The organism is Coprococcus sp. AF19-8AC (genome assembly GCF_003603115.1).
In the GTDB taxonomy this organism is placed as follows: Bacteria; Bacillota; Clostridia; order Lachnospirales; family Lachnospiraceae; genus Coprococcus; species Coprococcus aceti.
In genome coordinates, this window is the sequence record NZ_QTMI01000004.1 from 173,015 (window position 1) to 230,685 (window position 57,671).

The 57,671-nt window shown below is 44.6% G+C and carries 42 protein-coding genes, 9 tRNA genes, 1 other RNA gene and 1 pseudogene (1 of these 53 cut by a window edge); 15 read left to right on the forward strand and 38 right to left on the reverse strand.

Translation table 11 applies throughout. The features are described from left to right. Window positions 1-46: 46 nt before the first annotated feature. The 3 genes and pseudogenes from DWX57_RS11225 to DWX57_RS11235 all read left to right on the forward strand — a co-directional run bounded on the left by DWX57_RS11225 (window position 47) and on the right by DWX57_RS11235 (window position 2,602). Window positions 47-720: pseudogene (locus tag DWX57_RS11225) on the forward strand (response regulator transcription factor). After that, on the forward strand, window positions 708-2,030 hold the full coding sequence (locus DWX57_RS11230; protein WP_117875051.1) for a HAMP domain-containing sensor histidine kinase: 1,323 nt from the start codon (window positions 708-710) through the stop codon (window positions 2,028-2,030). Before DWX57_RS11225 ends, DWX57_RS11230 begins: the two are co-directional and overlap by 13 nt. A gap of 56 nt (window positions 2,031-2,086) precedes the next feature. After that, complete coding sequence (locus DWX57_RS11235; protein ID WP_118018180.1) at window positions 2,087-2,602, forward strand: immunoglobulin-like domain-containing protein; 516 nt, start codon at window positions 2,087-2,089, stop codon at window positions 2,600-2,602. A 143-nt stretch (window positions 2,603-2,745) separates the two neighbouring features. On the opposite strand, the gene DWX57_RS11240 is transcribed toward DWX57_RS11235, so the two are convergent. From DWX57_RS11240 to DWX57_RS11315, 16 genes are all read right to left on the reverse strand, one after another. Further along, on the reverse strand, window positions 2,746-3,630 hold the full coding sequence (locus DWX57_RS11240; protein WP_120124254.1) for a hypothetical protein: 885 nt from the start codon (window positions 3,628-3,630) through the stop codon (window positions 2,746-2,748). 122 nt (window positions 3,631-3,752) lie between these two features. Beyond that, complete coding sequence (locus tag DWX57_RS11245) at window positions 3,753-3,968, reverse strand: purine biosynthesis protein PurH (protein WP_120124257.1); 216 nt, start codon at window positions 3,966-3,968, stop codon at window positions 3,753-3,755. 296 nt (window positions 3,969-4,264) lie between these two features. Then, entirely contained in the window at window positions 4,265-6,016 is a 1,752-nt protein-coding gene (gene aspS, locus DWX57_RS11250) for an aspartate--tRNA ligase (RefSeq protein WP_120124259.1), read from the reverse strand. A 561-nt stretch (window positions 6,017-6,577) separates the two neighbouring features. Beyond that, the gene (locus DWX57_RS11255) at window positions 6,578-6,940 is read right to left on the reverse strand and encodes a YccF domain-containing protein (protein WP_117549311.1); all 363 of its coding nucleotides are present in this window, start codon (window positions 6,938-6,940) and stop codon (window positions 6,578-6,580) included. Between the two features lie 11 nt (window positions 6,941-6,951). Next, complete coding sequence (locus tag DWX57_RS11260) at window positions 6,952-7,920, reverse strand: tRNA dihydrouridine synthase (RefSeq protein ID WP_120124261.1); 969 nt, start codon at window positions 7,918-7,920, stop codon at window positions 6,952-6,954. 126 nt (window positions 7,921-8,046) lie between these two features. Then, a complete protein-coding gene (locus DWX57_RS11265) occupies window positions 8,047-9,468 on the reverse strand; it encodes a sodium-dependent transporter (RefSeq protein ID WP_055280491.1) in 1,422 nt (473 codons plus the stop codon). 23 nt (window positions 9,469-9,491) lie between these two features. After that, window positions 9,492-10,343 (reverse strand): PHP-associated domain-containing protein, encoded by an 852-nt coding sequence (locus tag DWX57_RS11270; RefSeq protein ID WP_120000038.1) that lies wholly within the window; start codon window positions 10,341-10,343, stop codon window positions 9,492-9,494. Window positions 10,344-10,381: 38 nt separating this feature from the next. Next, entirely contained in the window at window positions 10,382-11,422 is a 1,041-nt protein-coding gene (gene lepB / locus DWX57_RS11275) for a signal peptidase I (protein WP_120000040.1), read from the reverse strand. 132 nt (window positions 11,423-11,554) lie between these two features. Further along, entirely contained in the window at window positions 11,555-13,006 is a 1,452-nt protein-coding gene (gene guaB, locus DWX57_RS11280; protein WP_117549321.1) for an IMP dehydrogenase, read from the reverse strand. Between the two features lie 151 nt (window positions 13,007-13,157). Beyond that, the gene (locus tag DWX57_RS11285; protein ID WP_120000042.1) at window positions 13,158-15,293 is read right to left on the reverse strand and encodes an LTA synthase family protein; all 2,136 of its coding nucleotides are present in this window, start codon (window positions 15,291-15,293) and stop codon (window positions 13,158-13,160) included. Between the two features lie 174 nt (window positions 15,294-15,467). After that, window positions 15,468-15,539, reverse strand: a tRNA-Gly gene (locus DWX57_RS11290). Window positions 15,540-15,637: 98 nt separating this feature from the next. Further along, window positions 15,638-15,709, reverse strand: a tRNA-Gly gene (locus DWX57_RS11295). Between the two features lie 99 nt (window positions 15,710-15,808). Further along, the gene (locus DWX57_RS11300) at window positions 15,809-16,165 is read right to left on the reverse strand and encodes a heavy-metal-associated domain-containing protein (RefSeq protein ID WP_117549325.1); all 357 of its coding nucleotides are present in this window, start codon (window positions 16,163-16,165) and stop codon (window positions 15,809-15,811) included. 21 nt (window positions 16,166-16,186) lie between these two features. Next, window positions 16,187-16,669, reverse strand: a complete 483-nt coding sequence (locus DWX57_RS11305) for a transcriptional repressor (RefSeq protein ID WP_117549327.1) — start codon at window positions 16,667-16,669, stop codon at window positions 16,187-16,189. A gap of 135 nt (window positions 16,670-16,804) precedes the next feature. After that, entirely contained in the window at window positions 16,805-19,258 is a 2,454-nt protein-coding gene (locus DWX57_RS11310) for a sensor histidine kinase (RefSeq protein ID WP_120000044.1), read from the reverse strand. Then, on the reverse strand, window positions 19,258-19,947 hold the full coding sequence (locus tag DWX57_RS11315) for a response regulator transcription factor (protein WP_117549467.1): 690 nt from the start codon (window positions 19,945-19,947) through the stop codon (window positions 19,258-19,260). Before DWX57_RS11315 ends, DWX57_RS11310 begins: the two co-directional genes overlap by 1 nt. Window positions 19,948-20,160: 213 nt before the next feature. Between DWX57_RS11315 and DWX57_RS11320 the strand changes: the two genes are divergently transcribed. Beyond that, window positions 20,161-21,354, forward strand: a complete 1,194-nt coding sequence (locus DWX57_RS11320; RefSeq protein WP_120000046.1) for a DUF4317 domain-containing protein — start codon at window positions 20,161-20,163, stop codon at window positions 21,352-21,354. A 63-nt stretch (window positions 21,355-21,417) separates the two neighbouring features. Here the strand turns inward: DWX57_RS11320 and DWX57_RS11325 are convergent, their stop codons facing one another. The 6 genes from DWX57_RS11325 to DWX57_RS11350 all read right to left on the reverse strand — a co-directional run bounded on the left by DWX57_RS11325 (window position 21,418) and on the right by DWX57_RS11350 (window position 27,329). Next, window positions 21,418-22,365 (reverse strand): magnesium transporter CorA family protein, encoded by a 948-nt coding sequence (locus DWX57_RS11325; protein WP_117549331.1) that lies wholly within the window; start codon window positions 22,363-22,365, stop codon window positions 21,418-21,420. Window positions 22,366-22,488: 123 nt separating this feature from the next. After that, complete coding sequence (locus tag DWX57_RS11330; protein ID WP_117549333.1) at window positions 22,489-24,030, reverse strand: sodium:solute symporter family protein; 1,542 nt, start codon at window positions 24,028-24,030, stop codon at window positions 22,489-22,491. A 317-nt stretch (window positions 24,031-24,347) separates the two neighbouring features. Beyond that, window positions 24,348-25,310, reverse strand: a complete 963-nt coding sequence (locus DWX57_RS11335; protein WP_015533950.1) for a calcium/sodium antiporter — start codon at window positions 25,308-25,310, stop codon at window positions 24,348-24,350. 85 nt (window positions 25,311-25,395) lie between these two features. Next, window positions 25,396-25,905 carry a shikimate kinase gene (locus DWX57_RS11340; protein ID WP_055146992.1) on the reverse strand — a complete coding sequence of 170 codons (510 nt, stop codon included), beginning with the start codon at window positions 25,903-25,905 and terminating at the stop codon, window positions 25,396-25,398. Beyond that, window positions 25,902-26,360: an Lrp/AsnC family transcriptional regulator gene (locus DWX57_RS11345; protein WP_022215931.1), complete on the reverse strand. Its 459-nt coding sequence runs from the start codon at window positions 26,358-26,360 to the stop codon at window positions 25,902-25,904. The genes DWX57_RS11340 and DWX57_RS11345 overlap by 4 nt, the downstream gene beginning before the upstream one ends. A gap of 24 nt (window positions 26,361-26,384) precedes the next feature. Further along, window positions 26,385-27,329: an AEC family transporter gene (locus DWX57_RS11350; RefSeq protein WP_117549337.1), complete on the reverse strand. Its 945-nt coding sequence runs from the start codon at window positions 27,327-27,329 to the stop codon at window positions 26,385-26,387. A 217-nt stretch (window positions 27,330-27,546) separates the two neighbouring features. Between DWX57_RS11350 and DWX57_RS11355 the strand changes: the two genes are divergently transcribed. From DWX57_RS11355 to DWX57_RS11385, 7 genes are all read left to right on the forward strand, one after another. Further along, window positions 27,547-27,621: transfer RNA gene (locus DWX57_RS11355), tRNA-Pro, on the forward strand. Window positions 27,622-27,651: 30 nt separating this feature from the next. Beyond that, window positions 27,652-27,722 (forward strand) — tRNA-Gly (locus DWX57_RS11360). A gap of 41 nt (window positions 27,723-27,763) precedes the next feature. Beyond that, window positions 27,764-27,837: transfer RNA gene (locus tag DWX57_RS11365), tRNA-Arg, on the forward strand. Between the two features lie 79 nt (window positions 27,838-27,916). Then, window positions 27,917-27,990, forward strand: a tRNA-His gene (locus DWX57_RS11370). A gap of 33 nt (window positions 27,991-28,023) precedes the next feature. Further along, window positions 28,024-28,095, forward strand: a tRNA-Gln gene (locus DWX57_RS11375). 20 nt (window positions 28,096-28,115) lie between these two features. Further along, a tRNA-Lys gene (locus tag DWX57_RS11380) sits at window positions 28,116-28,188 on the forward strand. Window positions 28,189-28,237: 49 nt separating this feature from the next. Next, a tRNA-Leu gene (locus DWX57_RS11385) sits at window positions 28,238-28,317 on the forward strand. 135 nt (window positions 28,318-28,452) lie between these two features. Here the strand turns inward: DWX57_RS11385 and DWX57_RS11390 are convergent. The 9 genes from DWX57_RS11390 to DWX57_RS11430 form a co-directional block, all read right to left on the reverse strand. Next, complete coding sequence (locus DWX57_RS11390) at window positions 28,453-28,722, reverse strand: hypothetical protein (RefSeq protein ID WP_120124264.1); 270 nt, start codon at window positions 28,720-28,722, stop codon at window positions 28,453-28,455. A 169-nt stretch (window positions 28,723-28,891) separates the two neighbouring features. Next, a complete protein-coding gene (gene pcrA, locus DWX57_RS11395) occupies window positions 28,892-31,240 on the reverse strand; it encodes a DNA helicase PcrA (protein WP_120124266.1) in 2,349 nt (782 codons plus the stop codon). Window positions 31,241-31,371: 131 nt separating this feature from the next. Beyond that, complete coding sequence (locus DWX57_RS11400; RefSeq protein WP_015533953.1) at window positions 31,372-32,352, reverse strand: SPFH domain-containing protein; 981 nt, start codon at window positions 32,350-32,352, stop codon at window positions 31,372-31,374. Window positions 32,353-32,391: 39 nt separating this feature from the next. Next, window positions 32,392-33,069, reverse strand: coding sequence for a PspA/IM30 family protein (locus DWX57_RS11405; RefSeq protein ID WP_015533954.1), 678 nt, complete (start codon window positions 33,067-33,069; stop codon window positions 32,392-32,394). Window positions 33,070-33,306: 237 nt separating this feature from the next. After that, entirely contained in the window at window positions 33,307-34,266 is a 960-nt protein-coding gene (locus DWX57_RS11410) for a hypothetical protein (protein ID WP_117549341.1), read from the reverse strand. A gap of 80 nt (window positions 34,267-34,346) precedes the next feature. Next, window positions 34,347-35,030 (reverse strand): gamma-glutamyl-gamma-aminobutyrate hydrolase family protein, encoded by a 684-nt coding sequence (locus tag DWX57_RS11415; RefSeq protein ID WP_015533956.1) that lies wholly within the window; start codon window positions 35,028-35,030, stop codon window positions 34,347-34,349. Between the two features lie 5 nt (window positions 35,031-35,035). Then, window positions 35,036-37,426: a PEP-utilizing enzyme gene (locus tag DWX57_RS11420; RefSeq protein WP_120124269.1), complete on the reverse strand. Its 2,391-nt coding sequence runs from the start codon at window positions 37,424-37,426 to the stop codon at window positions 35,036-35,038. A gap of 93 nt (window positions 37,427-37,519) precedes the next feature. Next, complete coding sequence (locus DWX57_RS11425; protein WP_015533958.1) at window positions 37,520-38,062, reverse strand: nitroreductase family protein; 543 nt, start codon at window positions 38,060-38,062, stop codon at window positions 37,520-37,522. 24 nt (window positions 38,063-38,086) lie between these two features. Beyond that, window positions 38,087-38,800 (reverse strand): hypothetical protein, encoded by a 714-nt coding sequence (locus DWX57_RS11430; protein WP_055223258.1) that lies wholly within the window; start codon window positions 38,798-38,800, stop codon window positions 38,087-38,089. Window positions 38,801-38,998: 198 nt separating this feature from the next. On the opposite strand from DWX57_RS11430, the gene rnpB reads away from it, so the two are divergent. After that, an RNA gene (gene rnpB / locus DWX57_RS11435) (RNase P RNA component class A) lies at window positions 38,999-39,358 on the forward strand. Between the two features lie 130 nt (window positions 39,359-39,488). On the opposite strand, the gene DWX57_RS11440 is transcribed toward rnpB, so the two are convergent. From DWX57_RS11440 to DWX57_RS11460, 5 genes are read right to left on the reverse strand one after another with little or no spacing between them, the layout of a single operon-like run. Then, a complete protein-coding gene (locus DWX57_RS11440; RefSeq protein ID WP_055273287.1) occupies window positions 39,489-40,496 on the reverse strand; it encodes a uridine kinase family protein in 1,008 nt (335 codons plus the stop codon). Window positions 40,497-40,504: 8 nt separating this feature from the next. Beyond that, entirely contained in the window at window positions 40,505-41,230 is a 726-nt protein-coding gene (locus DWX57_RS11445) for a tRNA (adenine(22)-N(1))-methyltransferase (protein ID WP_118018200.1), read from the reverse strand. Window positions 41,231-41,277: 47 nt separating this feature from the next. Next, window positions 41,278-42,465: an RNA polymerase sigma factor RpoD gene (gene rpoD / locus DWX57_RS11450; RefSeq protein WP_022216124.1), complete on the reverse strand. Its 1,188-nt coding sequence runs from the start codon at window positions 42,463-42,465 to the stop codon at window positions 41,278-41,280. A 32-nt stretch (window positions 42,466-42,497) separates the two neighbouring features. Then, window positions 42,498-44,312: a DNA primase gene (gene dnaG / locus DWX57_RS11455; RefSeq protein ID WP_022216125.1), complete on the reverse strand. Its 1,815-nt coding sequence runs from the start codon at window positions 44,310-44,312 to the stop codon at window positions 42,498-42,500. A gap of 28 nt (window positions 44,313-44,340) precedes the next feature. Further along, entirely contained in the window at window positions 44,341-45,345 is a 1,005-nt protein-coding gene (locus DWX57_RS11460; protein ID WP_120124271.1) for a deoxyguanosinetriphosphate triphosphohydrolase, read from the reverse strand. Window positions 45,346-45,505: 160 nt separating this feature from the next. Here DWX57_RS11460 and uvrC point away from each other — a divergent pair, with 160 nt between their 5' ends. After that, entirely contained in the window at window positions 45,506-47,329 is a 1,824-nt protein-coding gene (uvrC, locus tag DWX57_RS11465) for an excinuclease ABC subunit UvrC (protein ID WP_120124274.1), read from the forward strand. A 13-nt stretch (window positions 47,330-47,342) separates the two neighbouring features. Beyond that, window positions 47,343-47,945: a 5'-deoxynucleotidase gene (yfbR, locus tag DWX57_RS11470; RefSeq protein ID WP_117549350.1), complete on the forward strand. Its 603-nt coding sequence runs from the start codon at window positions 47,343-47,345 to the stop codon at window positions 47,943-47,945. 87 nt (window positions 47,946-48,032) lie between these two features. Here the strand turns inward: yfbR and ftsH are convergent, their stop codons facing one another. Further along, window positions 48,033-49,838 carry an ATP-dependent zinc metalloprotease FtsH gene (ftsH, locus tag DWX57_RS11475; RefSeq protein WP_117549473.1) on the reverse strand — a complete coding sequence of 602 codons (1,806 nt, stop codon included), beginning with the start codon at window positions 49,836-49,838 and terminating at the stop codon, window positions 48,033-48,035. Window positions 49,839-50,100: 262 nt separating this feature from the next. Between ftsH and DWX57_RS11480 the strand changes: the two genes are divergently transcribed. After that, entirely contained in the window at window positions 50,101-50,814 is a 714-nt protein-coding gene (locus DWX57_RS11480) for a hypothetical protein (protein ID WP_120124276.1), read from the forward strand. A 76-nt stretch (window positions 50,815-50,890) separates the two neighbouring features. Here DWX57_RS11480 and DWX57_RS11485 read toward each other — a convergent pair whose 3' ends face one another. Continuing rightward, window positions 50,891-57,671, reverse strand: the 3' end of a protein-coding gene (locus DWX57_RS11485) for a fibronectin type III domain-containing protein (protein ID WP_120124279.1). Its footprint extends 12,077 nt past the window's final position; 6,781 of the gene's 18,858 nt are visible here — the last part of the coding sequence; the start codon falls outside the window, past its right edge; its stop codon occupies window positions 50,891-50,893.

The window sequence follows — 57,671 nt, forward strand, 5'->3', positions numbered from 1 at the left end:
TTTGTTTGATAATCTTAAATCAGATATTCACAATGGAGGCATATTTATGGCGCAGAGTATTTTAATTGTAGACGATGAAAAAGAAATTGTATCAATGCTGTATTGCTATTTCAGCAAACTTGGATATACGGTATATACTGCAACAGCAGGAAATGCTGCATTAAAAGAAGTAGAAAAAAACCTGACATTATTTTGTTAGACGTTAATATGCCAGATATTGATGGATTTACTGTTTGTGAAAGAATACGGGATTATGTTTCATGCCCTATAATTTTTTTAACAGCACGCATTGAAGATAGTGATAAAATAAAAGGATTTTCTATTGGCGCAGACGACTATGTAATAAAACCATTTTCTGTTGATGAATTAGAAGCTCGCATTGCAGCACATCTTCGCAGAGAAAAAAGACACAATACATCTTCAAAGGTGCAATTTGATGAAGATATGGTTATAGATTATTCCTCACGTATTGTGTTTTATCATAATAAGGATATGGCTTTTACCAAAAAGGAATTTGATATAATATCTTTCCTTTCACAAAACAAAGGAATTGTTTTTGACCGGGAAACTATTTATGAAAAAGTTTGGGGATTAGACGGCATTGGTGATAATACAGTTGTTACAGAACATATCAGACGTATTAGGGCAAAATTTTTATCTTTAAGCGATAGACCTTACATTGAAACTGTTTGGGGGTGCGGATATAAATGGAAAAATTAAAGAGAAGCAGATGGTTCAATCGGTTAAATAGCATGAGTATTAGGATGTCCTTTGTTCTTTATGCTTTGTTTTCGTTGTTGATTGGAATAATTATTTGTATACTTTTAATTTCAATGGTTGACAAATACAGAATAAATTTGAACTATAAGTATGAAAATATGTCAACAAGGTATGATATACCGGAAAATGGTTCATTTACCGCCGCTTATAGTAATGACCAAACAAAATACACAATATTTGATACGAAAGGAAACGAGATATGCAAGTTCAATGTTGATTATCAAAAAGAACGCCCAGTACACGAATATGTCTATCCGAACCATGTTTCATATATCGAAGTTTCACCTAATTTTACAAACCGGGATAGGCTTATTGACAGTGTTTTAGGTTCATTAAATGTTGCAATTATTCCTATCGTATTATCTATTAATATGATATGTTGTGTAACATTTTTTTATAAAAAAAAAATATCGAAACCTATTAAGCTATTAACTAATGCGTATCATAAAATTGAAGCAAATGACTTAGATTTTACGTTATCATATCCATTAAATGATGAAATGGGAAAACTCTGTCATGCCTTTGAAAAAATGAAAGACTGTTTGGCGAAAAATAATGAAACTATGTTTCGACAATTTGCTGAACAGCGCCGTCTAAACGCTGCTTTTTCACATGACTTACGCACTCCTTTGACTTTACTAAAGGGTCATGCTACTATGCTGCTTTCCTTTATTCCCAAAGGCTTAGTATCACAAGAAGAAATATTAGATGAAATATCAGTAATGTCAAAAAATGTTTCACGTCTTGAAAAATATGTAAATGCTATGACGAACTTATATAGGTTAGAGGATATTGATATTCCACGGCAACAGATTACATTTCATGCACTTATTGATAATTTTAATAACACAGCAGAAGCACTTTGTTATGACAAACATTTTTCAATTACTACAAGCGGTGATAATATAACCTTGTTTATCAATTTAAATACAGTCATGCAGATTTATGAAAATTTACTCTCTAATAGTATTAGATACGCAAAAAGTGATATTGCTATTAGCGCAGTAATAGAGAATAATAATTTAGTTATATCTGTTTCAGATGATGGTTGCGGGTTTAAAAATATTGATATTGAAAAAGCGACATTACCATTTTATAAATCATCGAAAGATATATCTACTGAACATTTGGGATTAGGGCTGAATATTAGTAAGATTTTAAGTGAAAGACATGGCGGAAATATCCAAATTGCTAATAACGAAGCAGGGGGAGCATGTGTTACAGTAAAAATAAATTGCAATGAAAGTTGATTGAAAATAGACATTTTATTGCTATTATAAATTTAAAAGAAAGGAGATAAGGACAAATGAAAAAAATAATATGTATGTTTCTAAACTTATCGTTATTGGTGTGTATTGTTGGGTGCAGTCAAGCAAAGGACAGTGATAACCATGTAGTACAAGATTATTCCGAAGAATATGAGGTTTCTCCTTATGGAAGTGAAGAAGCACTTGACACTTTGGGTGATTTGAAGATTTCAATGAGTACAGAAAAGGATTTAGATTTGAAGCACCTTTCATTTCTAATAGAAAATACTTCTGATAAAGAATACCGATATTCACCAAATTATTTTGAAATAGAAGCTGAACAATCCGGCACTTGGTATCAACTTAAACAGCTTGATGACCCCTCAAAGAGCAATGAAAAGGATTGTTTTATTAATCCTAACGAACGATTAACATTAGAAATTGATGTTAAAAGCTTTTATGGAGAATTGCCTGCTGGACACTATCGTTTGATTAAACAATTTGCGTTCTTTGAAAGTGAAAGAGATTGGGATTACGATACATATAATTTATCTTGCGAATTTACGATAAGGTAAAAATTCTCTACTTCATAAGCATGAAATAAAAAAAACGCTTATGAAGTAGAAAGTTCGACTCAGAACTTTTGAAAAGATAGTCAAAAATTACTTTGTGATTTCAGAATAAACATCATGGACTTTTCACACATGTTTTCTTTTTTCTACATCCCTTCGTTTATGATAACACTCTTTATACCTGAGACACTGTTAAGTGCGTTCAGTATACCCGTTACCGCCATGTTGCTATTTTCTTCTGATACGCCGCCAAGATCAAGGTATATCATTATCTGGTCTTCGCCCTTATATATATCAATATACCCCATATAGTTTTCTTCATCACCATTTTGTGAAGAATAATCCGCCATCACCTGCTGGATCTCATCTACCTTCTCATCTGTGACACCGCCATCAATATGCACACTATACAAAAAGCTCTCTCCGTCAAATCCTGCAACATGTGCCTCGTAGTTCAGGTCAAGCTGATCTATCCCAAATACACTGTCAAAGTCGAATTCTCCGTCTTCTCCAAATCCATATTCTCCATAATTTTCTGCCATAGCATCATCCATATTATCTGCCATTTCACTATTCCCCTCTATCTCATTCTCTTTCTCTGCAACCTCCGTCTCATCCTGTTCTTCCGCTGCAGCATCCTCAGGACTTCTCTCAAACCTCGCATATCCGCTGTCATATTTCAGATAAATGACATTCTTCTCAGTTGTGCTGATATATATTTCCTGTCCAGCTTCAAGATCCACGCCTGCTGCCGCAAAATTCTCTGCAGGATAGTCTTTGCTGTCGACCTTTTTTATCGTTCCCGCGATCTCGTATCCTTCCGGCAATTTCTCATCTCTTCCGGTTGCATTGTAATAATAGATGTGTCCATCATACATGACCTGTGGCTGCTCTATTATTCCGCTCTCCACACCGGTCGAGGTCTCCGCACCATTTGTTTCTGAAACATTTCCACCTGAATTTCCACAGGCCGTACACGCCATAATGGAGAGCATCGCAGCAACTATAAATATTTCTTTTCGTATCCCCATATAAATTTCCCCTTTTTAATTCTTATTTATTGATGTAATGTAAACCAACTAACTGTATGTCCATATTAACATGGCTTTTCCAGCTCTGCAACATACTTATTATTAAAGTTGTCACCATATGCTTACTTCCGTCCATCCATATTCTCATCCCGAACATATCTCGCATTGAACTCCATATTTATCTCACGAAGCTCTTTCTTCCCGTCAATATAATCCTGGTACATCTCTGTGATACCACACATACAGCCATCACAGTAAGCGTCAATATTCCCCAGAGAATCAGCGACTATCTTCTCTCGTTCTTCCCTAGTTGTGTCCTTTATAAGAAAACCTGCCATCGTCAAAAGCCTCCTCTTACAATTCTCATAAAAACAATTAAAACCGGTTTTATACACAAGTACATGTCAAAAAAACAGGCACTTGTAGTTCTTGATACATAAGATATGAAACATATATACAAACGATAATGAAAGTGACTGATCTTCAGCGCTTACTGCTGCTGCGAAGACCGCACCGCCCTTATCGCGGTTTTCGCAGCATGCAAATGTAAGCAAGCTGAAGTGAAGGTAACTGAATGTGTTTGTATATATGTTTTCATATCCATATCTCGAACTACAAGTGCCGTCCGGCCTTTTTACTGTCTGACCTTAATATGAACCTCACGGAGCTGCTGCTCTGTAACCTCGCCAGGTGCTCCGCACATAAGATCCTGTGCATTTCCATTCATTGGGAATGGGATGACCTCTCTGATATTCTCCTCGTTTCTGAGAAGCATGATCATTCTGTCCACACCAGGAGCCATACCTGCATGAGGTGGTGCTCCGAACTGGAATGCATTATAGAGTGCTCCGAACTTCTCCTTCAGATCATCCTCTGTGTATCCTGCGATCTCAAATGCCTTGACCATGATCTTCATGTCGTGGTTTCTTACAGCGCCTGATGAAAGCTCGATACCGTTGCAGACGATGTCGTACTGGTAAGCCAGGATATCAAGTGGATCCTTCTCATTTAACGCCTCAAGTCCGCCCTGTGGCATTGAGAACGGATTGTGAGTGAAGATGATCTTCTTGCTCTCCTTGTCATACTCGTACATTGGGAAGTCATTTATATAACAGAAACGGAATGCGTTCCTCTCGTTGAGGTCAAGTCTGTTGCCAAGCTCAATTCTGATCTGTCCTGCAAATGACGCTGCAAGCTCCTCCACGTCTGCGATGAAGAAAATAGTATCTCCAGGCTGAAGGCCTGCAAGCTCTGCGATCTCACCCTTCATATCATCAGGAATGAACTTGTCGATAGGTCCCTTGTATGACATATCCTCAAGGATCTCTAGGTATCCAAGACCGCCCATGCCGATGCTCTGTGCAAACTTGAGCATCTTCTCATGCTGTCCCTTTGAAAGTTTCTTGTGTACATTGATGGCACGTACCGTCTTGCCGTGGAATGGCTTGAATGTACATCTCTGGAAGAAATCTGTAAGATCTATTATTCTAAGTGGGTTTCTGAGGTCAGGCTTATCCGTACCGAACTCAAGCATAGCCTGCTTGTAGCTGATGATCGGATATGGAGCCTGTGTAACCACTGCGCCCTCAGGTGCAAACTTCTCAAATGTTGCTGAGAGGACTTCCTCTCCAATCTTGAATACGTCCTCCTGTGTTGCAAAACTCATCTCAAAGTCGAGCTGGTAGAACTCTCCTGGTGAACGGTCTGCTCTCGCATCCTCATCTCTGAAACAAGGAGCTATCTGGAAGTATTTGTCAAATCCTGATACCATGAGGAGCTGCTTGTACTGCTGTGGTGCCTGTGGAAGTGCATAGAACTTGCCCTTGAACTTTCTTGATGGCACGATGTAATCTCTTGCGCCCTCAGGTGACGAAGCGCAGAGGATAGGTGTCTGGATTTCAAGGAATCCCATCTCCGTCATCTTCTGACGAAGGTAGCTGATGACCTGGCTTCTGAAGATCATGTTGTCCTTAACCTTCTTGTTTCTGAGGTCAAGATATCTGTACTTGAGTCTCACATCCTCACGTGTCTCCTTGGATGTCTGGATCTCAAATGGAATCTGCTTATATACCTTGCCAAGTATCTCTACAGTCTTTGCCTCAAGCTCAATAGTACCTGTAGGGATCTTAGGATTGTATGTCTCCTCATCTCTGTGCTCAACGATACCCTCGATTGATACACAATCCTCCTTTGTTATTCCGTCAAGCAGTGATGTGTCTCTCATTACTACCTGGAGCACGCCATACATATCACGAAGATCGATAAATGATACTCCACCGTGGTCACGGATATTCTCTACCCATCCGGCAACCTTAAGTGTCTTTCCCACATCGCCCTCAGTGATCTCGTTCATTGTTCTGTTACGATAAATGTTCTCGATTGTCATCTGTTCTCTCCTTTTCTTTACTATTTGCCTGTGGCTTTATGTCCACTTTGGCTTTTTCAGGATTACGCACTGGCTGTTATTTCTCTTGCAAATAGAAAAAGCTTATGTTCATCCTGAATCAGATGCACATATACATATGCAAATATTCAGGACGAACATGAGCTCTCTCAAACTACCTGTCGGTTACTTGTCTGCTTTAATGTCCGCGGTACCACCTGATTTACCGTTACACGATCTTCGTATATTCAAAGCATCGCGTCCCAGTCCCTCTCAGTCACCTTGCTCATGACCTCTCTGCGTATCGTGCAGCTACGGCTCCCCTACTCGACATAAAACACGTATCCCGCTATGGGCTATATCTTTCAGCTTGCGGCTGGTAAAGTGTTATTCACATATATTCACTCCGCCGGACTCCCACCACCACCGGCTCTCTGTGGGCGATAATCTATGCTACTTCTCTTCGTCATTGCCTTATATATGGCGTCAGCAAATATCTGACGCCACATTATTATATTCTAGTGATTCAAGTTCTGTCAACTATATTTATGTATATTTCCACCATCATCCCACAATCTCTGCACCAAAAGGCATGAGCGCCAGCTTGGCGATCTTAAAGAACTGAAGCCCAAATGGAATTCCGACTATCGTTATGCAAAGCAGCAGCCCCAGGCAGGCATTCTCTACCGCCATAGGTATTCCGCAGCAGAGCAGCCATATGATATTCGCGATCAGCGAGCCAGCCCCGCCTCCATACACTATCTCTTTTCCAAATGGAAAGAATGCAAGTCCTGCAAACTTAAAGCACTGCATCCCAATCGGAATCCCTATTATCGTTATACAGCACAGCACCCCGCTTGCCCCCCACGAAAGTCCGCTCAATATTCCGCCACATAAAAACCATATACAATTTCCAAGACATCCCATGATATCATCTCCTATCTGCACAGTGCAGCCAGCATCCTGACTGCCGCCTCATACTCACCATTATCTCTAGTCTTCCGGATCTTCTTAAGAGCCCTCTCAGCTCCCTCCACATCATAAAACAGCCTCGACCAGTAAGCCCACAGCTCCTTCATCTTGAACATCGTGTTGCCCCTGCCCACATCCGACTCACAGTAATTCCTGTAAAGTTCATCATGGAATATGAAGAATCTGTTCCAGTCATATGTACTGTCGCCACACTCTTCTTTTATCCGCTCCGCCAGACAAGGATCAGCTATTATCCCCCTGCCTATCATAACCTTACTTATATCAGGAAAATCGCCCGTGAACCTGTCATAATCCGCCACACTGTTTATATCTCCGTTGTAGCACACTGTGTCTGGTCTTCCATATGAAGCCACACCTTCGGCAAACACTTCCATGTTTGGCGTATTCTTGTAGAAATCCGTCTGTATTCTCGGATGTATGATCAGCTCACTTATCGGATACTTATTATATATCTCTATGATATCCTCGAACTCCACAGAATTGTCTCTTCCTATTCTGGTCTTTATAGACACATCCATCACGTCTGCGGCAAATACTTCATATAAGAAATTGTCAAGTCTCTCTGTATCATACAGTAGACCCGAGCCTTTATACTTCGTTACTACAGTTTTTGACGGACAGCCGAGATTGATATTCACCTCGTTATATCCAAGCTCCTTCAGGAACTTTGCAGCCTTCACAAATCCCTCACCGCTGTTGGTCAGAAGCTGCGGCACCACATTTATCCCCTGATTGTTTTCCGGCAGCACATCTCTTAACTCTCTGTTTCTGAGAGGCCGTCCCTTCGCCGGGGCAATGAACGGCATAAAGTATTTGTCAACGCCGCCGAAATATTTGTGATGTGCATTTCTGTATATGTATCCTGTTATCCCCTCCATTGGGGCAAGATATATCAAATCATCCCTGTTGTTCATCCATCATTCTCCCATTAAATCCGTAAACCCGGTATAAATATCCTGCAATGACATTCCTTATGACAAAAATATAGAGACATTCATCACCCACATGACAAATGCCTCTACATTATAAACTATATTGTTCTATTTGAACAGATTGGTAACAAACTGTACAAAGTCAATTCCAAACGACTGGAGAAGCAGCAATGCAAGCAGTATTGGTGCCACAAACTTTACCATGACAATATAGAGCTTCTTTCTTCCAAACTTCTCGCCATTTCTTGTAACCTCGTCTATAACCGTCTTAGGCTTCACTACCCAGCCGATAAGTATACATGACAGGATAGCCACAAGCGGCATGAAGATGTTGTTACTCAGGTAATCCATCACATCGAGGATCTGGGCTGTAGCTCCATTTGGAAGCTTGAGCTCAAAGTACCATATGTTGTAACCGAAACATACGACCAACATTCCGACAACCGCATATACAGTTGTTATGACCGCACTCTTCTTTCTCGTGAGATGGAACTTATCCATAAGTCCTGACACTATCGCTTCCATGACCGATACTGAGGATGTGATCGCCGCAAATGTAACCATGATGAAGAACAGGGCTCCGATGACTGTTCCGACCTTACCCATGGCATTGAATACCTTTGGCAGAGATATGAACATAAGTCCAGGGCCCGCTGACATGCCTTCCGTTCCAGAGAACACATACACCGCAGGGACTATCATCAGACCAGCAAGGAAAGCCACTGCCGTGTCAAATATCTCTATCTGATTGATCGACTTCATAAGGTTAACATCCTTCTTAACATATGAGCCATACGCAACCATGATACCCATAGCGACACTTATCGAGAAGAAGAGCTGTCCCATGGCATCCATTACAACCATGAATATATCCCTGAATGTCATTCCCTTAAAATCAGGAATCAAATATACCTTCAGTCCATCAATTCCTGTTCTGATCGTACCATCATCACCGGTATGCTTGATCGTCAGTGAATAGATTGAAATTCCAATTATAAGAATTACCAATATCGGCATGAGCACCTTGCTAAACTTCTCTATTCCCTTTTCAACACCACAGAATACGACAACGCCTGTGGCCGTAAGGAATATAAGTGCAAATACTATAGGCGCAGTCTGGGCTGTTATAAAACCGGTGAAATAACCGTCACCAGTGGCAGCCTCTGTCTGACCTGTAAAATATGCTGTCATATACTTCAGAACCCATCCTCCGATAGTACAGTAATATGGAAGGATTATGACCGGTACGATCCACGCCAGACCGCCAAGCCATTTCCACTTCTTATGTATAAGACCATAAGCTGTGAGCGGTCCCTGCCGAGTCTTTCTTCCTATTGCAATATCTGTTGTGAGCAGTGTGAATCCAAATGTAAGCGCAAGTATTATATACACAAGTATAAACACACCACCGTTGTCCTTTGCCGCAAGATATGGGAACCTCCATATATTACCAAGTCCTACCGCACTTCCCGCTGCTGCCATAACAAAGCCCAGCGTCCCCGTAAAATTACTTCTTTCCTTCTTATTCATAATCGCCCTTTCTGTTTTTGCTTTTATTTTTTGCTATCCAGTCCCCTGTCTGAACAGTTACTTTTCATTTTTGCCTTCAGTTTTGCCGATGCCGCAAAGTATGCGCGACATCTCGCAGGATAATTTCGGAATGCGCCATATATATTGTATAAATAAAATCCATACGTCAGGAATTTGCCGGCAGGTCCTATCTTGTCCTTCAAGGTCTTCGGGTATCTCTTTCCGCCAACCTCGGGATGATTGCCGTCATTTATATAATTTATCAGATCATCCTCCGAATGTATATAATCCGGAAGATATGTACCTGCAAGTCCGACACAGTTCTCCTTATGGGCATCGCTTCCACCAAAAACAGGTATATCATAGTATGACGCAAGCCTTCTGGCCATCTTATTCCTCTTGGCTGATTCACAGCAATTATATCCCTCTATGAAGTCAAAATGCTGTGCATATAGTCTGTGCTCTATCATGCCAAGCCTTCTCGTGCTGCCAAAGCTCATGAACTTCTCGCCAAATGGATGAGCTGGGCCAAGTATACCGCCGCACTCGTGCACAAGCCATATCACCCTGATAAGCGCCATGCCCCTGTGTTCAAACAGGTCGTACACCTCCTCAGGTGTATCTGATGGCAGTACGATGAGGAAATGTCCATAGTCAAACGTATCATACTCAATACCTCTGAGCACAGCGAAATCCTTCACCTTATCTTTCTGCCTTAAGTACGCTTTGTATCCGGAATATGAATCATGGTCTGTGACCAGCATTCCGTGAAAACCACGCTGCTTTAACAGATCAATATAATCAAGAATCTTTACTTTGGCATCGGGTGATCCCTCAGCCGTATGACAATGCATGTCAAATCTTACTCTGTTCATGTGACCATCTCCTCTGATTATCCATCATGACATACAATCTAATACTCTGCTCCGTTTCCAAGCCATGTTATCTGTGAAAATGGGAAATACACAAATTCTGCTTTGGCAAGTATCTTGTCACGCTTCACATAGGTATTCTCCCAAAGTCTGGCATCCGCTGAGTTTGGTCTGTTGTCTCCCAGCATAAAGTAACAGTCCTCAGGAACCTGATACGGTCCAAACGATCTTACGTCAGTCCTTGCCTCATCACTCAGATAATCCTCCTTGAGCGGAGTATCACTTTCATTTATATATACCTTACCATCTATGATCTCCACGGTCTCACCCGGCAGTCCTATGATTCTCTTGATATATACCTGGGACTCATCGTCCGGCCACTTGAATATGGCTATATCGCCACGCTCAGGATCAGAGAACTTATATGTAAGCCTGCTTCCTATTATGTTGTCTCCAAGCTGTATTGTCTCAAGCATGGAACCAGTAGGTACATTACAGTTTAATATCACAAATCGTCCCAGCAGAAATGCCAGTACGGCGGCCACAACTACTATCACTATACAATCAATCACATCCTGCTTATAATCACGTTTTATATCTCTGCGCCTTATCCTCATCTGATGCCAGACGACACCGCCATGCTCAGATTCACTCACGCCCTCATCCGCAAAACCAAATTGTTCGTAGAATGGGATCATGTTCTCTTTACATGTGAGGACGACTCCGTCGAGTTTACATTTGACCGTCTCCTGAAGAACCTCATGCATTATCTTCGCCGCATATCCATTGTGCTGATAGTCCGGCAGAGTTGACACGCCGAATATCATAAGCCAGCGACCCTTCTTGTCGTAGAAGTCCTCGCCCGTATACATGGCATCGCTCAAATCCTTCTCATTAGTAGTAATACCATTTATACCTGCTATTATTCGCCCGTCCTTCTTGAGCACCCAGAAAGTTTCTCTGTGCGCCTTCAGTCTTCGCTCTATAGACTCCCGGCTTGCTGCCTCAGCCTCAGGAAATGTCTCCTGCTCAAGCATCACAAGCTGGTCAAGATCTTTTTTACCTGGATTGTTTACCTTCATAAATATCCAAACACCTCTTTTCTAAGACACCCATTCTTCATTATCTCACATAACAGAACGGTGTCAAGAAAAAAGGATGCATATCTGACAGATATGCATCCTCTTATCTGAAATCATCTATGCAAATTTCTATTACTCTACACTGTAGTTAGGAGCTTCCTTTGTGATATGGATATCATGTGGATGGCTCTCCTTGAGTGAAGCTGCTGAAATCTTGACGAACTCTGCCTTCTCATGAAGCTCTGCAATGTTCTTTGCTCCGCAGTAACCCATACCTGAACGAAGTCCACCGATGAGCTGGAATACTGTATCCTCAAGTGATCCCTTGTATGCCACACGGCCCTCAACGCCCTCTGGGACAAGCTTTCTTGCGTTCTCCTGGAAGTATCTGTCCTTAGAACCATTCTCCATGGCTGCTATAGATCCCATACCTCTGTATACCTTGTACTTACGTCCCTGATAAAGCTCGAAATCACCAGGAGCCTCATCTGTACCTGCGAACAGACTTCCCATCATACATACGTTGGCACCTGCTGCCAGAGCCTTTGTGATATCTCCTGAATACTTGATACCGCCATCTGCGATAACAGGGATTCCGGCATTCATAGCTGCATCATATGCCTGCATGATAGCTGTGATCTGTGGTACACCGATACCTGCAACAACTCTTGTTGTACAGATAGAACCAGGTCCGATACCGATCTTGACTGCATCTACACCCATGTCGATCATAGCCTGTGCGCCTGATCTTGTTGCAACGTTACCGGCAATAACCTGAAGGTCAGGATACTTCTCCTTAACCATCTTGAAAGTTCTCAGAACGTTGGCTGAATGTCCATGTGCTGTATCTATAACTATCGCATCAACCTTTGCTGATACGAGCTCTGCAACTCTGTCGAGGATGTTGGCTGTACATCCTACTGCTGCTGCACAGAGAAGTCTGCCCTGTGCGTCATGTGCTGAATATGGGTACTTGATCTGCTTCTCAATATCCTTGATCGTGATGAGTCCCTTCAGGTGGAAATCGTCATCAACGATAGGAAGCTTCTCCTTACGAGCCTTTCCAAGGATCTCTCTAGCCTCGTCAAGTGTGATTCCCTCCTTTGCTGTAACAAGACCCTCAGATGTCATTGACTCCTTGATCTTCTTGGTGTAGTCCTTCTCAAACTTCAGGTCACGGTTGGTTATGATTCCAACAAGCTTGCCATCCTCTGTGATAGGTACACCTGAGATTCTGAACTTGCTCATAAGCTCGTCAGCATCTGCCAGTGTATGCTCTGGAGATAAGTAAAATGGATCTGATATTACACCGTTCTCTGAACGCTTTACCTTGTCAACTTCCTCTGCCTGCTTCTCTATGGACATGTTCTTGTGGATAACTCCGATACCACCCTGACGAGCCATGGCAATAGCCATTCTGTGCTCTGTAACTGTGTCCATACCGGCACTCATAAGAGGAATGTTCAACTTAATCTTCTGTGTCAGCTGTGTTGTAAGGTCAACGTCATTTGGTAATACCTCAGAATAAGCAGGTACCAATAAAACGTCATCAAATGTAATTCCTTCGCCAATAATCTTACCCATTTTCTTCTCTCTCTTTCTGTAAAATATTTAATAAGAGCATTGTGCTCATTATGTACGTCAATTAGCCTTAATAGAGAAAACACATCACCCAACACTTATCGCGTTGGGTGATGTAACTTTTTAAACATGCTAACAAATTATATAGTTCTTGTCAAGGCAGTTCTTCCGTCTCCGTGGTCACATTTGTCTCTGTGTCCTCCGGATCTTCAGGATCTCCCTTATATACATAAGTGTCTTCCACTCCGAAATCTATACTGTCGTCTCCGACCTGCGCCACGGATATCTCCTTGCCCGCCTCAAACGAGTCCTCATATGGAAGAAACAGCGTATCTCTATCTATATAGATAGTCTCCTTCAAAAAGGCATCATCTATCCACACAAATGTACATTCATTGAAGTTGCTTCCGTGGATATAATATCCATTCATAGGCTGTGGCTCCTCAGCACTCTCGCCGTCCCCGGAACCATCATTTGCCGTGAAATCCGCTTCTTCATCAACCGGTGGCACATACACGCCCTTTGTGATCTCCGAGATCCTGATCTTGCTTATGCCGTATTTCATATTCGTCGGCTCATATGGCCATCCATCAGGATACATGTATCTCTGTCCATAAAGCATATCATACTCAATGTTCTCGAGATCATCATCATAGTTTGCATCGCCCGGCTTGTACTTTGACTGGAACTTCTGCACATAGCTCTTCTCAAATCCCAGCATATCAAACACCTTTGTGCTGAGCTGATATGCCTCTATATCCTCATCCTCAACCGGGAAGTTCTTCATATTGCTCCAGACAAAATACTCTGTCTGGTAAAGGTCTCCGTTGGTTATATCGTCCTCTGTGATCTCAAATCCAGGAAGATGGTCTCCATACATAACGAGAACGACCGGCTCATCGTACGCCGTAAGTCTGTCTATAAGCTTGCCAATGAAATCGTCCATCTCGTGGAGCTGGTTACAGTAATATGTCCACTGTGTATCAAGACTCTCATCGCCTGTGCCGGCAACCTTTATAGGGTAACTGTAATTCTCCTCGTCAAGCTCTGATGGGTATCTTCCATGTCCCTGTACGCTGACGGTGAATATGAAATCCCGTCCAGTGGTGGAGTACAGAGTCTTCATGATCTCACCGGTAAGGACATTGTCCTTCTCCCAGTTCTTCTGAGTATGCTCCAGATTGTACATATACTCCATCGGGGTAAATGTATCAAATCCCATGTTTTTATACACCTTGTATCTGTCATAGAATGTACCATCGTGATTGTGCATGGCATGTGTTGAATAACCATCAAGCTTCAGCTGTGTCGCCATGCTCTCTATGGTCTGCTTGCCAAGTATGGTCTTATATGGATACTCACCTGCACCGAAATATGCCACGTTAAATCCCGTGAGCACCTCAAATTCCGAATTGGCTGTACCTGCACCGATCGCCGGCATCGTCAGGAATCCTGATGTACATTCCTCCTTCAGCTTTGTGAAATTCGGAATAGGATTCTCATTGAACGTGAGGCATTTTACATATGACGGATCCATGAATGACTCAAGCTGTACAAATATAACGTTTGGCTTGTCCTTGCCATGCTTTGAATCCGTTGTGCCAACACTGTCCAGATCATCCTTTATCTCAAGCATCTTATCCTCGCTGTAATCACTCGGCTGTCCTATACCTACATCGACCACACTGTTTGAGAAACAGTATACAAATCCATAATTGTTGTATGCCGTTGCAAGGTTTGCAAAATTATCTGATATAGTCTGTGCATTGAGCGCGATCTTGGTGAAGAGCATTACACAGAAGAATGTCGCAACTATAAACACAGTCGTTCTCGTTCTATATATATTGCCCGTAACCGTCGGCGATTTTATGAACAGAACTATGATGGCTGCCAACGCAACGAACAGAAGCGCAGCTATGAGCACGATCTGCCATACATTAAAATATTTGTCTATGATAGTTATCGTATTCCTCGCCATAAGCATATCGATAGCTGAAAATGGCGTTATTCTGAATCCCAGAACTATGCAGTTCGTGATTCCAAGTATCAGCCATGCAAACGATATAACGCAGTATCCGAATATTCTCTTTCTCATGAGCAGCGAAAGTGTCAGCGTAAAGAAAATGATCGAACAGTTATACAGAAATATGAGCGGCTGATTCCACACATACGATATCGCCTTAAACAGCGAATGTCTTCCAAGAGCTTCCAGAACAACGTCCAGAACAATTGCAAGAACCAGACAGATAAAAACTGCTGAATGATGAAAATTCTTAAGTCTCTCTTTCATAATTTAATCATTACCTCGTAAAAATTATACTTTTTCTGATATTCAACGATTGTGATTGATTATATCACTACATGTCATTTATTCAATAGTAAAAATGTTTAAATTTTATTACCAATCGCTTCTGAGGGCAAAAAAAAATCAGGATTGAATCCTGAGTGTGAATTAATATAAAAGAGCGCGAGACGGGAATCGAACCCGCGACCCTCTCCTTGGCAAGGAGATGCTCCACCGCTGAGCCACTCGCGCTTATCTGCTGTGCTACCAACAACAATATGGATAATATCACACCGCCAGCAAACTGTCAACAACTTTTTTAAAATTTTAGCAACATGGAAATTATCCAGAGCGCGAGACGGGAATCGAACCCGCGACCCTCTCCTTGGCAAGGAGATGCTCCACCGCTGAGCCACTCGCGCTTATCTGTTGTGTTTTCAACAACAATATGGATAATACCACATCTTATTCGAATTGCCAACAATTTTTTGAAAATTTTTTACAATTTTTTATTCAAGACTTTATCCTATACCGGTTACTGAGTATCCACACTTCTCTACACAGCTCTTAAGCTCATCATCAGATACTTCTCTTCCGAGCTTAACGATAGCCTGCTTCTTCTTGAGGTCGACTTTTGCGTTCACCTGGCTCAGACTGTTCAGTGCATTCTGTACACGATCTGAACAGTTGCTGCAGTGCATTCCCTCTATGTAAATAGTCTTCACGGCGACAACATCCTTTATCTTGTCACCCTTGACCTTGACGGAACCACCGCCGCCACAGCAGCCTCCTTCTCCTTTAAAGTGCTTTGTAGAACTGATAACTGCACCCACTACTATAAGCACCAGTATGCACACTACCAATATTGTTCCACCCATTGTAGATCATCTCCTTCGTTATTAACAACATGAGCCACAGCCACAAGGCTTTACATTGACACCTGTCACCATCTGATTCTCAATATATCCGCCAGCCATAAGTCCTGCACGGATTATCCTGTTCCACTCTTTGGCCGAAAGCTCAATGCTGGATGAATCATCAAGCTCAATGACACAGGCATCCTCTATACCACAGTTGGCACCACAGGCAACCTTATACATGTTTTTACGGTTGATGGCTCCTATATCCTCCAATGTATTCACCATTCTGTACACTGTAGCCGAGCCTATACGACTGTCCTGCTTGGTCGCCTTATAATAAATCTCCTTGCAGGAAGAACACTCTTCCCCGAGTATTATGTCAAGGAGTATCATTCTCTGTCTGGTTATCCTGCATCCCATTTCCCTGAGTCTGCTGATAACGATCTCTTTCTGCATCTCTGTACGCTGGATACCTGTATCATCTATACTCTTCTTGTCCGTCTCTAATCTTTCGTTAGTCATCATACACGCCTCCTTCTGATTGTTGATAATATTATCATCAAGGTTAGTATGCCCTAACTCAAATTAGTTGTCAATAACGTTTTGTGCTAAAATCTAATATTTTTTCATAATTCAACCTGCAGATCACACATTATTCTAACGATTGGTTTTCTTCTGCGGAGTTCCGCAGTCAAATGTTATAACTGCCTTGAACAGATCACCATCTATGCTCAATCTGAATTTTGCACCCATCAGTGTACACAGACTGTTTGCAATAGACAATCCCAGTCCGCTTCCCTCCGTATTTCTGGAGCTGTCTCCACGGACAAATCTCTCCATGAGCTCATCACTGGACACATTGAGCGGATCTCTGGATATATTCTTGAACTCAATCCTGGTCTTTCTGTCATCGATTATCACCGATGCATATACCCTTGTCCCCGGCATTGCATATTTGCTTATATTACACAGAAGATTATCAAATACTCTCCACAGATGCTGTCCATCAGCTCTTATGACTGCCGGCAACTCTGATCTTGTGAATACGACCTTAAGCCCGGCATTTGCAAGTTTATCCTCATATTCTGCAACAGCCTGCTCAAGCAGCATATTGGCATCTATCTCTGCCCAGTTTATCTGGATATTGCCAGTGGATGCCTTGGATGCCTCGACCAGATCCTCTATGAGTTTTTTCAATCTCGCAGACTGCCTTGAGAGAACTTCTATATATTCCTGTCTTGTCTTCTCATCCATATCGTCCTTCTGCAGCAGATCTACATAGTTGATTATGGAGGTAAGCGGGGTCTTTATATCGTGGGATACATTTGTTATGAGTTCTGTCTTCAAATGCTCGCTCTTCATTCTGGCCTCAACAGCCTTTGACATGCCGTCTCTTATCTGGTTGAGGTGTTCACCATGTGCGCGGAATACCCAGAACATTTTGCTTGTGTCCGCTTTCCTGTCCAGATTGCCCTCCGCCATCTCCTTTGCGCACTTGTATAACTCTTGTGTCTGTATGAGATATGCCACTATTCCGACTATGCACAGCCATTTTAAAATGATATAAATCACCACCCAAAGAAGGCCTCTCATGCTGCCTGCTGCCAGGATTGCCACAAAAATTATCTCTACTATAGTTATACCTATATAAGCCCATACGCCCTTCTGCGTCAGGGACATATGACTTTTCACATACCTGAAACAAGCTTTCGTCTTTCTTGCTATCCACTTCAGTGCGCGGATTATCAGACAGTCTGCAAAAAATGTTCCCGCCTTCACCTTAGCGACTATATTATTAAAGAAAAACAATGCCACAGAATATAGGCATGCCACCGGCACCAGAAACGCAATATACTGTATATTCTCTGATACAAATGTGTAATTCCTATACTGGTTCACACACATGGATGCAATACCGCTTTCAACGCAGATCCCTACTGCTGCTGCAACAGAGCATACTGCCATAGCCAGCACAAGCTCAGTCGGAGTCCTCTCAAATCTGCCGAGAGTTATCGTCTCCTTCCCTGTCTTTACGCCGGCGTTGACCATTGAAAATATTGACATGACGATGCACAGCAGCAACATGACTGCAAATCCTGCCAGTATCCCCTCGCTCTTCGTCCTCCATATTCCAATGTATTGAACCATTTCCGGATTTGACGCTTTGATGTTGTCTACAGCAGCCGCCACGTCCACATAGCATTTTCCCGTGATATTTATAAATGAATATGCATCATAGCTTAGCACAAGACAGTAGACCTTTCCAGATGAACTGCCAGAATCGTCTGCTTCATCAAGATACAGTTTTTCAACTGAGCTAGGATAATAATCGCCATACATGATATCCTGTTTGGTAATAGACTTGCCATCCGCTGTCAATACAGAATCTGTATCAGCCTCCACAGTATCACTTTCTTCATATTCTTCATTATAAATGTATTCGTCATAATATGGATCATAATTCCCCAGCAGAGCATTGATATACTGCTCGCCCTGTTCCATATCGCTCTGTTTGTCAAACACAATATATCTTTTAACAGGTACTTCTATCGTGCTATCATAATCATTTGTATATATATTATCGTCCAGCCGTGCATCATCGTTTATCAGCTTTATATTTCCGGTCGTTACTTTTATCTTTCCATTATTGATATTGACATTTGTATCATCACTGCAGGATGCCGTCAGCATATAGCCGATATCACCTCGTTCGCTCATATCCTCATACCGGTATGACGACTTGATCGCAGATGTTGTATCCGCATTGGTCAATCTCCGGAAAACATCATCCGCAGTTATAACCATATCTCCGTTATGATCAGCACTCACGAGCTGATTATATGTTGTAATGCTTTCCAGCTGCGACCTTGTATCCTGGATGTAAGCCTTCACCTTTTCGGTAAGCGCATCATTTGTGTCCTCCACATAATCGTTTACAAGTCTCTCATACGGCGTCGCGCCCTGATCATCATCACTGTACACTCCAAGGTAGCTTCCCTGCAGCACCAGACCGCCTGTATACAGCGTTCCATATGCCAGCACCGCCACAAGAATATATATTCCAAGTTTAAAGAACACATTTCCTCGTATCTTATAAATTGTTTTATCCACTATTGTCCCTCCATTCTATATCCTCTTCCCCAGATAACCTTTATGTATCTCGGATCAGATGGATTTATCTCTATCTTTTCTCTCAGGTGTCTTATATGAACCGCAACAGAGCCTTCCGCTCCCATCGGATCCTCCTTCCACACCGCCTTATATATCTCCTTCGTGGAAAATACCTTTCCCACATTTTGCATAAGAAGTTTCAGGATGTCATACTCCGTCGGGGTGAGGGGCATAAGTTCACCGTCAAGTGTGACCTGTTTGGATTTGTCGTCAAGTTCTATACCTCCGATAACCAGCTTATCCTTTGGTGTCTCTCCGCCTCCCAGCTGCATGTAACGCCTGAGCTGGGACTTTACCCTTGCCAGAAGTTCCACCGGATTAAATGGTTTTGTCACATAGTCATCTGCGCCGACCTCAAGTCCCAGCACCTTGTCGGTATCCTCACTCTTTGCCGTAAGCATGATAACCGGCACATTGCTGCTCTCTCTTATCTTTGCCATGGCTGTTATACCGTCCATCTGAGGCATCATGACGTCCATGAGTACAAGCTGTATGTCATTAGAATTTACCATATCAACTGCCTCCATACCATTGTAAGCTTTATACACCGAATACCCGGCTGTCTTAAGATATATCTCTATAGCTGATACTATATCTTTTTCATCGTCACATATTAATATATTGTACATTTTTCTTGTCCTCACCTTTTTCGTATTTATCCTTAGCTTACCACAATCACCTCCTGTTCTCAATTATCGCCATACTGCCATTAAGAAACAACCATTATAAAGTTTAAGATATCTTTAAGACTTGTCATTATTTGTGGTATACTTAGGAGGCGGTCTGTCATTGCAGATGTTATAACGCAAAATATATCACTATATAGAAACGGAGTTTTATTTATGACAAAAAAAGACGTACTTGAGATAAGACACCTGTTTGCTCCAAAGGAATGCTCCATAAGCAAGATCCGCGGATGCTACGTGGACGGAGACTGCAACAAGGTGGCGACCATCAACGAACAGTTTCTCACCATGCCGGAAGAAGAAACATACAAATATTTTGAAATACTGAAAAAGACTTTATCAGGAAGCATTGGCAAGAATCTTGTCACCATGCCATTTCCTACCTCACAGGAGTTTGAAGGCGGCACACAGGAATTCCTGAATAAACTCAGGAAGAGCAAGCTTGAGAACGATGAGCTGATAAATGAGTTCTATGACAAGGTCATCGAGAACTACGATTACACCGGCAACTACCTCATACTGCTCATCCACGATACATATGATGTTCCGGGCAAGACAACCGACGGCATCATGATGGACGATGCATCAGACGAGGTGTATGACTATATCATGTGCTCCATTTGCCACGTCAACCTGTCCAAGGCGGGACTCAGCTACTTCGACGTTGAAAGCACATTCCACAACAGAGTCCGCGACTGGGTGGTCGACATGCCGGACATAGGCTTCCTGTTCCCGGCATTTATCGACAGGAGCACGGATATCCACAACGTTCTGTACTACACCAAAAAACCGGAGGAGCTTCACGACAGCTTCATAAGTAACATCCTTGGCACTTCTCTTCCTATAACAGCGGGCGAGCAGAAAGATGTATTCCAGGAGATCGTGGCTGAGACTCTGGGCGATGACTGTAATTACGACATGGTGCGTACAATACACGACAATCTGAACGAGATGATAGAGCAGAGAAAGGACAGTCCTGAACCGCTGACCCTATCCAAGAACACTATAAAGAATCTGCTGGCAGAGAGCGGAGTATCAGATGAGAAGATGGCAGATTTTGACGCCCACTACGAGAAGGTAACCGCTGCGGCAGCACCGCCTGAGCAGCCATCTGAGAACCCGGAGGATGAACCGGCCATAGTTGTACCGCGTGAGAAGTCAACTGTCATGTACGCGACAAATGTTGCAAACACAAAAACATTTGAGGTAAAGACTCCTGATGTGGTCATCAAGGTGAATCCTGAGAGAACTGATCTGGTAGAGACCATGGAGATCGACGGAAGGAAATGCATCGTCATCCAGATATCCGATCAGGTCGAGGTAAACGGAATACCTATCAACAACAAATAACAAAGGCACAAAAAAGGACCACCGGCAGCAACAAAACCGCCGGTGATCCTTTTTCTATCTGCCCTACTGTTTGAGCATCTTCTTTTTCTTCAATATCAAAGCTATCACAATACTTATAACGAGTATTATACCGCACACTATCTCAAATCCATATGGTACATTCGCAAATGGCATCCACTTCGTGCCCACATTCATTCCATACACACCGGATATAACTGTAGGCACAGCCATGACGATGGTTATGGCCGCCAGAAACTTCATGGCGTTGTTCAGTCTGTTGTTGATGATGGTCGTCATGAGCTCCCTCGTACCACTTATGATATCTCTGTATATCTGTGTCATCTCTATAGCCTGCTTATTCTCCACCAAAACGTCGTCAAGCAATTCCTTGTCCTCCGGATACTGCTTGATTCTGCCATATCTGGTCAGCTTGTCGAGGACTACTCCGTTCGCCCTCAGTGACGTTGCGAAGTATACAAGGTTGGACTCCAGCTCGTGAAGATCTATGAGATCCGCATCCTCGGTCTCCTCCTGGATACGCTGCTCAATAAGGGTTCTTCTTCTGTCCATGACTCTCAGATAATACTGGTATGTGGTACAGTTCCTGTAGAGTATCTGGTACATGAACCTCATCCTCTTCTTGGTGCTGAACTCTCTCACCTTGCCCTCCATAAAGGCCTCAAGCACAGGAGTCTCCTCGGCGCATATGGTGATGATGCAGTCTGCAACCAGTATGATACCAAGAGGGATTGTTGTATATGCCTCTCGTTCATTTCTTATCTCTATAGAAGGAATATCCACGATTATCAGTGTGTAGTTGTCCTCCACCTGAACACGTGAGCTCTCCTCGTCATCCAGTGCGGCTCTGACATCCGCCAGGTCTATCTCAAACCTCTCGGCTATGCTCTTACTCTCATCTATTGTTGGCTTAGTCATGACTATCCAGGCACCAGGACCATATTCCTGTATTTCACTCAAAATTCTGTCATCCGTTCTGTACAGTGTGATCATTCCCTGCGCCTCCTGCCACATAGATTACAGCATGCCTCAAATGCACATTACCGCCTGATAATATTAACATAAAAAACACGGCCTTTCAACAAAGTTTTGTGTAAAGACCGTGTAATATCTATGTTAGTCAAGTGCCTTTCTGTGGGCTACTGTAACCGTCTCCTCGTAGCATGAGAAGGCATCCTCGACCTTCTTCTGGTCAGGCTTCTTTGTGAACAGGCTCACAATAGGAACTATGATGAGACCGCCCACCATTGCAACCGCACCGCAGTTGATAGGTGACTGCATCACTGCCGGGAACTTGAACAATCCCCATGTATTGCTTATAAAGTTCAGCGTCATGATTCCTGTTCCCCATATAAAGCATGTCCAGCAAGCCGCAACTGTAGTCTTCTTCCAGTATAAGCCATATAAAAATGGAGCAAGGAACGCACCTGCTATAGCCCCCCATGAAACACCCATAAGCTGTGCTATGAACGTTATCCTGCTTGAGTACTGCACGATGGCAATAACAGCCGATACAGCAACAAACATAACGAGCATGAGCCTCATGACAAGTATCTGTTTCTTCTCATCCATCTTCGGTGCAATGACCGGCTTTATAAAGTCGATGGTGAGCGTTGAGCTGGATGTAAGGACCAGCGAAGAAAGTGTGGACATAGATGCTGAAAGCACCAGTATGACCACAAGTCCCATAAGGGCAGCTGGAAGCTTCTCAAGCAGATGTGGAATGATGGCATCGAATCCCTCTGTAGCAACATCGGTTCCTGTCAGTCTTCCAAAACCGCCGAGGAAATAGCATCCGCCGGCAACTACGATCGCAAACAGTGTCGACACAACCGTACCTGTCTTGATGGATCTCTCATCCTTTATGGCGTAGAACTTCTGTACCATCTGTGGAAGTCCCCATGTTCCAAGGGATGTCAGCACGACGACACAAAACAGATTGAACACGTCAGGTCCCAGGAATGATGCAAATACACCCGGTGTATCTGACACTGCAGGATCATTTATCCTTGCCAGACTGTCTAGCGCGCCTGTGAGTCCACCATAGTTGTTGAGTACCGCATATATGACTGCCACGATTCCCACCAGCATGATGAGTCCCTGGATGAAATCGTTGATAGCAGTCGCCATATATCCACCAACGATTACATATATACCTGTAAGGGCAGCCATGACGATTACGCATATCTTATAGTCAACATTGAACGCCATTCCGAACAGTCTTGAAAGTCCGTTGTACAGTGACGCTGTATATGGAATGAGGAAGATGAAGATGATGATCGACGAGAAAAGCTTCAATGACTTGCTGGAGTATCTCTTCTCGAAGAACTCCGGCATAGTTCTCGTGTCAAGCTCCTGTGTGAGCAGTCTTGTTCTTCTTCCGAGAACTACCCATGCCACCAGTGAGCCAAGCAGCGCATTTCCAATTCCTATCCATGTGGAAGCAATTCCGTACTTCCATCCAAACTGTCCGGCATATCCAATGAATATAACCGCTGAGAAATAAGATGTTCCATAGGCAAATGCCGTGAGCCACGGGCCAACACTTCTGCCTCCGAGAACAAATCCATTCACATCCTTTGTGTGTTTTCTCGAGTAAAATCCAACTCCAAGCATGATTGCAAAGAAAACAACAAGCATAATAACTTTGAGTACCATAGTATCCTCCCAATACATTTTTTATCCGCGGTTTACTTTATCACATCAAAGCGTGTCAACTTTAAAGTTTTGCGGTTTAAATTGCTATATCTGATTATAAGTTATACCCATACCATAGTCAAGAAATATCCACAAAAAATACAGCGTGCGGCAATCGCTACACGCTGTATTTTTTATTGAGATCTAATCAAGTTCATCTAAATCATAAAAATCATCCATACTGTAATAATCCTTGTCATAGTGACTTGTTATACACACCAACTCTTCCGGTTCATAATCATCACATAAATGACTATACCCCATTCATTTGATATCTGCTACATATAATTCTTGTACATAATATAAGCAAAATATACCGCATACACAGCCAGCATCACTATTCCGCCCGGCCTGGTGAGCTTCTTCTTTCTGACGCTGCACACCCAGAGGAGAACAGCAGCCACTATTGCCATGATGCCATCCAACAGGAAGTTCTGCTCAAACTGCACTGGGGTTATGAGCATTGTAGTTCCGGCAACGAAAAGTATATTGAATATATTGCTTCCAACTATGTTGCCTATGGCAATATCTGTCTGCCCCTTTTTTGCCGCTGTGCATGATGTCACAAGCTCAGGAAGAGATGTGCCAAATGCCACTATTGTAAGACCTATGAGTCTCTCTGTCATACCGAGCTTTCCAGCTATATATGATGCCGCATTTACAGTGAAATTACTTCCGACCACGACCAGCGCTAATCCTATGATTATAAACAGTATAAGTCTCGGAGTCTTATCCTTCTCCGTGAGTTCTATAGAATCACTCTCGCTGTTGCCATTCTTCGCGCTGATGATCAGATATACCAAAAATCCAATAAACACTACATAGAATATCACACCTTCAAGTCTGCTGAGCACACCATCAAAATATCCCATGCAGAGTATCATGATCGATGCCACGATAACAAATGGTATATCTATCCTAAGTGTATTTTTCTTTATAGGAAGTGCTGCTATGAGTGCTGTCACTCCAAGGATGACAAGTATGTTAATAATGTTGCTTCCAAGCACATTTCCAACAGTGATCCCGGCTCCCGCAGGCGAAAGTGCCGCCTTTATGCTGACAGCTGCTTCTGGAGCACTAGTGCCCATGGCAACTATTGTTAAGCCAACTACCATCTCTGGTATGTTGCATTTGACAGCTATTTTAGACGCACCATCTACAAATACATCCGCTCCCTTTATCATAAACACAAATCCAAGCACAAGAAGCAGTATCTGACCTAACATTTTTAATATCTCCATACATTCCCTCCATTGTAAATATGCTACATTTTCACCTCAGCTATATAAGCAGCTTTTCTATCCCTATCATGTGGCATATGACGTATTACAGATCTCTTCTGACAATTATCATGCCCGCAACGCTGTCCAGCAATTCCTCAATTCCAAGACCTTCCGCTTTGATATTGATATGGCAGTACTTCTCATAAAGCTTTGTCCTCTCATTATACAAATCTTTCAGAGTCTGTCCATCCTTCAGCACCACGCCTCTTCTCTTGATATTGCCAAGTCTGTTCGCTATCTCCTCATACGGAAGATTGATATATATAACTGTATCCTCCGCCATGTATTTCTTCATGGCCTCAGTACAGTACACAGCGCTTCCACCTGTGGCTATGACTGCATGTTGGTCTGTGATACCCTTGTTCACATCATTCTCTATCTTTAAAAACCCATCATCGCCATACTTTGCTATTATCTCCCTGAGCAGCATTCCCTGACTGTTCTGTATGAGAATATCTGCATCGATGAACTTATAACCGAGAACCTTTGCCAGAAGAACCCCTATAGTGCTCTTGCCCGCTCCCGGCATGCCTGTAAGTACTATGTTGTTCATTTTTCCTTTACCTCCGGTATAACTGATACTTCGTCCTTGAGCGTCTTGAGAACAAAGTGCGTTTCAGTTGCAGACACACCCTCATATCCCTTCACAAATCTATACACCTCGTCCAGACCTGCAGCGGAATCAGTCACTATCTTCAATATAAAGTCAAAATCTCCTGTCATATAGAAGCATGCGACTATGCTGTCATTTGTCTGTATAAGCTGTGCAAATTCATCATAATATTTCGGATGCTTCAGTCTCACTTCCATGATGGCTACCATCTCATTGCCCAGCTTTTTCTGGTCAACCTCAATGGTATATCCCTTTATTACCCCGCTGCTCTCCATCTTCCTTATTCTCTCTATCACAGCCGAGACAGAGAGATTGATCTCTTCACTGATGGCCGATGCTGTAAGTCTCGCATTGTCCTTCAGGCATCTCAGTATCTTGTAGTCAATGTTATCCATTAATTAAACCTCTGTATAATAAAATTAGATTACTCCCAAACATTTTAACACAAACACCCACAGAGTCAACGTCACTGACGATAATAATGTGGATAAAACGATAATATTCGATGACAGCACATAATCATTGTCCATATTCTTCGCCATGATGTATCCCGACACCGTAGCCGGTGCTCCAACCATTATAAGTATAGCAACAATCTCACTCGGCCCAAAGCCCATACCAATGGCAGCCGGAAGGAATATGACAGGAAGAATCACAAGCTTTATGACCGTTGCCACAAGTGACGGCTTGAGCCTGGTCAATGCCTGCTGTGAGTCAAATCCAGCACCTATGGCTATGAGCGCTATAGGAGTCGCCGTCTGTGCTATATAACTGATAGTTCTTGTCGGTATGGCTGGTATCGGTATGTCAAATACAGAGAACGGGATTCCAAGCAATATTCCTATGATGATCGGATTCTTCAATATATTGACGAACGCTTTCTTGATACCCGCTGTTCCCCTCTGTCTGTCGTTCCCGCCAAATGTCAGAGCTATTACTGATATAATATTGTACATCGGCACCGCTGACACTATCATGAGAGGCGCCATGCCCGAGTTGCCACAGATATTCTCCACAAATGCAACGCCGAGAACCGCAGCACTTCCTCTTGCTCCCCCCTGCACAAATGCACCAATCATGGTTCTGTCCTTACAGTATATCAGTGCCAACACCCATACCAGCCCAAACATTATGATCGTTCCAAAGAAGCAAAACAGAACAAACTTTACATTGAGGTCGTCCAATATGGAGGTCGTCGCAATATCCCTGAACAGCAGAACCGGAAGGGCTACCTTGAACACATATTTATTCGCCACGTTGGCGAACTCTTCTGTTATAATATGTATCTTCATCAGAAACCATCCCAGAAGTATCACCAGAAATATCGGTATCGTTGCATTTATGCTGAATATAAAATTATCCATTACTACACATCCTCACAATTTTCAATTTTTTTCAAAATACCTATTGACTTTCGCTCCTATAATGCATATAATGCAAAAGTCGGTTTGATGAACAGGCGATAACGTCTGATTCAATATAACACATCAGCAACTGATTTTCAAAAAAAAATTAAAAAAGTTGTTGACAAGCATCACCGACTTGTGTATAATAGGTTTTGCGTTGGTCGCAAAGGACTAACGGGGTGTGGCTCAGCTTGGCTAGAGCGCTTGATTTGGGATCAAGAGGTCGCAGGTTCGAATCCTGTCACCCCGACTTATAATCCAAAACACTGTTAAGCATTATGCGGGTGTAGTTCAATGGTAGAACACTAGCCTTCCAAGCTAGATACGTGGGTTCGATTCCCATCACCCGCTCTTTATTTTCGCTAACATATACATATAGCGGGAATTGGTACGTGTCCGTAGCTCAGCTGGATAGAGCAACGGCCTTCTAAGCCGTGGGTCGGGGGTTCGAATCCCTTCGGGCACATTTTTGTATCTTAGCTACTACTATTGTTAGCAGGCTAAGATATATTTTTATAAAATAACAATTATTTTATAAGCCTATGGTGGGTATGGCGCAGTTGGCTAGCGCGCCAGATTGTGGCTCTGGAGGCCGAGGGTTCGAGTCCCTCTATCCACCCTTTTTCTTTATCGCACATATTAGCGATGCTATTGGGTTATCGCCAAGCGGTAAGGCACAGGACTTTGACTCCTGCATTCGCTGGTTCGAATCCAGCTAGCCCAGTTATTAAAGTCCAGACTTATGGGCCATTAGCTCAGGCGGTAGAGCACTTGACTTTTAATCAAGTTGTCCGGGGTTCGAGTCCCCGATGGCTCACTATTTCCCTTCTGGTATGAGGGGTTATTTTTATTTTACGGAGAATTAAGCGGATATGGCGGAACTGGCAGACGCGCTAGACTTAGGATCTAGTCCTTCGGGGTGCAGGTTCGATTCCTGTTATCCGCATTTTTTATACCTTTTATCATGACGTTTCGTCCTATCTTCCATTTTTTTTAGTAGATGGCAAAAAAATACGCTCTATCCTCAATGGATAGAGCGTATCTTTATACTACCATATTCTTCTATATAATACAGTACGAATTACTCAGCGTCTGCCGCCTCGGCTGCTTCTGCTGCTGGCTCTGCCGCATCTGTATCTTCCTCATCATCGAAGAAGTCATCGTCGAAATCATCGTCGAAGTCATCATCAAAATCATCAAGGAAGTCTGGTGTAAGATATGAATATACTGCATATGCAATACCTGCAATAGCAGCAACGGCACCAATGATAACCAAGATCACAAATAATGTGCTCTTTGCCTTCTCTTCTGTTGCATCGCCTTTAACTAAGATTACGTCACTACTCTTCATCGTTACATTCCACCCTTTCTTAACCCTGTAACGGGTTTCATTATATTATATTGATTTGAGAGAAGAAACATACAGTTATTATCTCCCAACACATACCAAAATTATAGCATACGGTTTTGATTATTTCTATATGTATTTTATAAATAAATCTAACATGCGGTTTAATTGACTACTCGCATTTTTTGAGCTTTGCAAACGAAGCAAACATCTTCCTGACACCGCATCTGTCGAAATTCACTGTAACCTCGTAATCCTTATCGCCCTTCTCCAAAGCCTCCACAGTACCCGGACCAAACTTAATATGTCTGACTCTGTCTCCAACAGCATAATCCGGCTTGCCAACACTGTTTACCACAAAGGCTTTGCCGAACGAAGGCTGGGAAGACGGCTGCCCGTATGACTGCTGTTTTGCATAGCTGCTGTATGGATTCTTCTGTCCATAGCTTCTGCCTGAGGCTGCTCCAGCGGTTCTTCCACCGCCATAGCCGGCATATGTATCACCATATGAACTTCCATACGCATCTCTGCGTCCTTCACCTCTGTTATATCTGTCGACAGACTCCGACTCTCTTCGCTTTGCCATATTCTTCATATCAGCTTCATGCTCAAACAGCATAGGCGGGATCTCTCTTATGAATCTGGACACATCGCTGTACACCCTGTTACCATGCATCATTCGTTCCTTCGCCGCACTCAGGTACAGCTTTTTCATGGCTCTGGTTATACCCACGTAACACAGACGTCTCTCCTCCTCAAGAGCATCGGGATCATCTGAGTTGAGTGCCATTCCACTAGGAAATACTCTGTCCTCCATTCCGCATATAAATACGTATGGGAACTCCAGACCCTTGGCACTGTGGAGAGTCATCAGCTTGACCTGATTGTCATCCTCCGACATGGCATCGAGGTCAGACACAAGCGCTATCTCCTCCAGGAACTCGCTGAGCCCTGCCTCCTCATTATCCTCTGTGAATTCCACCACCTTGTTGCGGAGTTCATCGATATTCTCAAGCCTAGTCATGGCCTCCTCTGTGTGCTCTGCTATGAGCTCTGACTCATAACCCGTATCCTCAAGGATCCTGTCGTACACCGAGTCAAGGCTCTCACCATCCGCCAGCATATCCCTGAATGATGTGATAAGCTCCGCAAACTGCCTGATCTTAGCCGAGGTCTTGGCAGCCATTCCCGGTATCTCGTCAGCTCTCGCCGCAGCATCCATCATCGACAATCCATACGCATCCGCAAATGACTCAACCTTGCTGAGACTCGCCTCGCCTATACCTCTCTTCGGAACATTTACCACTCTCCTGAAGTACAGGTTGTCAGTGGAATTGTTGATGACCTTGAGATATGCCAGAACATCCTTGATCTCCTTTCGGGCATAGAAGTTTGTGCCGCCATATACTCTGTATGGTATGTTCGCATACACCATCTTCTCTCCGAGCACACGGGACTGTGCATTCGTCCTGTAGAGGATAGCTATATCCCTGTAGTCCACTCCCTGTCTGACAAGAGTCTTGATACGGCTCGCCACCATATCTCCCTCTGCATATTCCGAATCGCACTGCTCAAACGAGATCTTCTCACCGGCATCCTTATCCGTCCACAGAGCCTTACCCTTACGGCCTGCATTGTGCTGTATGACTGCATTCGCTGCGGCAAGTATATTGCCACAGGATCTATAGTTCTGTTCCAGCTTGATAACCTTCGCATCCTCATATTCCTTCTCAAAGTTCAGGATATTGGTTATATTCGCTCCTCTGAACTTGTATATGGACTGATCATCGTCTCCCACCACACACAGGTTCCTGTATTTTCTCGCAAGCATCTTGACCAGCAGGAACTGTATGTGATTAGTATCCTGATACTCGTCAACCATGATATATCTGAATCTATTCTGATATGTATCAAGGACATCAGGATTGTGCTCGAACAGCTCCACCGTCTTGTAAATAAGATCGTCAAAGTCCATCGCATTGTTCTTCTTAAGACGACTCTGATACTCAGTGTACACCTCTGCAGCCTTTGTTCCTGCATAGTCTGCAGCATTCTTTTTTGCAAATTCATCAGGTGACAGATACTTCTCCTTGGCCTTGGATATCTCCGCCATGAACATCTTCTCGGGATACCTCTTCGGGTCTATCTGAAAATCCTTGAGTATACTCTTCACCGTACTCTTCTGGTCATCCGAATCATATATATCAAAGTTCTTGCCATAGCCGATCTTATCAGCATATCTTCTGAGTATCCTCACACACAGCGAATGAAATGTGCTGACCCATACCCTGTCAGCTCCGTCCCCAACTATCAGATCAACTCTCTCTCGCATCTCACGGGCCGCCTTGTTGGTGAATGTGATCGCCAGTATGTTCAGAGGATTAACTCCTTCGTGCTCCATTAGATAGGCTACCCTGTGTGTGATAACCCTGGTCTTTCCGCTTCCTGCTCCCGCAAGTATGAGCAGTGGCCCATCCACATGCTCACAGGCCTGTTCCTGCATATCGTTAAGTCCTGCCATAATTCCTCCTGTATCCTGTGACGTAAAAAACGCCGTTATATATACCAAACATATGTTTTATTCCATCTGCCTAGTATATCATAACAGCGTTTATTTGAAAATATCATTATTCAATTATAATGTATTTGTCTTTAGATCAGCTTCGTTCCACAGTTGCCACAGAACTTCGCACCGTTAGTTGGCTGTCCACAGTTAGGACAGAACTTTGGAGCTGTTCCGGTTCCTGCTGCCTGTGTTGCTGCATTGTTCATCTGGTTCATAGCTCCGGCCATCTGACCTGCCATAGCCATTCCCATCTGCATTCCTACCATGGCATTTGCCATATCCGTTGCATTGCTTCCGGCTGTTCCTGTACGGCCACCCCTTGCCATTGAATCAACCATATTCACCTGCTGGAATCTGTTCATATCCCCTATCATAGAATACTCAGCAGCCTGATCAGCACGCTTCTGTATATTCTCAGGATATGTAAACTCGCTTATTCTGAAATCAGTTATCGTAAGTCCGATTCCCAAGAGTTCCATGTCCAGATCTTCCTTGATACCCTTAGCTATATCAACGGAATTGGCCATAAGATTGAATACGTCTCCGCCAACCTTTGTGATCCACTTCATCAGCAGTCCGTCCAGGATACCCCTTATCCTGTCTCTTATGTCATCGACTGTGAACTGCTGCTTTATACCTGCAACCTTCTCTATTAGAACATTATAATCGTCTATCTTGAATGAGAATTTACCATTTGATCTCACAGGAAGTCCGCCCGGAAGTCCCGGTGCCTGAAGTCTGATCGGTGAACTGGTTCCCCAGTTACATGTAAACTCTTTTGTATTCACAAACAGAACCTCTGCGCGAAGTCCTGAATTGAATCCGAACTTAAATCCCTTGAGTGTTGAAAGGAATGGTATGATCTGTGAATCAATAGTGTAGTTTCCAGACTCGGTAAATATACCTTCAACCGCTCCGTTATAAAGGAATATAGCATCCTGTCCCGGTTTGATTATAAGCTTTGAATCCTTCTTGATCTCTCTATTTGTCCACTTCCAGAAGATGACGTCATCTCTGTACTCTTCCCATTCTACAACATTAGCAAACTGATTTGAAAATAAACCCATGTAGTGCACTCCTCTCTGTTCTGCAATATGTTTGGAATATTATAATCCCATCTTTGCCTTAAGTGCTGCAAGCTCATCCTGAACGTCTGCATTTGGAGCTGCATCATACTTGCTTGCAAGATCATCTATTGAATCTGCGCTTGATGAATTGAGCTCGCTCATTGCATTTGCCTTGTCAAGCATAGCGTCTGCCTTTGCTTCCATTCTTGAAAATGCATCAAGTGAAGCTGATGAATCGCCGATACCGCTCATCATCTTGTTCATACGCTCCTGAGTCTTAGCAACCTGAACCTTTGCCTTGATAGTCTCTTTTCTTGCATTGAGATCGCTGACATCCTTTGTGAGCTTGTCATGCATCTGTCTCATCTTGGCTGCGTTAGCTGCTGCTGCATCATATGCCTGCTGAAGAGCTACCTGCTTCTGCGTGAGCTGGTTCTTCTTCTCGAGGAACTTCATTGCATCGCCCTCGTTACCTGCTACAAGTGCCTTCTCTGCATATGTCTGCATCTTTGCGATCTCTGCGTCACACTCATCAAGCTGTCTCTTGCATCTCTGCTCCTCTGCCATAACAGTTGCAGTCTCTGACTTAACCTTTCTGAGATCCTCCTGAAGGTCTCTGAGGTACTGATCTATCATCTTCTCAGGATCCTCTGCCTTGTCAAGAAGTGCATTGATGTTTGATGACATAATGTCCTTAAATCTCTTTAAAATTCCCATAACTTTTTACCTCCGCGTTTTAGGTTGATTTATTTGTATATAATATTAAATGTTGCCTCCTGTCGACGACACCACCATTATATGATCTCCCATGCTCCGGCGCAATGCCATGCATGCTGTGTTGCTGCATCATATAATGTGCTATTCGACACGTTACCCCCTGTAAAGTATCAGCCGCCAACTTATCAGGCTTTAATATTCAAAACTAGCGCGTCCCCTGCATGTTGCACGAAACTTTTATACGACTCCGTCATCCACGTCATCATAGGCATCGGATATACGTCCGCCTATTCTGAAATCAGGTCTGCCGTTCTTGTCTGAGTCGCTTCCCTTGGCACTCGCATCCGTTATCGACTCCTCAAGTCTCACCGGTGTTCTGTCTCCAAAGCGTCTCATCTTATCGTCATGATCACTGTCTTTTATGACATGTATCGAAGAATCCGCATCATCAGTCTCCCTCTGGACACTCTTGACCGGTTCCCTAGATGCCTTCACCCGGATCGGTTCAGGCTCCTTCTTATCTTCAAAATCGAACTCCCACTGAACCATCTCCGGCTCACCGTTCTTATCCTTGTGCTCCTCATCCTTGGCTTTGTTCTTCTCGTAATACAGCTCATTCGCCAGAAGCTGGCTGATCTCCAGTATATCGGCATAGCGCTCCTGCTTCTTCATATCCATGAGACCTTCCATGAGCTCCTTCTTGTTGTTCTCAATGATCTCAGATTTCTTTCTCAGAGAATCAAGGACTCTGTCGCTCTCCATGCTTATCATATTATATGCCTGGTTCACGGTCTCGTTGATCTCCATCAGCATCTCATTTGTATAAATGATAGATGCCGCATATATCTCGTTGGCCGTTCTGAGCGCCTGCCTGTCCTGCTTGCCAAGGCTCTTGACCTTGCGGTCCACAAAGAGCGGGCTTGGCTTTGTAAGCCTGATCCTGGATGCAGTCTCCTCGGCCTCCGCGATGATCTCATCGGCCTCCTGCTCTGCCTCCTTGATGATCTTGCTTCTCTTGTCTGTGATCTCATGATATGCCTTGAGTTCCAGATCTATAGTAGTCTTGAGCTCCTCAACGATCTCAAGAACCTCTTCCTTGTTGACCAGTACCTTACCTGCTGCAAATGGAACGTTCTGTCCATCTCCAACTATATCCTGTATTCTATCTAAAAGCTGTTTAGCTTTTCCGTTCTCCATAATAGTGCCTCCATCGCAACTTTTCTATCTCATAAGTATACGCTAGTTTATTTTAGCATCTTTCATATGGCATTTCAACGTTAATCTATCGCCGGTTTCACATCATCTCTCGGAAGCCCAAGGAAATCCTGTATAAGATGTCTTGTAAAAAGCCGTCCTTCCTCGCTCTCAAATATACGCTCAGGATGCCACTGGAAGGCAAGTATGCTCATCGTCGGTGATACAAATGCCTCGACAGATTCATTCTCCTCATCGACCACTATCGGATAGAACATCGTCGACAGATTTTCCAGATAGACACAGTCGCTGTGGAAGTTGTTTACCTTGATATATCTGTCCGTCTTGACTATCCTTGCCATGTGGTCTGTGCCTCTGGGTCTTGGCACCTTAAAGCGCGCGGAATAACTTATCTTACCGCCAAACAGCGCATTTATGTGCTGCATTCCCCTGCACACGCCTATCACTGGGATCTCATTCTGGACACAGTACATTATGAGCTGCTCCTCTAGCGCATCACGGTGCGGCTGCAGCTCTGCATTGTGCGGCTCCACATAATGTCTCGGATGGAGCGTTCCGCCCCCTGTCACTATCAGGAGATCAAACTGTTCATCCACTATCTCATCAAAGTTTTTTGTAAAGTTGGATACTGGTCTGAGTCTTATTCCAAGGCTCTCATAGAACTCCACATAAGCAGCCTCGAGAACGTCCGTATATTTTCCATACATATTGTGTCCTTCCCGCTGTGTTATAAGTGCATGTAACATAAAACCTATACCCCCTTTGTTATCTTACCGTGTGCACAGTCGAGCGTCACCGTCTGCTGTTTTTCCACGAAACTGTATATGCAGTCTCCGCAGCCTATTGCCGCCGGGATGTTGAACTCCGCACACCTTATCGCCATGTGGGATGCAACTCCGCCGTATTTCGTTATAAATCCTTTTATCCCCTTTGCAAATATCCAATCGTATCCCGGATCCGCCTTCGGGAGAACTACTATCTTATCCTGAACGTCAGCCACATCCTCGTGATCCTCATTCTCATAATTTTCAAGCAGGAGAATGTCGCCCGTGACGCATTCAGATGTTATGAAGTTAGGTCTGGCCTCCCATATCTCTATGCATTTTAACTGCAACGGATCATATATGACATCCGGCAGTATAAGCATGGACGCCCTCTGGAATTTCTTTTTGTTCTGATCTATGTTCTTTCTCCATATATCGCCTGTGAATTCCGCAGGTCTGTTCACCATAAGCTGAATATCCGGCACCTCAAGATATGCCATGTCTTCCTTGCTTATGCCAAGTTTATCGCCTATATCTATAAGTATGTCTATGGCAAGGCTTAATGTCTTGGTGAACTCGAACTTGAAGAATTCCCTCTCCTCCATGGAATCCTTGAGGAAATCCAGAAATTCCCTGAGGTCCACATAAAAGCCTATATCCTCAAGTGCCCCCATGAGCTTAACCGAATCCAGAGGATTATGCTTAAGCTCCTCTATGGTCTGCCTCTGCTTTCTCGCAGCAGCGCTTCCCTTGGACAGGTCGAACTCGCGCTGGGCGTATGTCTCGCAGGTTATGTCGTATGTGCCTGAACGCAGATGTCCATATTTTTCATCAAATGTAACTCTTGTTATCCTGCCGTCCACCAGATCCTGAAAGTCAGAATCGTACTCCGACGCAACAGTATATATCGACATCATAAAATCGTCTATCTCTTTGTCCGTAAAATATCCTCTGTACACAAGGGATCTGCTAATCGCCTTCGATATGAATGCCAGTCTCGCCTGTCGCGCAAATTTCGGGGTTCCGTAATGCTTTATGCTCTCTATGAGCTGTACAAAATACTGTATCAGCGTTACCACATCATTGTGCGCCATAAGCCAGTTGCTTCTCGTATTCTCACGGTGGACACGAAGGCCGTTAAGAGCCCTGAGATCCTTCATCCTGTTTCTATTGAAATTGCATATCGCATTGTTTGTCAGATTGAACAGCGAATCCGAGAGGTCCGCAATCTCCTCCCTGGTGAACCCGGCTTCCGTCAGTGTCCCCAGCTTGTCCTCCGTCGAGAAGTCATATTCGGAAAATGCTATCTCAAATTCTATCTTGTCATGGGCGGTCGGATCATCTATAAGCTTCTTATCGTAATACTTCAGAAGCTTCGCCTCCAGCCTGTCATCCAGTTCATCCGGCATCAGCCCCAGGAACGACTTCTTAAGAGATATGTACGGCTTGTTGCCAAGCTTATACATGAGGTCTCCATCCACCTCTCTGTAACCAATGTAGCTGAGTCCCTGATTCCATGCCGCAGACGTGATGATCTCCCTGTACAGGGAATAGTCAAGCGGATGGGGATTTTCACCTATGATCTCCGCAGGATTCCAGAATGCCATATCCGACAATATGGTGTTCCTGTCCCCAACCAGGCTGCTGATCTCCCTGTATGTATCCTCAGCCTCCAAAACAGTCCTGAACACCTCTTCGTCATCGACATCGGAGTGAACACCATTGATGCTGGCTGCAAGAGGTCTCATCTGAAATATCGTGACTGTATTGTCCTCATCTATTGCGAACTCCACATCCAGTGGATATTCAGGGTGCATCTCCTCCAGCTCACGCATGGATCTGATGAGCGCAGCCCAGTTCGCCGGCAGCTCATCACAGTCCACATTCCTGATTATGTATACCGTCTTTCCTCCCCTTCCGCTTGTAACCGCGTCTGTGGATGAATCATCGTAGGTTATCGTATAATATGGCCTGTCCTTCTTGATCTCCCTTGAAAATATAACGCCGCTGTAGCTGATATTCGTGATCTGTCTCTGTATGAGAACCTGTTCGCCGGACACATCGTCCAGATCACATTTATATGAATCCAGCACTTCCCTGACTGCCCTTACTACCGCCTCTCCGTCTGAAGGGTCCACTCCCAGAATACTCTCATAGTGACCGGCATTCGAAGTGTTGAGTCCGTCTTCATTTGAGGACGAGCTTCTGACCACGATATACCCTCCGGCAAATTCTTCTGCTATCTCCGCCGCAAGTCCATACGGATCGGCATCAAGCTCAGCTCCGGTTACTATCTTCAGCTTTTCCACTCTCGAATACTTCAATTTTTCATACAGGCTCTTAAGAACATCAGCCTTTGAAGAAATCCTGTCTGCCATGTTGCCTCCTTATTAAAAAAAGCTGCACTTAGTGTATACTAAAGTGCAGCTTACATCAATTTCTTTTTATATGTAATTGTACCGTTCTGTGATCTACTTCACTGTGAGAAGGTCGTCCACTGACTTTCTAGGCGGCATCTCCGGTGCAAATGCAGGATAACCCATAGCCACAACTGCGGCAACAGTCTGTCCATCAGGAATACCAACTATCTCTCCTACCTTTGCATCGTCAAATATTCCGAGTATGACTGTTCCAACGCCCTTATCATGAGCGGCAAGACAGAATGTCTGGGTTGCTATACCGGCATCGAACATCTCCCACTCGCTGCCCTTGCTTGTGCTGAACTCTCCTGACTTCTCATAGCCACATATTCCGTCCTTCTTGGTGACTATCATGAGCTGCTTCGCTCTGCTGACTGTCTTCTGGTTGAGAGGGAAATCCATAACGCCCTCTGCAGCTATCTTAGCTATGATCTCCGGATCCTCCACAAGTGTATATCTAATAACCTGTGTATTCTTCCATGATGGCGCATATGACGCCAGCTCAACAATCTCTCTGACTGTGTCAACACTCACCATCTCATCTGTAAACTTTCTCACACTTCTTCTGGTCTTGATACATTCTACTGCGTTCATACAATGTCCTCCTGGTGTAAAATCTTATAATAATCCCTGGATATATAATATCCCGCTCGTGAACTTGTCACCGACGTTATTCACGTAATTCCTGTATTCCTTATAGTCTATATAATACTTCTTTCCCCATGAAGATACAACAAGATATTCTCTTCCTTTTATGGTGCACACTCCTGTAACAGTCACATAATGTGAGTGGACATTCTCCCTGATGGAGCTCTTCAGCTCACCGTCCTTGTCCACATAAAGGCTGATACCCTTCTTGCCAAATGGATTGTATCTGTTAGGTCCTATGGCCAGTATGACCGGCTTATTCTTTCTTATGAGATGTCTTATATCTCTCAGCATCGATTCATCGGACTGCATCATCTTCCACTTTGCCTTGAGCCCTATGTCGTTCAGCATGAAATATCTGTTCATCGTATGCTTGAGTGCTATTCCCAGCATACCCTTGTGCATGAGAAGTATCACGTAGTGCACATAGAAAAATCTCACATACTCAAGATAGTCATGCTTGTTGTATAAGCCTTTTGGCTTGTTGATCTTTCGGATGGCATCGGTCATCATATTCGGATTCTGCTCAGCAAGATACATCGTGAGGTCTGCCATGGCTATAACACCACATCCGACCTTCTGCATCTTCTTTGACTTTGACCAGTTCTGATTGCCACCGTAGCTCACCAGATTCAGATTCTTTATCTTCACATAATCTCTATTAGTTAAATATACATCTTCCATTGTTAGTCCTTTCCAGCGCTGTGTGCGCCATATGCCTGAAGTCATATATTAGTCTGCTCGTCTTTGCTATAGATTATATCATGAATCGCAATCCACATCAAGCATTCTTAACTGTGTTAAGTAGTTTTAAAAACTACATTCGTTGTTTTTTGATTATTTTCACTTTACTTTTTGCCGGTGATTTGTTATAAGATTATATGAGTTGGATAAGTGATCGCGGCTGCATTTTTGCAGGTGAGGAAAGTCCGGGCTTCACAGGGCAGGATGCCGGATAACGTCCGGTGGAGGCGACTCCCAGGCCAGTGCAACAGAAATATACCGCCATATTCGTATGGTAAGGGTGGAAAGGCGAGGTAAGAGCTCACCGCTGCCATGGTAACATGACAGGCTCTGTAAACCCCATCCGAAGCAAGACCAAATATAGCTTCTGCAAAGGAGCTTGTGGAATGATACAGTTGCCCGCTGCATTCCAGGTAGGTTGCTTGAGTTTTATGGTAACATAAATCCTAGATAGATGATCACTCTCGACATAACCCGGCTTACAGTCCAACTCATTCCCTTTCATAGTATTTTTCTTATATTTTGAACAAAAAATACGGCACGGAGACATTTGATTTGCCTCTGTGCCGTATTTTTTATGCTACTGGTTATTCTTATTGGTTATTCTATATCCTTGTGTGAACCTTCATCATATCCTGAAGCATCCGCCACCTATAAATTCTCTGAGTATGGAATTGGCAGGTATGTATTCCGTGTCTATATCGTGGAACATATCTATCAGACGCAGAAGTCTCGCCGCATCCTGGTAATGCTCTGAAGTCTCATCTACCCCGAGCAGCAATGGTCTCGCCTCACGCCGTATGGCGGTATATTCGTACAACAGTCCCGAGTTAAACATCTCATCAGCCTCGCTCTCATATGGGAAGATATATTTCTCCTCTCCCCTTCTGACTGAGCTCCACATGGAAAGTGTCTTCTCCACATCGTTCCCTCTGGTCCTGCTGTCTCTGACTATTCTCCTGAGCAGTCTGCTGTCTATGGTTGAAACCTTTGCCGGCTCGCCGTCCTCACCTTCAACGTACAACTGATTAAGAGGACTTATGTATATCTTGTACTTGTCTTCATCCGCCAGGCCGTATGTCATCTTCGGGTTAAGCGAATGGATTCCTTCCATGATGATAACATCATTTTCACCTATTTTGAGAAGGTCCCCATGATATTCCCTCACTCCGGTCTTGAAGTTGAAAACCGGAAGCTCTATCTCTTCACCGTCCAACAGCCTTGTCATATCCCTATTAAGTGTTTCAAGATCCATGGCCTCCAGGCACTCGAAATCATAGTTGCCATTCTCATCCTTCGGATTGTCTTCACGGTTCACAAAATAGTTATCCGCAGCTATCGCATGTGGTCTGAGTCCCATGGCACGAAGCTGGATACTGAGTCTGTGGGAAAGTGTTGTCTTGCCCGCCGAGCTCGGCCCGGATATCAGTATTATCCTGCGCTTCTGTTCGGAGACTTTTCTGGCTATCTCATACATGCAGTTACTCTGCATAGCCTCGCATACCAGTATGAGCTCCAGTCCCTTTCCTGAATCGATCATCTCGTTCAGCCTGTCGACCGAATCGATACCGACTTTCCTCGCCCACTCCTTTGCAGTTGTCTTTAATGATGTTATACTTCTCTGCTCATCACCCATATAAATATCTACTCCATATCCGATATAAGTCTCAATGCCTCTTCCATGCATTCCTTTTCATGCGTGAGCTCACCGGCACGCCGTCTGGCATTGACCGTATCCGCATTCTTCAGTCCTTCAAGAACTTTTCCGGTCGAATCAAGCTTATCCCTCAGATACTCTCCGAGGATCTTGTCATGATTATGTATGAGGTAATATCCGTATTTATAATATACTTCATCCATGGCTGACTTATTACCAAAATCCTGTGCTGTCACATCCACGTTCAGTACAACGTAGTATTTGCCAGCATCTATCAGCATTTTTTCCTCTGTGATCTTCCAGCCATTCTCTGCGATGTACCTTCTCAAATGCTCTGTCTCCGACTGGGGCTGCAGCACGAGCTGACCGGCTGACTGTACCACATCCATGCCGGCTTCAAGTATATCCGTTATGAGGATTCCTCCCATGCCGGCTATTATGATGGAATCCACCTCACCCGGAGATATGGTTGCAAGTCCGTTTCCGAGTCTCAGATCAATACGGTCTGTCATATTCCACCTGGCTATATTATCCCTGGCTATAGCACACGGACCGGTTCTAACATCTGATGCTATGACCCGGTCCGATATGCCATTTGCCACAAGGTATATGGACACAAATGCATGGTCGCATCCAATATCACACACTCTGCCGCCGGGCTTTACCATGTCGGCAACAGTCTTCATACGAAGTGACAATTCTATATCTTTCATAATTATTATCCTCGCACCATCCATGCCAGATCGCGCGGTCCTCTCTGCTAGTTATACAGGAAATCCTTGAGCTTTCTGCTTCTGTTAGGATGTCTCAGCTTTCTGAGCGCCTTTGCCTCGATCTGTCTGATACGCTCTCTTGTGACATTGAACTCCTTGCCGACTTCCTCAAGGGTTCTTGGTCTTCCGTCATCCCATCCAAATCTGAGCTTTATAACTCTCTGCTCTCTCTCTGTAAGTGTGCTGACTACCTCGTCGAGCTGCTCGTGCAGCAGTGTCTGGTTTGTCGCCTCAACAGGTGTAGGGATACTCTCATCCTGTATGAAATCTCCAAGATGGCTGTCCTCCTCCTCACCGATAGGAGTCTCCAGTGATACAGGCTCCTGTGCGATCTTCATGATCTCCTGAACTCTCTCCTTTGGAAGTCCCATAACCTCTCCGACTTCCTCTGGAAGCGGCTCTCTGCCGAGCTTCTGAAGCAGATCTCTGCTCACTCTGGTAACCTTGTTGATGGTCTCAACCATATGAACCGGGATTCTTATGGTTCTCGCCTGATCTGCGATGGCCCTTGTGATGGCCTGTCTGATCCACCATGTCGCATATGTTGAGAACTTGTAACCCTTTCTGTAATCAAACTTCTCCACGGCCTTGAGCAGACCGAGGTTACCCTCCTGTATTAGATCGAGGAATAACATTCCACGTCCAACATATCTCTTGGCTATACTTACAACAAGTCTGAGGTTGGACTCAGCAAGCTTCTTCTTTGCCATCTCATCGCCTGCCTCCATTCTCTTGGCAAGCTCTATCTCCTCCTCCGCGCTGAGCAGAGGCACCTTTCCTATATCCTTCAGGTACATCTTGACAGGATCCTGTGTTGTGCTTGATATATCACCTGTATCTGTGAAATCTATCTTCTCAACATCCTCGCCCTCAGCGATCACGTCCTCGTCAAGTGTTGGCTCCTCCTCATCGTCATCTGTTATCTGAAGTATGTCCACACCGTTCTTTTCAAGGAAATTGAAGATCTTCTGCATGGTATCCAGATCAAGGGCAACCTCCTTGAGATCGTTAAAATGCTTGATGAGCTCTGTGTCCTCTATAACGTTCTTCTTGCTGTGAGCTATGTCAAGCAATTCCTGAAGCTTTGTGTTGAACTTTGCGTTGATCGCATCGTCCTCACTCACCTTGATCATATACTTGTCTTCATTTGAATTGATCGCATCCATTGTACTCATATCTTTCCTCCACATAATGTATTGTTTATTTCTTATAAAATAACTTTAAACTTTTCTATCTTTTTCCTGTCCTTGATGAGCTGCTGAACCTTCATCATGTCATTCTCGCTCTCAAGCTGCTTTTTTATGCTGGCAAGCTTTATCTTTTTCACGACCTCGGTTATGGCATTGCCAACCTCCTCCTCGGTCATGTCTATCGCCAGATCTGTCTGGAGCATGCCTGCCACCAGTCTCTGTTCCTCCACATCCTGGAATGTGTTCACCACCACAGCGGGCTCAACCTTGTGCTTCTCCCTGTACTGTGAGTACAGCTTGTCCGCTACGGTCCGGTATATTCCCGGCTCAAAGTCCGCCTCACTCACCACGCCGTCAAGTCTGGCAAACAGCTCCGGCCGGTTCACAAGCCATGTGAGCAGCAGCTTGGCGGTCTTATTATCCTTTGTCTCAGGTCTTCCCGGAGCTCCCGCGCTCTGGTCTCCCGGGAACTCTTCATAGCCCTGCTGTTCCTGGAGTCTGCGGGTCTCCCGCTCCACTATCTCCGGCTTTGCCGTGCCCGCAACACCGTAGGCATGTACCTTCGCGGCAAGGGCATCCTTGTCGATCACATATTTCCTCGCTATGGCATCGACATAATTATTTCTCTCCAGGTCGTCCTCAATATATGCCAGTTCCCTCGCTATCTGGTTCTGGAACTTGGTCAGCTCACCCGGATCGCTCTGGTCATATTCCTCAGAATATATCCTTGCAAGGAACATCATTCCGCTCTCAGCTTTCTTTATCCTCTCCTCAAATGCCTCGCTTCCAAGGTTCTGTATGAACTCATCGGGATCCTTGTACGGTCTCATATTAATGACCCTTGCGCCGACTCCGACCTCCCGGAGAATTGCTATGACCTTCTTCGTCGCCTCCACGCCTGCGCCGTCACTGTCGTACGCCAGATAAACCTCATCGGCATATCTCTTTATTATCCCAGCATGTCCAAATGTAAATGCCGTTCCAAGGGATGCCACGGCATTGTCAAATCCTGCCTGATGCATGGAGATGACATCCATATATCCCTCACAGCATATAAATCCTTTTCTCCTGCTCCGCCTTGCTATGTTCATGGCAAACAGCGTATGGCTCTTGTCGAACACCGCAGTATCACTGGTATTTATATATTTTGGTTTTCCATCGCCCATGACTCGTCCGCCAAATGCGATGACCTTGCCGTTTATATCCAGTATCGGGATCATGGCTCTGTTCCAGAACTTGTCCACACCGCCTTCCTTCTCGCTGATCTCAACAAGTCCCGAGCCCTTCATCTGATCATCTGTATATCCCTTGCTCTTCAGATACCTGTACAGATCATCCCTGTATATATCTGAATATCCAAGCGCAAATTTATTTATCGTCTCATCAGAGAGACCTCTTGTCTCGTGAAAATACTCATAAGCCTTCTCACCATGCTGGCTGTGCTTCAATATATAATGAAAATATGCAGCCGCAGTCTTGTTCATCTCCCTGAGCGTTATCTTATACTGCTCCCTCGACCTCTCCTGGGCGTTCATGGACTTCTCAGGGAGCTGTACTCCAGCCCTCTCCGCAAGTCTCTCCACAGCCTCCGGGAAATTGAGGTTCTCATATTCCATGACAAATGTAAACACGTTGCCACCGACTCCGCAGCCGAAGCAGTGATACATCTGTTTTTCCCTGTTGACCTTAAATGACGGAGTCTTCTCATGATGGAACGGACAGCATGCCTCGTAATTCGCGCCCTTCTTCTTAAGGCTTGCGTAGCTTCCGATAACATCCACTATATCATTTCTTGACAAGACTTCATTTATCACGTCATCCGAATAATACAATTCGATTCCTCCTGTTTGTCAGGTATGCTCAGACCTTCCAGGACTTCGGTATATATATACTCTTAAATGTCTCTATCGCATAATTGTCTGTCATACCAGCTATGTAGTCGCACACGACTGTCTTGGGATCCTCTCCCATATATATCATCTCAACACATTCATTTGTCAGCCTGCTGGCGTCCTCAATGAAGTATTCATACAATATCCTCAGCATCTTGTCGGCCTTGAGCTCCTCGCTCTTGGCTATCGGGTTAGTGTAGAGATATCTGAACATGTATGTTCTCAGCTTCCCCAGAGCATCCCCGATCTCCGCCGACATACCGACATAATCCTTGTCCTGACTCGTATTTATCACATCATGTATGAGACAGTTCAGTCTGGTGCGGGTATTCTTCCCGAGAATGTCGGTGATATTGGTCGGAAGATCCTCCTCCTTCAATATGTTACCCCTTATCGCATCATCTATATCATGATTGACGTACGCTATCTTGTCCGCCAGTCTCACACACTGTCCCTCCAGCGTATGCGGAGTGCATGATGTCTTATGGTTTAGCATTCCGTCCCGGACCTCCCAGGTGAGATTAAGTCCCTCACCACGGTTCTCAAGACATTCCACAACCCTTACGCTCTGAACATTGTGGCTGAAATTATTGCCCGCGCAGGCCGCAAGTGTCCGCTCACCGACATGTCCAAATGGCGTATGTCCCAGGTCATGTCCCAGCGCTATCGCCTCCGTCAGATCCTCGTTAAGCCTGAGTGATCTGGCTATCGTCCTTGCTATCTGCGACACCTCCAGAGTATGGGTCAGTCTGGTCCTGTAGTGATCATCACCCGGCGACAGAAATACCTGAGTCTTATGCTTAAGTCTCCTGAACGCCTTGCAGTGGAGTATCCTGTCCCTGTCTCTCTGGTAGACCGTTCTGAGGTCGCACTGCTCCTCCGGTCTGTCACGTCCTGTGGACTGATCACTGAACGCCGCATATCTGCTGAGCACTTCGTGCTCCCTTTTTTCCTGCTGTTCCCGTATCGTCATAGAATCTCTCCTATCACATGATCAATATTTCTTACCACACATTTTTATTATTCTCCGTTTTTTCTCAAAATCCTTTTTTATTTTTCAAATTTTCTGATGAAAGAATGACATGATAGTAAGTATAGTGATATACTTATCTAAGATTTTTGAGGTGAATGACATGTTTGATTTTGAAGAAGAACTTAAGAAGCTCCCCCATGTCCCAGGAGTATATCTCATGCACGATTCGGGGGATCATATTATATATGTAGGAAAAGCCATAGATCTGTACAACAGAGTACATCAGTATTTCCAGACCGGCTACAAGAAATCCCCGAAGATTCAGAAGATGGTATCCCATATTGCATGGTTTGAATATATTGTCTGCGGTTCAGAGATCGAGGCTCTCGTTCTAGAGTGCAACCTTATAAAGGAGCACAGACCGCACTACAACACCATGCTCACGGATGACAAGGGTTATCCCTATATCCGCATTACTGTGGAGGAGGATTACCCGCGCATACTGTACAGCCATCAGATGAAACGGGATCACTCCAAATATTTCGGCCCATACACCAATTCCAAAGCGGTGAAGGATATCATAGAGCTGCTGAAAAAGCTGTATCACATCAGGAGCTGCAACAAGGTTCTGCCAAGGGATATGGGCCTTGAAAGGCCCTGCCTGTATCACCAGATAAAGCAGTGCATGGCGCCCTGTCAGGGATATATCTCCAAGGAGGATTACAACAAAAATGTCCAGGATGCCATAAGCTTTCTGAACGGCAACCACGGTCATGTGATCAGGGATCTCGAAAAGCAGATGAAGGAGCTGTCCGAGGATATGGAATTTGAACAGGCCGCCGAGATCAGGGATCTGATAAAGAGCATCCATCACATTGAGTCCACCCAGAGAGTCGGTGACACAAGCGCAGACGACAGGGATGTGATCGCCATGGCCACCGATCTTGGAAATGAGTGTGTCATATCCATATTCTTCATAAGATCCGGCAAGATGATTGGCAGGGAACACTACCACATGAGCGGCGTAAATGCTGAGGCTTACAGCACGATCATGGAGTCTTTTCTCAAGCAATACTACGCTTCCACTCCATATCTGCCAAAGGAGATCATTATCGAGCAGCAGATCGAGGACTACAAGGTCATCGAGGAATATCTGAGCGCCCGCCGGGGAAGTCAGGTACACATCATTGTTCCCCAGAAGGGAGACAAGCAGAAGCTTCTCAAGCTGGCAAAGGACAATGCTTTTCTGGTCATGAACCAGGATGCCGACAAGCTCAAGCGTGAAAAGGAGCGCACTGAGGGTGCGGCAAATGAGCTGGCACAGCTTATCGGAGTTTCATCCGCAAGACGCCTTGAAGCATTTGATATATCGCATATAAGCGGCTATCACTCCGTGGCATCCATGGTGGTATTTGAAAACGGACGCGCCAAGAAGAATGACTACAGAAAGTTCAAGCTCAGGACCATAGACGGGCCGGATGACTACGCAAGCATGAGGGAGGTACTCACAAGAAGGTTCACAGACGAGCGGTTTAATATCTACCCTGATATACTCATGATGGATGGCGGCCGGGGTCAGGTCAACATAGCTCTGGAGGTTCTTGACGAGCTTGGTCTCAACATCCCGGTATGCGGAATGGTAAAGGATGACCACCACAGAACCAGAGGACTCTATTACAACAACAAGGAGATAGATTTTCCTGCAAATACACAGGCCTTCAACATGATAACAAGACTTCAGGATGAGGCCCACAGATTTGCAATCGAGTACCACAGAAGTCTCAGAAGCAAATCCCAGATCCACTCAGTTCTGGACGATATTGAGGGCATCGGTCCGGCAAGGAGAAAGGCTCTTCTGGCATACTTCAAGGACATAGACAAGATCCGTGCCGCCAGCATTGCTGATCTCGAGATCCCGCAGGGAATGAACAAGACTGCAGCCACTGCGGTATATAACTTTTTCCACAACGATAAACAGAAGTAACGAGGATTTTATGATGGAATACAACTTTTTTGCACTTATATCACGAATGAAATATATTGACAGATGGGCACTCATGAGGAACAACCGCGAGGAGAATCTGTGTGAGCACTGCCTGGAGGTGAGCATGATAGCCCACGCACTGGCAACCATCGGCAATGTACGCTACGGCAAGACTCTGAACGCCGAGAGAGCTGCACTCATAGGTCTCTATCACGATGCATCGGAGATCATCACCGGCGACATGCCGACCCCAGTGAAATACTACAACGATGATATCAAGACAGCCTTCAAGGATGTGGAAGATATCGCATGCCACACACTGCTTGACAAGCTGCCGGACGATCTCAGACCAGCCTATGAACCGATATTCTTTAAGGATGCCGACGACGAGAATGATGTATATCTTTGGAAGCTCGTCAAAGCGGCTGACAAGCTGTCCGCCCTGATCAAATGCATGGAGGAGACAGGATCGGGAAATACCGAGTTCTCCAGTGCCATGGGTACGATCATGAATTCCGTGTCACAGATGGCTGAGACTTATCCTGAGGTAAACGACTTCGTGTGCGAGTTTTTACCGGCATACGGCAAGACCCTGGACGATCTTCAGCAGATATAATCTAAAGCAGATATAGAAAAAATAGAAGCCGGAGCTTTTTGCCAGCCCCGGCTTCTATTTTTTATTGATTAATTTGCTGTTTTGTTTTTATTCCTGTTCAACATTTTGTTCAGCATTTTCAACTCTGTTGAATATCTCCATGAACTCCTGGCCTGTTATCGACTCCTTCTCTATCAGATACTGTGCGATGGCATCCAACGCATTCATGTGCTCTGAGAGAAGCTTCTTGGCCTCATCATATGCCTTCTTGAGCTGATTCCTAATCTCCTCATCGACCTTTGCAGCAGTCTTGTCTGAACACTGGAGCACTGCATTTCTGTCGAGATATTTTCCCTGAACAGTCTCAAGCTGCATGAGTCCGAACTTGTCTGACATTCCGTACATGGTTATCATCGCTCTCACTGTCTTGGTCGCCTGCTCTATATCATTTGCCGCGCCGGTGGTCACTGACTCGAATTTCAATTCCTCTGCAGCTCTTCCGCCGAGGGTCGTCACAATGTTCGCCTCAAGCTCAGCCTTGGTCTCCATATACTTCTCTTCCTCAGGCACCTGCCATACATATCCCAGAGAACCCATCGTTCTAGGAACTATTGTAATTCTCTGAACAGGCTCAGTGTGCTTCTGGAGAGCAACCAGAAGAGCATGTCCAACTTCATGATATGCAACGACCTTCTTCTCCTGGTCGCCGAGCAGCTTGCCCTTCTTCTCTTTTCCTGCAAATACAAGCTCCACCGCACCAATCAGATCAGCCTGTGAAACCATGCTCCTTCCGGATCTGACCGCAGTGAGCGCCGCCTCATTTATTATGTTGGCGAGATCTGCTCCAACCGCACCTGCTGTGGCAAGCGCAAGCTCACGGAGATCCACAGTCTCATCCATCTTGACATTTCTGGAGTGTACCTTCAGCGTGTCTATTCTACCCTGAAGATCCGGCTTCTCAACTATTACTCTTCTGTCAAATCTTCCCGGTCTCAGGAGTGCCTTGTCAAGTGTCTCCGGCCTGTTGGTTGCAGCCAGTATCACTATTCCCTTGGATGTGTCAAATCCATCCATCTCGGCAAGAAGCTGGTTCAGTGTCTGTTCTCTCTCCGAATCACCGCCCCTCACGCTGTCTCTGCTCTGGCCTATGGCATCTATCTCGTCTATGAATATTATACAAGGAGCCATCTCAGATGCCTGTTTGAACAGGTCTCTGACTCTCGATGCTCCGACTCCCACGTACATCTCCACGAAGCTTGATCCCGACATGGAGAAAAATGGCACGTTTGCCTCTCCGGCAACAGCCTTTGCCAGAAGTGTCTTTCCGGTTCCCGGAGGGCCGACCAGCAGTGCTCCCTTTGGAAGCTTTGCACCTATAGCCATATACTTCTTAGGGTTGTGAAGGAAGTCGACCATCTCAGTCAGGGATTCCTTTGCCTCGTCCTCACCTGCAACATCTGCAAATGTGACTCCGGTCTTCTTCTCCATATATACCTTTGCGTTAGATTTGCCAAAGCCCATCATTCCGCTCCGCCTTGTCACGAGCGAAAGAAACAGATAGAATGCAGCTATCATTACCACATATGAAAGTATCGTTCCGACCATGGCTGAACCGCTCTCGTCTTTTCCCTCATATGTTGTGGCATACTTCTCATGGGCCGTCTTAAGTCGGTCTGCCAGCTTATCGTCGCTTATCCTCACAGTCACATAGGTGTTCTTGTCCAGAGTTCCATCAGACTCCTTTGAGGTAAATTTGATCTTTTTGGCATATATCTCCGCATTGTCCACCTCTCCCGAATCCAGCATCTCCACAAATCCGCTGTACGGGATCTCTTTTTTCGTTCCATTTGTGATCTTGTCGTATGCTCTCCAGCACAGCAGTGTCAATATCACCGAGATGACAAGCAGAACCATGACATTCCTGTTTTTGCCTTTGTTGCCATTATTCTTGTTGTCGTCATTCTTGTCGTTTTGTTCTTTGTTGTAATCGTTATTCAACACGTTTCTCCTTTTACTCTGATATGGATATCCCATTTATCCATCTATGACTTTACCGCCTAACAAATTATAAGTCAAGTAAACTGTTTGTATGAAATTGTCTTTATTGACATTACGGGGGCTCCGGGGGTACACTTTTTTACAAATTGACAAATATATTCTATATGGGAGGGCTGCAATGCCGGGATACATAATACACCTGTGCGAGGGCAGATACATCGCAGATAAACTTCATATTTCAAATGAATCCCAACCGGAGCTGCTGAATGATTTCCTGCTGGGCTGCGTTCTTCCAGATGCGGTTACGGACAAAGCCCTGACACATTTCAGGCCGGAATGGCAGAACGATCTCATAACAAAATATCCGGACATCGATCACATATTGTCAGAATATCCAGTGGAAGCTATGACACCTGCCGACCTTGGCATACTTGCCCATCTCATGATGGACGCCGCCTATGTGGAGGAATTCTGGCCGCAATATTTTCAGTTTGAGGCAGGCGATAACACTCCCACCTGTGTGACACGCGACATAGACCATGTCCGAATGCACGAGCTCAGCATGCAGCCGGAGGGAAGGTGCATCCCATTCCGGGATTTCTTCTCAGAACAGTTTTTCTACGGTGATTACAATGTGACAAATCCATTGTTTATCAGGGATTTCTCACCGATCATACCGAAGGTTTCATCACCTGATATGACCATAAAAAAATGTCTATGTTTCTCACAGAGCAGACTGCGGAGTGATCTCGACTCATTCACCTCCATAGGCACCGATGTAGGCAATAATACAACGAATGTATTTCCATATAAAGCACTTAAGGACTTTATCATCTCTCAGGCGGACAGATTCCTCCGCCTCATAGATAACAAAAAAGCATCCACCAGATAAGCCTGTTTCCAGGCTCACCCGGTTGGATGCTTTTTATAGTTTTATTTCCGGCTTTCCCTTATCTAACTGTCAGTCACTATTTGACAACGATCTTCTTTACTGTTGAGTATGAACTCTTATATGTTGTCTTACCTGACTTGTTAAATGCACGCACCTTGAAGTAATATGTCTTGCCTTTCTTCAGGCCTTTCTTGGTGTATGAAGTAGTTCCTGCCTTTCTTATGGTTGCAACAGCCTTATACGTGCCACGCTTTGATGTTGACATGTATACGATGTAACCTGTTGCTCCCTTGGCTCTCTTCCATGCAATTTTCGCCTGCTTGACTCCGGCCTTCGCTGATACAACAGGTGTTGCAGGAAGTGTAAATCCTGATACATATGTTCCGGCATTCTCTACGATCGCCTTTCCATCCTTCTTGTATGCCACAACTCTGTACTTATACGTTGTTCCGGCACTGAGCTTTGAGCTTACAAATACGACCTTTGACTTGCTTGTGATGGTCTTGATCTTGACTGCTCTGTTGCCGCGGTATCTGTAAACTATGTATCCATCAGCGTTGTTTACCTTGCTCCATTTCATCGTTATCGATGCATTGCTTCTGGCACTGATCTTAAGATTCTTGACTGCCGATGGCGTTGTCATGATCCTTGCTGTAGCATCCTCACCAACGAGCTCCTTGCTGCCGACCTTCTTGTATGCAACTACCTTGAATGTGTAAGCTGTACTTCCAGTCAGACCGTTTACATTATAAGCTGTCTTTGATGTCGAACCAAGATATTTGTAATTGTCCTTTGCTACAAGTCTGTATACCTTGTAGCCTGTAGCTCCCTTAACTGTATTCCACTTGAGCGCTATCGACTTCTCTGCCCTGCTGCTGAATGAAATACCTGAAACCTTAGCTGGCTTTGTTGCTGCATTTATGACTGTCTTCTCGCTATACAGTGTCTTGCCTGACGACTTCACATATGCTGATACCGCTAACTTGTAATCAGTTCCCGCGGCCAGACCTGTGATATTGCTGCTTGTGCCCGTCACTGTTGCAACCTTCACATATGTCTTCTTACCTGTATCATATCTGTACACCTCATATCCCTGGGCATATGCACTGCTGCTCCATGATAGCTTCAGTGATGTTGTTGTCTCACCGCTTGCCGCAAGGTTCTTCACCTTTGCAGGAAGGATGTTGAATGTAACCTTCTTTGTTCCGTAGAAGTTGTTAAGTCCTGTGATCGTAACACTTGCAACACCCGGCTTCACGTTGTTGCTGTACTCAACCGTGTACTCCTTTGGATTTATCACTGTACTGCCGATCTTAACTGTAACCGCCGGCTTGATCGCTGATCCTGTGTAGGTCTTGTCTGCTATCGCTGATACGGTTGCCTTTGATATGTCAAATGCCTTGATCCTGAACTGCTTTGTAACGCTTCCCTTGTAGTCGCCCATGAACTTCACAGTGACTGAAGCCTTACTTGTTCTCGTCATGGTGATTCCGCTGTTGTTCTGGTATGTGATCGTATAATCTCTGCCTTCCTTCAGCACATTTGTTCCCCATGTTATCGTGACATTATCAAACTTAAATGCTGTGCCCTTGTATATAACCTCGGACTCAATTCCGTTTATAACAGCCGTGTTGCTTATATCTGCCTTGCTTATCACAAAGCTCTTCTTTACAGAATCTGTGTAGTTGCCTGCACCTGTTATTGTTATGACTGCTGTTCCTACATGAACATTGTTCTCGTACTTCACAGTATAGTCCGTTCCCTGGCTGAGTTTCTGTCCATCCAGTTCAACTTCAATATCCTGTGTTATTGCATTACCTGTGAATACTTTTCCTGTAATACCCTTGATCTCAGCTCCAGCGATACTCTTCTTTGTAATTGCAAAGTATCTTGTCACTGAATCCTTGTAGTTGCCCTTACCGGTCACAACCACCTTTGCGCGTCCTGTCACATCTGTGTTCATATCGAAGCTGAGTATGTAGTCAACTCCCTCTGTCAGCTCCACATCACCATTCTTTACCTTTACAACAGGTATGAGCTGGTTTCCTGTGTACTCGATCGATGTGCTGCACTCAACTGTACAGTTCTTGATACTTCTTGCTGTTATCTCAAATGTACCTGTTGTCTCTCCGGTGTAGTTGCCCTTTCCTGTTATGCTTACCTCTGCGGTTCCGACCTCAGTGTTGTTACTGTAAGCCACTGTGTAATCCGCTGCTGATAACACAACACCGTTGACTGTCACTGTAACGGCTGGAGTTACCGGCTTTCCTGTGTATTCCGTATCCTCTGCCACAACTACTGCATTATCGATTGATGCCGCTGTTATGGCAAATGTTGCTGTCACACTTCCTGTGTAGTTAGACCGGCTTCCTGCTGTAGCTGTAACCGTTGCTGTTCCAACGTTTACATTTGAAGCATATCTCACTATGAAGCCCGCGATATCTTCATCGTCAAGCACAAATGCTCCGTCACTGCTGTTAATAGCTGTAACTGATGGAGTGAGTGCCTTTCCGGTGTATGTCATGCTGCTCTTTGAAAGCTCTGCTACATAACCTGTTACGTCTCTCTTGACGATCTCGAAAGTTGCCGTCTTAGAACTTACGTAGTCTCCATATCCTGTGATCGTCACTGTGGCAGTTCCAACATTATAGTTATTGATGTATGAAACCTTGTAATCAGTTCCCTGTACAAGCGTCTTGCCACCGTATGTAACATTTACCGCAGGTGTGATATTCTTCTTTGCAAACTCCTGATCAGGTATTGCACTGATCTTGGCTCCGCTTATATTTACAGGATCCTTTGTAATGGTAAATTCTCTCTCCACAGTTCCTGTGTAGCTTCTCTTACCTGTTACTATTGCCTTTGCCGGCTGTCCGCCTGCTGTAGGCTCAATATTATTGCTGTACTCGATCTCGTAGTCAACACCCTCTACAAGCACCAGATCTCCATATGTAATTGTGAGCTCCGGCTCTATCTTCTTGCCTGTGTAAATCTGACCCTCGATCTCGCTCACATGACAGTCTGCAAGATTTCTTCTTGTTATAGCAAAGTATCTGTTAACACTTCCTGTGTAGTTGCCAATACCTGTGATGGTAACACTTGCCTTGTCCGTCACGTTCTTATTTCCACTGTATGATACAGTGTAGTCTCTTCCTGCCACAAGTACATCGTCGCCGTATGTTACCTTAAGTCCGGCAAATGTTATTGCCTTTCCTGTGTAGGTTACGCTGTCTTTTATACCTGTTATATCTGCATCTGCAATATCAGCACCGCCAATAGCAAACAGCTTGCTGGCAGCTCCTGAATAATTGCCCTTTCCTGTTATCACCGCAACTGCTGCCGTTGTCACCTCGACATTGTTCTTGTAGCTTACGGTGTAATCCCTGCCTGCCACAAGCTCTCTCTGTCCGTCAACAACCGTGAGCTTTGGTGTAACCGCATTACCGGTATAATTCTGTCTGTCGATGTCCTTTATCTCTGCAAGAGATATGTCTCTGGCTGCGATATCGAATTTCTCAACCGCCGTTCCAGTGTAGTTGCCTATACCTGTGATGGTAACGCCTGCCTTATCTGTGTCTGTTGTGACATTCACATTGTCACTGTATGAAACTGTAAAGTCTCTGTCCTCCACAAGAGCTGTTCCGCCAAGTGAAACTGTAACTGCAGGTGTAAGTGGATCTCCTGTGTATCTTGCCGATGCCACCGTAATGTCTGCATCTGCAAGATTTCTGGCACTTATCTTAAATCTTGCTGTGGTGCTTCCACTGTAGTTACCCATACCTGTGATGGTGAGCACTGCACTGTCTGTCACGTTCACATTGTTGCTGTAGTCTGCTCTGTAGTCGCGTCCCTCAACAAGTGTCCTGCCTCCGAGTGTAACTGTGTGATCCGGAGTTACAGCTTCACCCGTATAAACTCCGTTTCCAACCTTTACTGAAGCATTGTCGACTAAAGCACCTACTATTGCAAATGTCTTGCTGACACTTCCTGTGAAGCCTTCACCCTCAAGTGCCTTTATAGTAACCTTACCTGTTCCAACATTTGTATTTGACGAGTAGCTGATCTCAAGGTTGTCAAAATCAGTAACTGTCACTGTCTTTCCAGCTCTCTTCACTGTAAATGAATTGATCACCGGTTTTACTGCTGTTCCTGTATACATATACTCGGATGCATCAAGAGCTATCTGTCCATCACTTATATCGACGGGATTGATGTTAAACTTAGCCGATAAAGATCCGGTATTTGAATTGATACCTCTAACTGTTACGGTTGCCACACCCTCATCGATGTTGTCCACATATACAAGTGCGTAATCCTCGCCGTATACAAGTGTCTTTCCACCAAATGTAACTGTCACATCCGGTGTGAGCGGCTGGCCGAAGTTGTAAAGCTGATCACTGATCTTGCTTATCACAGCCTTGGATATATCCACAAGATTCTTAGATATCGTGAAGTTCACTGTTATGCTTCCTGTGTAGTTACCAGATCCTGTGATCTTGATCTCAGCCTTCGAGCTGGCCGTTGTCTCATTTATGTTGTTGCTGTACTCTGTCTTGTAATCTGTTCCAGACACGAGAGCCTGTGCTCCGTCTCTCACTGTGACCTTAGGTGTTACAGCCTTTCCTGTGTATACCTGTCCGCCAATCGCATCGACGCTACACTTGCTTATGTCCTTAGCTGTGATCTTGAATGTTCTGCTCAGCTCTCCGCTGTAATTGCCGATACCTGTTATCACAACCTCCGCACTGTCTGTCACGTTTACATTGTTCTTATACTCTACTGTGTAATCCTCATCCTCGGACAGTTTCTTTCCGCCCAGTGTCACAACGACCTCGCCAAATGTTATGGCCTTTCCTGTGTATTCTGTGCCGGCTGGTATACCTGATACCTCTGCGTCCTCAAGAGTGAGACTCTTTATACTGAAGTTCTTCTCTACAGTTCCCTTGTAATTGCCCTTACCGGTTACGATAAGCTTGGCTGAATCTGAAACCTCTATGTTGTTCTCATATGTCACAGTGTAGTCCGTTCCTGCAACAAGCTGTACTCCATCGAGTGTCACCTTTGCATCCGGTCTGATCTCGCTGCCGCTGTACATCTGATCCGGTATATCATTGATCTTCGCCTCATCGATCGCCTTTGGCTCAATGTCGAATGTTGCAGTCACAGTGCCCTGATAGTTTCCTGTTCCCTTGACGGTCACAGTCGCCTTTGACTTTGCTGTCGTAGCGTTTACATTGTTGCTGTAAGAAACAACATAATCAATGTCTGCATTTAATATCTCATCATCGAGAGTTACTGTCACAGCCGGTGTAAGTGGCTTTCCAGTGTAAACTGATGACTGGACATTCACATCTGCCTTGCTCAGATCCTTTGCAGTTATCGCAAAGTATGCGACAACTGTTCCCTTGTAGTTTCCTGTACCGGTCACTGTGAGGATGGCTGCTGTTCCAACATTTACATTGTTGCTGAACACCACATTAAAATCTGTTCCCGCAGTGAGTTTCTTGCCATCAAGTGTCACTGTATATGCAGGCTTTACTGCACTTCCTGTGTACACATGGTCTTCCACATAAACTACAGCCTGTGCGATATCCACCTCTGTGATCTCAAACTTCTTTGTCACAGATCCTGTAAATCCGCTTCCCTTTGCTGCCTTTATAACCGCACCAGCAGTTCCGACATTTGTATTGTCCGTGTATGTCACATCAAATGCTGTCATAGATGTCACTGCCGTCGCCTGGCCATCCCTGCTTACTGTTATCATCTTAACTGCAGGTCTGATCTCTGATCCCGTGTACTCAAATGAGTCATTCTCAAGTACAACCTCAGCAGTTGTTATATCTACTGGCTTTATGGCAAATGTTGTGCTCACCGAGCCTGTGTTCTTGTTGATACCATTTGCCTGTATCGTCGCCGTACCTTCATTGATATTGTCGATGTATACAAGCTCGTAGTCCACATCCTGTGTCAATGTCTTGCCGCCATATGTAAGTGTAACCTCTGGTCTTATGGCATTTCCAAAGTTGTAATACTGGTCATCGACCTTGCTCATTACAGCCTTTGATATATCCACAACCTCCTGTGCGATGGTGAATACCGCACTGTTGCTGCCTCTGTAGTTGCCCTTACCTGTTATGGTGACCTCAGCACTGTCTGTCACCTCTGTGTTGTTGCTGTAAGTAATGTCATAATCCTTTCCGGCCTCCAGTATCCTTGCGCCATCTCTGACTGTGATCTCAGGCTCAACCGCCTTACCTGTGTATATCTGTCCGCCAATCGGATCAATGCTGCATCTGCCGATATTCTTAGCTGTTATGGCAAATGCTGTTCTAACCTGTCCGCCGTAGTTTCCTGTGCCCTTTATGATCACATATGCAGGATTCTTCTCATCTGTAACGTTCAGGTTGTTCTCGTAGCTTACTGTGTAGTCCGTACCGTTCACAAGTGTCCTGCCGTTTACTACAACTGCTATATCTGCAAATTCAATGGCATCTCCTGTAAATACTACCGCATCCTGGATTCCACTTATCTCTGCATTATCTATGCTGTATGCCTTTATAGCAAATGTTCTGGTCACTGATCCCTTGTAGCTTCCTCTACCTGAGATAATAGCGCTGGCCTTGTCTGTAACCAAATCGTTGTTCTCGTATGCCACTGTGTAATCAGTGCCCTCTGAGAGGACATTGTTGCCATTTACAATTCTCAGTTCAGGTTTTACTGCCTGACCGCCGTATGTCTGATCTGGTATCTCCGGTATGTCAAGCTTTGATATATCCATAGGAGTTATAGAGAACTCTCCCTGGACTGTTCCTGTGTAGTTGCCTGTTCCTGTCACTGTCACAACAGCCTTTGCTGTG

Bases quoted from the DNA above. Each gene is read 5' to 3' on its own strand.
- DWX57_RS11230 (WP_117875051.1), top strand. From the start codon at position 708: ATGGAAAAATTAAAGAGAAGCAGATGGTTCAATCGGTTAAATAGCATG.
- DWX57_RS11235 (WP_118018180.1), top strand. From the start codon at position 2,087: ATGAAAAAAATAATATGTATGTTTCTAAACTTATCGTTATTGGTGTGT.
- DWX57_RS11240 (WP_120124254.1), bottom strand. From the start codon at position 3,630: ATGGGGATACGAAAAGAAATATTTATAGTTGCTGCGATGCTCTCCATT.
- DWX57_RS11245 (WP_120124257.1), bottom strand. From the start codon at position 3,968: ATGGCAGGTTTTCTTATAAAGGACACAACTAGGGAAGAACGAGAGAAG.
- aspS (WP_120124259.1), bottom strand. From the start codon at position 6,016: ATGACAATCGAGAACATTTATCGTAACAGAACAATGAACGAGATCACT.
- DWX57_RS11255 (WP_117549311.1), bottom strand. From the start codon at position 6,940: ATGGGATGTCTTGGAAATTGTATATGGTTTTTATGTGGCGGAATATTG.
- DWX57_RS11260 (WP_120124261.1), bottom strand. From the start codon at position 7,920: ATGAACAACAGGGATGATTTGATATATCTTGCCCCAATGGAGGGGATA.
- DWX57_RS11265 (WP_055280491.1), bottom strand. From the start codon at position 9,468: ATGAATAAGAAGGAAAGAAGTAATTTTACGGGGACGCTGGGCTTTGTT.
- DWX57_RS11270 (WP_120000038.1), bottom strand. From the start codon at position 10,343: ATGAACAGAGTAAGATTTGACATGCATTGTCATACGGCTGAGGGATCA.
- lepB (WP_120000040.1), bottom strand. From the start codon at position 11,422: ATGAAGGTAAACAATCCAGGTAAAAAAGATCTTGACCAGCTTGTGATG.
- guaB (WP_117549321.1), bottom strand. From the start codon at position 13,006: ATGGGTAAGATTATTGGCGAAGGAATTACATTTGATGACGTTTTATTG.
- DWX57_RS11285 (WP_120000042.1), bottom strand. From the start codon at position 15,293: ATGAAAGAGAGACTTAAGAATTTTCATCATTCAGCAGTTTTTATCTGT.
- DWX57_RS11300 (WP_117549325.1), bottom strand. From the start codon at position 16,165: ATGGGTGGAACAATATTGGTAGTGTGCATACTGGTGCTTATAGTAGTG.
- DWX57_RS11305 (WP_117549327.1), bottom strand. From the start codon at position 16,669: ATGACTAACGAAAGATTAGAGACGGACAAGAAGAGTATAGATGATACA.
- DWX57_RS11315 (WP_117549467.1), bottom strand. From the start codon at position 19,947: ATGTACAATATATTAATATGTGACGATGAAAAAGATATAGTATCAGCT.
- DWX57_RS11320 (WP_120000046.1), top strand. From the start codon at position 20,161: ATGACAAAAAAAGACGTACTTGAGATAAGACACCTGTTTGCTCCAAAG.
- DWX57_RS11325 (WP_117549331.1), bottom strand. From the start codon at position 22,365: ATGATCACACTGTACAGAACGGATGACAGAATTTTGAGTGAAATACAG.
- DWX57_RS11330 (WP_117549333.1), bottom strand. From the start codon at position 24,030: ATGGTACTCAAAGTTATTATGCTTGTTGTTTTCTTTGCAATCATGCTT.
- DWX57_RS11335 (WP_015533950.1), bottom strand. From the start codon at position 25,310: ATGGAGATATTAAAAATGTTAGGTCAGATACTGCTTCTTGTGCTTGGA.
- DWX57_RS11340 (WP_055146992.1), bottom strand. From the start codon at position 25,905: ATGAACAACATAGTACTTACAGGCATGCCGGGAGCGGGCAAGAGCACT.
- DWX57_RS11345 (WP_022215931.1), bottom strand. From the start codon at position 26,360: ATGGATAACATTGACTACAAGATACTGAGATGCCTGAAGGACAATGCG.
- DWX57_RS11350 (WP_117549337.1), bottom strand. From the start codon at position 27,329: ATGGATAATTTTATATTCAGCATAAATGCAACGATACCGATATTTCTG.
- DWX57_RS11390 (WP_120124264.1), bottom strand. From the start codon at position 28,722: ATGAAGAGTAGTGACGTAATCTTAGTTAAAGGCGATGCAACAGAAGAG.
- pcrA (WP_120124266.1), bottom strand. From the start codon at position 31,240: ATGGCAGGACTTAACGATATGCAGGAACAGGCCTGTGAGCATGTGGAT.
- DWX57_RS11400 (WP_015533953.1), bottom strand. From the start codon at position 32,352: ATGGGTTTATTTTCAAATCAGTTTGCTAATGTTGTAGAATGGGAAGAG.
- DWX57_RS11405 (WP_015533954.1), bottom strand. From the start codon at position 33,069: ATGGGAATTTTAAAGAGATTTAAGGACATTATGTCATCAAACATCAAT.
- DWX57_RS11410 (WP_117549341.1), bottom strand. From the start codon at position 34,266: ATGGAGAACGGAAAAGCTAAACAGCTTTTAGATAGAATACAGGATATA.
- DWX57_RS11415 (WP_015533956.1), bottom strand. From the start codon at position 35,030: ATGTTACATGCACTTATAACACAGCGGGAAGGACACAATATGTATGGA.
- DWX57_RS11420 (WP_120124269.1), bottom strand. From the start codon at position 37,426: ATGGCAGACAGGATTTCTTCAAAGGCTGATGTTCTTAAGAGCCTGTAT.
- DWX57_RS11425 (WP_015533958.1), bottom strand. From the start codon at position 38,062: ATGAACGCAGTAGAATGTATCAAGACCAGAAGAAGTGTGAGAAAGTTT.
- DWX57_RS11430 (WP_055223258.1), bottom strand. From the start codon at position 38,800: ATGGAAGATGTATATTTAACTAATAGAGATTATGTGAAGATAAAGAAT.
- DWX57_RS11440 (WP_055273287.1), bottom strand. From the start codon at position 40,496: ATGGGTGATGAGCAGAGAAGTATAACATCATTAAAGACAACTGCAAAG.
- DWX57_RS11445 (WP_118018200.1), bottom strand. From the start codon at position 41,230: ATGAAAGATATAGAATTGTCACTTCGTATGAAGACTGTTGCCGACATG.
- rpoD (WP_022216124.1), bottom strand. From the start codon at position 42,465: ATGAGTACAATGGATGCGATCAATTCAAATGAAGACAAGTATATGATC.
- DWX57_RS11460 (WP_120124271.1), bottom strand. From the start codon at position 45,345: ATGACGATACGGGAACAGCAGGAAAAAAGGGAGCACGAAGTGCTCAGC.
- uvrC (WP_120124274.1), top strand. From the start codon at position 45,506: ATGTTTGATTTTGAAGAAGAACTTAAGAAGCTCCCCCATGTCCCAGGA.
- yfbR (WP_117549350.1), top strand. From the start codon at position 47,343: ATGGAATACAACTTTTTTGCACTTATATCACGAATGAAATATATTGAC.
- ftsH (WP_117549473.1), bottom strand. From the start codon at position 49,838: ATGGTTCTGCTTGTCATCTCGGTGATATTGACACTGCTGTGCTGGAGA.
- DWX57_RS11480 (WP_120124276.1), top strand. From the start codon at position 50,101: ATGCCGGGATACATAATACACCTGTGCGAGGGCAGATACATCGCAGAT.